Raw genomic sequence first — 56,132 nt, 5'->3', positions numbered from 1 at the left:
TGGCCTGCCGGATCCTCGGCTGGCACCAGGTCGGCGACCACGACATGCTCCTCGCCGAGGTGACGGGCGGCAGCCACACCGTCAACTCCCCCATGCTCAGCTTCGCCGGCCGCATGCACAGCGCCGCCGTCACCCCCGCGGCGTCCTCGGGCGCGTCGCCCGCCGCCGTTCCCACCGTTTCCGTCTCTCCCAGCGAGGTGTCATGACCACCGTTCCGCAGATCCCCGTCGAGGCCGACTGGGACCGAGCGCCCAACCTGTTGGACGGCGCGCAGGAGATGACCCTGACCGCCGACGAGTGCGACCTCGGCTACTGGCTGTCGGCCGTCGCCCAGGGCACCCTGCGCGGGCGGGCCGAGGCCGGCCACGACGCCGTCACCCCCGACCACATGCGCGAGGACGGTCCGCTGCGCCGGGCGCTGGTGCTGGAGCTGGGCAACCGGTCGCTGGCCGAGTCCCGGGCGGTGGAGGTGCTGTCCCACTACGTGATCGGGGCGCCGGGCGTCGTCGAGCAGGAGTTCTTCGCCACGCAGGTCGTCGACGAGGCCCGGCACGCGATGGTCTTCCGCAAGCACCTGGTGGACCTCGGGGTGCCCGCGGCGGGGCTGCTGGACTTCATCAGGGAGCAGGGCGTCGACTACACGCGGCGGGTGTTGAACCCGATCGCCGAGTTCGCGACGAGCGTGGTCCGCGACGAGGGCGACTTCATCGGCGCGGTCGCCGTGTTCACCATCGTCATCGAAGGGGTGCTGGCGCCCGCCGCCGAGCTCAGCGAACGCAAGTGGACGCTCCTGGACCCGGCCGCCGCCGAGATCGCGCGCGGCGCCTCGATCGACGAGATCCGGCACCTGACCGTGGGCAGCTCCATCGTGCGCGAGCACCTGGCGCGCGATCCCTCGTACCGGCCGCAGCTGATCGAGCTGATCCGGCGCGGTCGGCAGCTGTGGGACGAGCTGCCGTCGGAGGAGTTCGTACTGGAACGCGAGGAGCTGTTCCAGGAGGGCATGTTCGCCCACGCCGAGCTGCTGGACGGGTACGAGGTCTTCCCCGGCTGCAAGCTGCTGGAGACCACCCCGAAGCAGCGCTACGACCTCGCCGAGCGGTGGACCGACGACATGGCGGAGGTGCGGCTGCCGTACATGGGCGTCCCGGAGGCCGTCGACATCATCCGCAACCACCCGCGGTGAGCCGCTGACGGCGGGCGCCGCCGCGCACGTCACCGCGCCATCGCGCACGTCACCGCGCCATCGCGCACGTCACCGCGCCATCGCGCACGTCACCGCGTCACCGCGCACGTCACCGCGCCATCGCGTCACCGACGAGGACCGAGGAGCCGTCATGCACGACCCGCACGCCCTGTTGCAGGACGCGGCCGGGGCCGACCTGGCCCGCCGCGGACACCACCTGGACCGCGCCGCCCTGCGCGAGCTGACCGACCTGCGCTCCCGGCTCATCGCCGAACGCGACAAGCTGCGGGCGGAGCAGAACCGCTCCGCCCGCAGCGGGGTGCGGCCCGACGCGGCCGGGCGCGCCCGGATCCAGGAGACCAAGGAGCGCCTGCGGTCGGTGTCGGAGGAACTGGGGGTGGCCCAGGAGTCGCTGGACGCGCTACTGCTGGCCGTCCCCAACCGGCCCTACCCGGACGTCCCCGACGGCACCGAACAGGATCCGCCCGTGGTGCGGCGGGTCTTCGGTGAACCTCCGGGCTTCGACTTCACCCCGCGCGACCACGTGGACGTCGGAACCCGGCTCGGCATCCTCGACCCGGTGCGGGCCGCGAAGCTGTCGGGCTCGCGCTTCGCGGTGACCCGGGGCGCGGGGGCCCGGCTGGAGCGGGCGCTGGCGTCGTTCCTGCTGGACCTGCACACCGGGGAGCACGGGTACGTGGAGCACGGCGTGCCGCACCTGGTGAACCGGGAGACGATGACGGGCACCGGGCAGCTGCCGAAGTTCGCCGACGACCTGTTCGCGACGGACGCCGCCGACCGGGAGCTGTTGCTGATCCCGACGGCCGAGGTGCCGCTGGTCAACCTGTACCGCGGGGAGACCCTCCAGGACGCCGAACTCCCCCTGGCACTGACCGCGTTCACGCCCTGCTACCGGGCGGAGGCGGGCTCGTACGGGCGGGACACCCGGGGGCTGGTGCGGCTGCACCAGTTCGAGAAGGTCGAACTGGTACGGATCTGCCATCCCGACCGGTCGCGGGAGGAGCTGGAGCTGCTGGTGGGGCACGCGGAGAGCGCGCTGCGCCGGTTGGGGCTCGCGCACCGGGTGGTGGAACTGCGGGCCGGGGACCTCGGGTTCGCCGCCCGCCGGACGTACGACATCGAGGTGTGGCTGCCGGGCCAGGGCACCTACCGGGAGATCTCCTCGTGCTCCGACTGCGGGGACTTCCAGGGGCGCCGGGCCGGCATCCGGGTCCGCGACCGGGACGGCGGCAAGGCGTTCGCGGCGACGCTGAACGGTTCGGCGCTGCCGATCGGCCGGACCCTCGTCGCGATCCTGGAGCAGTACCAGTGCGCGGACGGCTCGGTGAACGTGCCGCCCGCGCTGGTTCCGTACACGGGTTTCACCGCGATCGCCGCGGACGGCACGGCGGTGCCGGCCGGCCCGGCGGGTACGGGGGCGCTCAGCGGGGCCGCGTGAGCAGGGCCCCCCGAGCACGGTCGCGGTCCCCGTCGAGGCCCCGGTCGCGGTCCCCGTCGCGGTCCCGGTCCGGCCACGGCAGGACCGTGACCGGGGCGAGGTCCCGGGACACGAAGGCGGTCATGGCCCAGGGCGCGTCACGACGGGTCGGGCGGAGTTCGGTCCGGCCGTGCCAGGGGGCGCGGCCGTGGCCGTTGATCCCGCGCAGGGTGACGGCGCCGTCCGGGCCGAAGTCCAGGTCGACCTCGCGGGCGCCGTCGGTGAGGCCCCGGCCGGTGGCCTTGACCGCGGCCTCCAGCAGGGTCCAGGCGTGGAAGAAGGTCTCCGGGGTCGCGCTCGCCGGCACGCCCGGGTAGACGAAGGTGAGCACGTCCAGGTTGGTGGTGGCCGGGCGGACCAGTTCCACGTCCACCCCCACCGGCCCGGTCTCGGTGGCCCCGAGCAGCAGCAACCCGTCGGAGCGGGACCAGCTGATGTGGGTGCCGGGTTGGTCGGGCAGGTACGGCTTGCCCGCCGGGTCGTAGTGGATGCGCAGCTCGGGCGCGGGGACGCCGAGGCGGTCGGCGAGCAGCCGGCGGACGGTGAGCCGGGCGCGGTAGAAGCGGTGGGCGGCCCGGGCGTGGACGAACTCGGCGCCGCGCCGCAGCTCGTCCTCGGTGAGGCCCTCGGGATAGTGCGCGCTGATGTCGGTGGGGTCCACCCGGTCGAGGTCGACCAGCCATGCGTCCATCGTGCTCCTTCCATGGCTTCCATCGGTACGGTCCTTCGTCGCGGAAGGGGCGGCCTACAGGGAGAACACCTGTGTGGCGGAGAGCGCCGGGTCGCCGGGGCGGACGTGGAGCCGGCCGGCGGCCGGGTGCATGACGACGGCGGCGACGGTGCGTTCCGCCCGGATGTCCCCGCCGTCGGGGACCCGCAGCGGCTCCTTCGCGAGCAGCGCGAAGTGGTCCTCGGCGCCGGCGTCGGCGTTCAGTGCGGCGAGCGCGGCGTCGGCCGCGCGCAGTCGGCGCACCGAGGAGTTCCGGGCGAACACGTTCAGCTCGTCGGCCGGGGCGAAGTCCGGGTGGAGGAAGTGGTTGGTGTGGGCGAGGCCGCCCGGTCCGGCTTCCCGTACGCGCAGTTCCCCGTCGAGGTGTTCGACGTACAGGGCCCGCTCGGGGTCGCACAGCATGAGGGAGCGGGAGCTGGCCAGCGGCAGGTCGGCGAGGATCTTGAGGGCCTCGTCGACGCCGCCGGCCCGGTCCAGGAGGTGGCGGATGGCGAGGTACGGGGGGACGCCGGGGCGCCAGGTGCCGCCAAGGACCAGGTTGAGGCCGACGGCCAGGCCGTCGCTGTTGAGGCCGAGGTAGCCGAGGAGCCCGGCGAAGCTGAGGACCAGCGAGCGGCGGGGTGAGTCGGCGCGGGCGGTCTCCATGACGGCGATGTGGCTGTCGAGGTTCCCGTTGAGGTCGACGGTCTGGGCGAGGACGGGTGCGCCGCCGGCGGTGGTGCGGGCGTAGGTGGTGCAGTCGCCGGCCGTGCGGACCTTGGAGTAGCCCATGATTTCGCGACGGAGCTGGAGCAGCCAGGCCTCGTCCTCGCCGATCCCGGCGCCCTCGGCGAGGCCCGCGACCTCCTCGGCGAGGTCGGGCAGGGCCGCCGCCACCTCCGCCCGGTGGGCGGAGACGGTCGGCAGCAGGTCGGACAGGGTCCGGGGTCGTGCGCCGAGGTGGTTCAGCCGGGCCAGGCCGTCGTCGAGGAAGGCCCGCAGGGGGGCGGCGAGTGCCCGGCCGTGGGCGCGGCCGATGTCGCGGGGGGCGCCGCCGGCCCGTATGAGGGTGATGCCGCCGGCGGTCACGCCGGTACGGCCTTCTTCGGGCCGCGGGCGAGGGCCTCGCGGACGGTCGGCCACTCGGCGCGCAGGACGCTGTAGAAGACGGCGTCGCGGCGGCGGCCGCCCGGCATGAAGTTGTAGCTGCGCAGGGTGCCTTCTTCGGTGGCGCCGATGTTCGCGAGGCCGCGGCGGGCCTGGACGTTGAGGACGTCGGTCTTGAACTCGGCGCGTTCGACACCGAGCACCTCGAAGGCGTGGGTCAGCAGCAGCGCCTTCGCCCAGTGGTTGACGCCGCGGCCGCGGAAGTCCCGGCCGAGCCAGGACCAGCCGATCTCCAACCGGCGGTCGGCCTCCGCCATGTTGCCGAAGCTCATGCTGCCCGCGATGCGGCCGCTCTCCTTGTCGGTGATCACGTACACGGCGCGGCGGCCGGCGGCGTGGTCGGCGAGGTTGACGTCGAAGAAGGACTCGAAGTCGGCCTCGGTCTCGACGGCGGTGACGAAGTAGCGCCAGATGGCCGGGTCCATGGCGACGGCCCGGACGCCCTCGCGGTCGGCCTCGGTGATCGGGGTGAGGCGCACCCGGTCGTTCTCCAGGACGGCGGCGGCGTGGTCGGCCCAGGCGGCGTGGTCGGTCGAGGCGGCGTGGTCGGTCGAGCTCATGGTTCAGGCTCCGGTGGTCGCGTAGTGGCGGGTGAGGGCGTCGGTGACGTCGCGCAGCGTACGCATGACGGCGAGGTCGTGCTCGGTGAAGTGGGCGAGGTCCACTTCGGTCTCCTCGCACACCTCGGTGAGGAAGAGGACCTTGTTGAGGGAGGTCAGGCCGTAGGCGGCGACCATGTCGGCGTCGAGGTCGAGGTCCTCGGGCTCGACCTCGGGGATCAGGACGAGGGACAGCTGGGCGCGGGCGGCCTCTTCTACGAGCTGGGTGTCAGGCATGGATTCCGGCCTCCTGGTCGTGCAGCGGGATGTGGTGGGCGGCCGCGATGGCGGGCCGTTTGGGTTTGTACTGCGAGGTCAACAGGCCGTTGTCGATGCTGAACGGCGGATCGGCGACGAGGACCCTGCTGATCCGCTCGTCGGGTCCGCCGGCGGCGTTGACGACGGCGAGGCGGGCGGCTATGGCGGCGCGGTCGGCGGGCAGCGCGGCCGGCGACACCACGGCGACGAGGTCGGTCTGGGTGGGGCTGAACAGGACGCATTCGGCGACGGCCGGGTCGGCCCGCATCAGTTCCTCGATCGGCCGGACGATGACCTTCTTGCCGTTGTCGAGGACGATGACGTCGTCGGCGCGGCCCCGCACGAACAGGTAGCCGTCCTCGTCGAGCCGGCCGAGGTCGCCGGTGCGGACGGTGCCGTCGGCGTCGAACACCTTCTCCGTGTCGCCGGGGAGGGCGTACGCGTAGTGGTTGTTGACGGGGTGGGTGCTGCGGACGCTGATGACGCCGTCCTCGCCGATCAGCACCTCCTTGCCGCGCACCACCCGGCCGACGCTGCCCTCCCGGTGGGCGCCGGGGTGGTTCTTGGTGACGATGCAGGTCTCGTTGAGGCCGTAGCCCTCGAAGAGGGGCAGGCCGACGTCGGTGAAGAAGCGGAGCACGGCCGGGGAGGCGGGGGCGGAGCCGGTCCACAGGTAGCGGATCCGGTCGCCGAACAGGGCCCGGGCGGCCTTGCGCGGGTCCTGGCCGGCGGAGCGGCGCAGCCGGCCCTCGATCTGCCGGCGGGCGCTCTCGTAGAAGGCCGGTACGCCCATGACGACGGTGGGACGGACGCGGCGCAGGGTGGCGAAGGCGGCTTCGTAGGTGGTGAGGGTGACGTCGTGGCCGTGCAGCAGCGCGGAGTACACCCAGTAGCGCTGTTGGAGCAGGGAGAGCGGGAGGAAGACGAAGAGGTCGTCGCCGGGGCCGTGCGCGAAGATCTCCTGGACGGCGGTGAGGGAGCTGTCGATGCTGCCGGCGGTGGCGCCGAGCCCCTTGGGGACGCCGGTGCTGCCGGAGGTGAACTTGATGGTGGTGACGTCCAGGAACCCCCAGTGGACGGGCGGCAGGGGCCGGTGGGGGGCGCCGTCCGCTTCGGTCAGGCCGAGGATCGGGTCGGTGCCGAGGACGCCGGCCGGCCACGCGAGGTGCTGCTCGGCGGACGGGTCGGCGGGGTCGGCCGACGGTTGGGCGGGCCCGGTCGGGGCGGCCCGGTCGGTGAACAGCAGGCGCAGGCCGTAGCGGTCCATCAGCTCGGCGGACGGGGTGAACTTGCCCGGCTCCAGGCCGGCCGTCTGCGCGCCGAGGCGCAGCGCGGCCAGGTCGAGCAGGACCCACTCCAGGCTGTTCGCGGCGAGGATCCCGATGCGGTCGCCGGGGCCGATGCCGTGGGCGTCGCGCAGGTGGTGGGCGAGGCGGCCGGAGCGTTCGTACAGTTCCCGCAGTTCGATCGTGCGGGTGCCGTCGAGGCGGGCGACGGAGATGCTGCCGGCGGCGGGCGGTCCGTCGATGATCCGCCGGAGGGTGTCGGGCCCGGCGGCCGGTGCGCCTGCGGCCTCGGGGCGGGCGGGCGCCGGTGCGGGCGTCGTGCCGGTCATCGGGGCACCTCCGGGCGCAGTACGGCGGCCATGGCGCGGACGGTGTCGACCTCGGCGAACCGGTCGAGGGTGAGGGTGACGCCGAACCGTTTGCGGGCCGCGGTCAGGATCCGGGCCGCCGCGATGGAGTCGCCGCCGAGGGAGGCGAGGGTGTCGAGGGCGCCGACGTCGGGGCGCCGCAGGACGGTGGACCAGATGTCGCAGAGCACCTTCTCGGCCTGGTTGGCGGGGGCGCTGCCGCCCGCCTGCGGGGCGGGCGCCGCCGGTTCCTCGGCGCCGAGCGCGGCCAGCTTCGTACGGTCGACCTTGCCGTTCTTCGTCAGCGGCAGCGAGCCGTGCCAGACCAGCGTCGCGGGCAGCATGTAGTCCGGCAGGTCGGCGCGCAGCGCCCGGCGGACCTCGTCGAGGTGCGGGCGGTGGGAGCCGGCGGGAACGAGGTGGGCGACGAGCCGGTTGCCGTGCGCGGCGACGACGGCCCGGGTGACGTCGGCGAGTGCGGCGAGCCGGGTCTCGACCTCGCCGGCCTCGATGCGATATCCGTTGATCTTGATCTGGAAGTCGCTGCGACCGAGGATCTGGATGTTCCCGTCGGGCAGGTACCGGCCGAGGTCGCCGGTGCGGTAGAGGCGTTCGCCGCGCGCCTCGTCGGTGAAGAACCGTTCGGCGGTGCGCTGTTCGTCGCCCCAGTAGCCGCGGGCGAGGCCGGTGCCGGCGGCGACGATCTCCCCGGTGACCCAGTCGGGGGCGTCGAGGCCGTTCCGGTCCAGGACGTAGGCGCGGTTGTTGGCGTTGGGCCGCCCGTACGGGATGGACTCGCTGCCGTCCTCCTCCTCGCCGACGGGGTGCAGGATGTTCCAGATGGTCGTCTCGGTGGGGCCGCCGAGGGAGACCACCTCCAGGCCGGGCGTCATCACGCGCAGCGCGGCGGGCAGTGCGGGCGGGATCCGGTCGCCGCTCATCATGACGAGGCGCAGGGCGGGCGGCGGTGAGCCGTCGGCGCGGGCCTGCTCGTGCAGGAGTCCGGCGATGGCGGGGACGGAGTTCCACACGCTGACCCCGTGCTGTCGGCACAGGTCGAGCCAGTGGGCGGTGTCGACGGCCTTGTCCTGGTCGGGCATGACGAGGGCCGCGCCCGCCGACAGGGCGCCGAAGACGTCCCAGACGGAGAGGTCGAAGTTGAAGGCGCTGATGGCGAAGAAGCGGTCGTCGGGGGTGATCCGGAAGCGGGTGTGGCAGTCGGCGACGACGTTGGTGACGTTGCGGTGGGTGACCATGACGCCCTTGGGGGCTCCGGTGGTGCCGGAGGTGTAGAGGACGTACGCGAGGTCGTCGGGGTGGGAGCCGGGCAGCCGGTCGGGGACCTCGGCGCGGCCGGTGGCGGGTCCGGTGGCGGGTCCGGTGAGGTCGAGGGTGGGCAGGGAGGCGCGGAGTCCGGTGTCGGGCGGGGCGGTGTCGGTGAGCACGCACCGCACCCGGCCGTCGGCGAGCATGTAGTCCTGCCGGGCGGCGGGCAGGCCCGCGTCGACGGGCAGGTAGGCGGCCCCGGCGAGGACGGTGGCGAGGATGCCGATGATCTGCTCGGGTCCGCGCCGCATGACGAGGCCGACGAGTTCGCCGCGGCCCACCCCGTGGGCGCGCAGCCAGCCGGCGGCGGTGGCGGCCCGGTGCAGGAGTTCGCCGTAGCGGACGGTCCGGTCGGCGGTGAGGATCGCGGGCGCTCCGGGGGTGCGGGCGGCCCGCGCGACGATGGCGTCGCCGAGCATCTCGTCGGGCAGGGCGACGGCCGTGTCGTTGGCGGCGAGCCGGCGGGCGCGTTGCGCGGGCGGCAGCAGGTCGAAGCCGTGGCGCTGCCATGCGGGCGCGTCGACGAGGGTTTTGAGGAGGGTGGTGTAGCCGTGCGCCAGGTCGTCGAGGAGGCCCTCGCAGAACAGTTCGTCGAGTCCGTCGAGTTGGACGACGAGCCCGCCGTGCTGCTCCATGGCGAAGGCGTTCAGCCATACCTGGGGGGTCTGGCTGACGGAGAAGACCTCCTTGCCGAACAGTTCCAGGGTCGAGCCGTCGACCTCGCTGCTGACGTGTCCGATGGCGCTGTTGAAGGTGTACGGCATGCGGGCGCCGGCCAGTCCGCCGCGTCGGCGGGCCAGTTCCTTGAGGACCTCGATGCCGGAGAAGTGCCGGTGGTCCATGTCGGTGTGCAGTTGTTGTTGGAGGGCGCGGGCGCGTTCGGCGAAGGTCAGGCTCCGGTCGGTGGCGGCCTCGACGAGGAGGGTGTCGGAGAACGGTCCGATGGCCTCGAAGATCCGGGGGTGGATCGGCGGCCGGTTGGCGACGGTGGTGGTGAGCGTGAAGCGTTCGCCGGCGCCCCAGGTGGCGAGGGTTTCGGCGTACGCGGCGAGCAGCAGGGCGGAGGGCGTCAGTCCGGCCTCGGCGGCCCGTTCCTTGAGCGCGGTCCAGGCCGGACGGTCCAGCCGGACGGCGCGTTGGGTGAACCGCGAGCCGGAAAGGGCGGCGGGGCTGGTGCGCAGCGGCAGGTCGGGGTGGGGGGCGAGGTCGTCGGCGCGGGCCGTCCAGTAGTCGCGGGAGCGGCGGGCGGGGGCCCGGTCGCGGGCGGCTTCGAGGGCGGCGACGTAGTCCTCGAAGGGGAGTTCCTCGCAGGGGACCTCCTCGGGGGCGTCGGCGGCGGGGCTGCGGTAGGCGTGCCACCAGGCGCGGAAGAACAGGAACATGCTGATCCCGTCCATCACGAGGCCGTCGTGGCCGACGTGCAGGACCATCCGGTCGTCGGCGAGGAGGGTGACGTCGACGGTGAGCAGCGGGGCCTGGTCGGCGGGCAGTACCTGGTGGGAGCGCATCTCGCGGAGTTCGGCGCGGATGAGTTCCTGTTGTCGGGGGGTGTGGGCGCGCAGGTCGAGGACGCCGATGCGGGGTCCGTGGTCGGCGTGTTCGGTGACCTGGCGGTCCGCGGACAGGAAGCGGGAGCGCAGGGCGCCGTGGGCGGCGACGACGCCGGCGAGGGCGGTTTGGAGTCGGTCGACGTCCCAGTGGCCCTCGATCTCGTGGAAGACGTGGCTGGCGACGTCCCCCACCTCGAAGACCCCGCTGCGGCCCGCGTAGTAGCCGCGCTGGAGGGGGGTGAGGGGGAAGCCGGGGCCGTGCTCGGCCTCCCGGGCGAGGTGGGCGACGAGGGCGGGCTTGGCCGCCTTGACGCGGGCGATGAACTCGGGGTCCATCCGGTCGCGGTTGCCCTGGATGCGCAGGTCGCCGTCGGTGAGGGTGACGGACAGTCCGCGGCGGCCCATTTCGCGCAGCAGTTGGAGGTGGTTCATCGGGGCTCTCCCGAGGTCAGGGCGGTGACGGCGGCGGGTTCGGCGCGTTCGGCGATGACGGCGGCGAGTTCGGCGAGGGTGCCGCCGTGCAGGAGTTCGTCCATGGACAGGTCGACGTCGAGGGCGTCGAGGATCTGGTACTGGACGGTGACGGCCTGGAGGGAGCCGGCGGCGAGCTGGGTCAGGGTGCGGTCGGCGATCGGCTCGTCGTCGCCGAGCCGCAGGACGGTACGGGCGATGTGGGTGAGCCAGGGCGTCAGGGCGGGTTCGGCGGCCGGTTCGGCGGCGCCCGCGGCGGCCGGTCCGGCGTCGGGCGACGGCTGGAAGAACACGGCGTCGGCGAGGTCGACGGCGCTGCCGGGGGTGAGGAGTTCGACGGTACGGGGCCACGTGCTCGGGGCGTCCTGGCCGAGGGCGGCGGCGAGCCGGGCGGCGAAGCGGGGCATGACGGGGGCGGCGGCGTGCGCGAGGAGGCGGGCGGCCGCCAGTTCCAGGGCGACGGCGGTGCGGTTCTCCGCCTCCCAGCCCGGGGTGTCGGTGAGGAGGCCTTCGGCACGGCCGAAGCGGAGGGTGTCGCGGACGATGCCGTCGAGTTCGGCGGCGGCCTGGTTGAGGGAGAACGCGTCGTTCTCCAGGGCCGCGGTGACGGCGCCGAGGCGGGTTCCGAGCCGGGCGAGGAACGCGGAGTGCTCGGGCGTCCAGTTGCCGGCGTCGGGAGCGCGCCCGTCGTGGTGCTTGGCGACGCGGGCGCCGAGGTCGGTGAGCCAGTGCTGCCAGGCTCCGATGAGGGTGTCGTTCAGGGTGGCCTCGTAGGCGACGCGCGTGTAGTCGGTGCGCAGGCCCTCGGGGCGGGTGGCGGCGAGGAAGTAGCGGACGGCGTCGACGGTGTCGGGGCCGAGGACGTCCTTGCCCCAGATGGCGTGCCGCCGGCTGGTGGAGAACTTGGCGCCTTCGAGGAGGTAGAACTCGTTGACGTGGTAGTCGATGTCGGGGTTCCAGCCGGGAAAGGCGAGCCGGTAGAGGACCGGGTAGAGCACCGAGTGGTAGAAGCTGTTGTCGTAGCCGAAGAAGTGGACGATCTTCCAGTCGGGCGCCGGTTCGGCGGCCCGCCAGGACCGGCCGAGGCGGGCGCCCAGGGACTGGATGCCGTGCAGGAACCCGTAGCTCATCTCGGGCCAGACCCAGATGACCTGGCCCTCGGTGGCCGTCTCGCGGGGTTCCACGCCCCAGTGGGAGGGGTGGGTGAGGGGGATGTCGACGCGGGGGCGGCGGAAGAGGCGGTCGGCGAGCTCGCGGAGCCGGGCGGGGACGCGGCCCGTGCGGTGGTGGGAGCGGACCTCGCCGGCGAAGGTGTGCAGCGGCAGCGTCCAGCGGGCGGTCGGCGTGCTGCGGGGCGCGGCGGTGGAGAGGGCGGAGCGCGGGTCGGTGAGGTCGGTGACGGTGTTGGGTTCGCCGCACTCCTCGCAGATGTTCCCGTTGGTGGGGTTGGCGCAGCCGGGGCAGCCGCCCTTGACGTCGGCCTCGTAGAGGTACTGGCCGGTCGTGGCGTCGTGCAGGGCGTCGTGTGCGGTGACGGCGACCTCGCCGGAGGCGACGACGCGGCCGAAGAAGTCCTGGAGGCCCTCTCGGTAGTCGGGGTCCTGGTCGGTGACGGTGTACTGGTCGAGGGGGATGTCCATCAGCCGCAGGGTTTCGGCGATCTCGGCGCTGTAGTGCGCGGCGGTCTCGGCGGGGGTGCGGCCATCGGCGCGGGCGGCGCCGAGGACGTAGCTCTGGTAGTCGTCGCTGCCGGTGAGGTGGTAGGCCTCGGCGCCGTTCATGCGCTGGTAGCGGGTGAAGGCGTCGGCGCCGAGGTAGGGGCCGCCGAGGTGGCCGAGGTGCAGGTCGCCGTTGGGGGTGGGCGGGGTGGAGAAGACGAAGACGGGCCGGTCGCCGAAGCCCTTGCGGGCGGGGTCGGCGGCGGAGACCGCGGCGCGTTCGGCGTCGCGCCAGTACTGGGTGAAGAAGACGAGGTCCCCGGCGTCGGGGCCGCCGGTGTTCTCCAGGACGTGCGACTCGAACGGTTCGAAGAGGACGACGGTGCCGGGGGCGGCCGGGTGGCGTTCGCCGTCGATGACGAACTCCCCCTGCCCGGCGGTGATCACGAACAGTTCGGTCTCGTCGTGGCGGTGGTGGTCGGTGGCCCGACCGGGTGCGATCCGGCCCCAGCCGGCGGGTGTGCCGAGGCCCTCCACACCGCTCATGTCGATGCCGAACGCCTGTTCCAGGACGTCGGCGTCATAACTGGCGATGATCATGTCGTGGCCTTTCGCGGGGACGGGCGGGACGGAAGGGACGCGCGAGGTGGCAGGGACGGGATCAGATCGGCGGCGCGGGCGGCGAGCGCCGGCGCGAGGCGGTAGCCGGAGCCGCCGGCCGCGCCCGCGAACAGCAGCCGGCCGTAGGGGTCCAGCGCGGTGACGACCGGGGTGCCGGCGGCCCCGTACGCGTCGCAGAACACCCGGCCGGACCGGCAGTGCGCGGCCAGGCCCGGGGCGTAGCGGGTGAGCAGGGCGCGGGCGTCGCGCAGGTGGCCGGCGGTGAGGGCGGGGTCGACGGTGTCGGGGTCGACGTCCCACTCCTGGCAGGTGTAGCTGAACAGCCAGTGGCCCCGGTGGTGCAGGGGCAGCAGGAAGGCGTCCTCGGCGTGCAGGACGACGGCCCGGTCGCCGGGGGCGCAGGGCACGTCGAGGTGCAGGGCGACGATCTTCTTGACGCGGGCGCCGAGCGGCGCGACGAGCTCGCGCCAGGCGGGCGCGGCGAGCCAGGGCCCGGGGGCGAGGACGACGTGTCCGGCGTCGAGGGAGGCGCCGCCGGTCAGGGTCAGGCGGGTGCCGCCGGGGCCGGAGGCCAGCGCGGTGACCTCGACGCCCTCCCGGAAGGTGACGGCGGGACGCAGGTCGGCGGCGAGGCGCTGGGTCAGCGCGTGGACGTCGGCGTACTGGCAGCCGTCGCCCTCCCAGGCGCCGTGACCCCGGGGCAGGGCGGGGACGACGGCCGGCAGTTCGGCGGTCCAGCGGAGCTTGGCCTCGGGGAGGTAGACCTCGCGCAGGTCCTCCTCGGCCCGTTCGGGTGCGAGCACCGTCATGCCGAGCGGGTGGATGGGCAGGTCGGGGCGGGCGGTGCGGAGGTCCTCGTAGAAGCGCTGGCTCTCGGCGGCGAGGGTGCGGACGGTTTCGTTGGCGCCGCGCGGGAAGTGCAGTCCGGCGGAGCGGCGGGTGGCGCCGGAGCCGGTCATGTCGCGGTCGAGGACGGTGACGGTGGCGCGGGGGTTCCGGGAGAGGACCTCGCGGGCGATGAGGACGCCGAGTATTCCGGCGCCGACGACGGCCACGTCGGTACGGGCGCGGGCGGGCCCGCCGGGGGACGCGACGGGCGCGGCGGACGCGGCGCCCGTCGCGGGTATGCCGGGTCCGGTGCTGCTGTCGGCGGTGCTGTCGGCGGTGCGCCGCGCACCGCGGTCGGCGGGCATCAGGCGCTCCACCGTTCGTCCTGGGGCACCTTGGAGGACCACTCGATGAACGAGGACAGCTGCTCGTCGCCCCGTACGCCGCACAACCGGTCGGCGATGCGCCGGCTGCGCCAGGCGTTGAGGCTGAGGTTGGGGTCGGCCAGTCCGCGCTGGCCGCGGACGCCGTTCTGGACGAAGATCCGGCGGTCGGCGGGGCCGTCCCAGCGGACGGCGTAGTCCTCGTCGACGCGCAGTTCGTCGCCCTCGCGCTCCAGGCGGTCGGCGACGGGGGCGAGGAAGTCCATGGTGGCGGGCCGGTAGCCGGTGGCCCAGACGACGATGTCCGCCTCGAACTTCTCCACGGAGTCGGACTCGCCGGTGTGGCGGGCGCCGACCTCCCAGCCGCCGAACGGGCCGGGGCTGACGCCGAAGACCTCGCGGCTCGGGTGCAGGGCGACCAGGTCCTCGTTGCCCTCGACGAACCGGTGGACGTAGATGCTCTGGTAGATCTCCCGCAGGGTGGATTCGGAGATGCCGTCGCTGGTCAGGAGGTTGCGGGAGTTCATGGCCTCGCGGCGTTCGCGGGGCAGCCCGTAGAAGTAGTCGGCGTGGCTGGGCATGTAGTAGTCGTTGGTGAAGGGCGAGTCGTCGATGGGCAGGTAGTTCGGTCGCCGGGAGATCCACGAGACGCGACGGGGCAGCTCCCAGCCGCTGCGGGAGATCAGGTCGAGGAAGGCCTCGGCGCCGGACTGGCCGCCGCCGATGACGACGACGCGCTTGCCGCCGACGTCGCGGGCCGAACCGAGGTAGTCGGCGACGTGGAACTGGGTGGGGCCGAGGAGGTCCGCCCCCTGCGGCGGCACCCAGGGTCGGCTGCCGACGCCGACGACGACGTTGTCCGCGGTGACGGTGCGGCGGTCGGTGTCGACGGTGAACACCTGCCGGTCGTCGTCGAAGGCGACCGCGCGCACGCCCTCGCCGAAGACGACGTTCTCGTTGCGGCGGCCGGCCCACGCCAGGTAGTTGCGGAACTCCAGCCGGGGCACGTCGTCGAACTGGGCGTTGAGGAAGTGGTAGACGCGGCCCTTGGCGTGCAGGTACGCCAGGAACGAGAAGGGGCTGGCCGGGTCGGCGAGGCTGACCAGGTCCTTGAACTGGGAGACCTGGAGGGTGGTGCCCGGGATCTGCTGGCCGTCGTGCCAGCCGAAGGACTCCTTGCGGTCGAGGAAGAGGTTGGGTACGTCCGGCCTGCCGTGCAGCAGCGACGCCAGACTCAGGTTGGCCGGGCCCACGCCGACGCCGAGGCAGCGGACGTGCCTGGTGCCGGGTCGGAAGCTCTCGTGCCCCATGATCGGAACCTTTCGTTCGAATCGGTGACCAGCGGGAAGGTGCAGGGGGGAGGGGGGCGACACCGGGCCTACGCGGCCGGGCGGGTGCGGACGGCGAACAGGGCGAACAGGGTGGCGAGCAGGGAGGCGGCGCCGATCAGCGGCCAGACCAGCGAGCCGAACTGGAGGAAGAGCCAGGTGCCGGCCATCGGGCCGAGGGCGGAGCCCAGCCCGAAGACGAACTGGAAGCTGCCGATGTAGCGCGAACGCAGCTCCTCGGGGCCGGCGTTGGCCGGGTAGGCGAAGACGGCGGGGCCGCCGAGGATCTCGCCCAGGGACCAGATCAGCGTCCCGATGACGATGGCCGCCGGCCCGATCGGCAGTCCGTAGCAGGCGACGCCGGCGCCGACGAGGGCGAAGCCCAGGCCGATGGTGATCTTCATGGGCCAGCGCTGCGAGACCTTGGTGACCAGCAGCTCGAAGGCGATGACGATGACGCCGTTGAGCGCGACGGCGAAGGTGTACCAGAACAGCGCCAGCCGGGCCTCCGCCATGTAGAGCGGCAGGGTGGACAGGTACTGCATGTAGACGGCGGAGTGGAAGAACGCCGCGACCAGGTAGAAGAGGTAGCGGCGGTCGCGCAGGACCGCGCCGTACCCGCCGGTCCCCGCGGGGACCCGCGCTCGCACGGCGCCCGGTGCGGGCTTCGTCCGGGCGGGCAGGGTGGCGCGGGCGACCAGCGCGAAGGCCAGGGCGAGGGCGGCCTCGCCCCAGAACAGCAGCGTGTACGTCCGGCCGCCCGCGTGGTAGAGCGCGTAGCCCAGCAGGGGCGCGGCGGTCGCTCCGACGTTGAGGCCGAAGCGGTACATCGCGAAGATCATGATCTGTCGGTCGCCGTCGGTCTGTTCGGCGAGGAGGGTGGCCGACGCCGGCCGGAACAGTTGGGCGCCCAGGCTGACGAGGGCGATCGCGGCCAGCAGCGGCAGGAAGCCGGGCAGGTACAGCAGGGCGGCGGTGAGCAGCGCGGTGCTGCTCATGGACAGGACGGTGGCGCCGCGGATGCCGAGCCGGTCGGCGAGGGTGCCGCCGACGAGCGAGCCGGCGACGGCGCCCGCCCCGTACACGCCCAGCGCGATGACGGTGCGGCCCTTGGAGTGGCCCTCGGCGGTGAGGAAGAGGACGAGGAAGACGTGCAGGAAGCCGCCGAGCCGGTTGACGAGCACCCCGGCCAGTACGGTCTTCACCGCGCTCGGGGCCTCCTTGAAGGTGGTCCACACCCCGGGGGCCGGGGCCGGCGGAGCGGCTTCCCGTTCCGCTTCGGCGGGCCGGACATCAGTGCTCATCGGGGTCCTCCGGGTCGACGACGACGGTGACGGCGGTCCGGACGGCCCGCTCCAACGCGTCGAGCCCGTCCGGGGTGGGCGCGTCGATCAGGAAGGTCACCGCCCGGTCGTCGGAGCAGGCGAGCGGCTGGAGCCGGGCGCCGGCCTCCTTCAGGACGAGCAGGGCGCGCAGCGCGGGCGCGTCGCCGGGCTCGCCGGGCGCGCAGTCGGGCCAGGTGCCGGCCTCGCCGACCCATTGGGGGCGGACGCCGGGCCAGTCGAGGGTGACGTCGGCGAGGCAGCCCGCCTCGTGCTCCAGGTAGACCTGGCGGGTGAAGCGGCGCGGCGGCGGGTAGTCGGCGGCCTCGCCGAGGGCGATCCGGACGATCTCCGGTTCCAGGGGCCGGCCGGTGGCCAGGTGGTAGAGGGCGACGAGGCCGTCCCCGGGGGTGCGGGCGGCGACCTCCATCAGGCGGGGTTCGCCGTCCTCGCCGATGCGCCACTCGGCGTGGGCGATCCCGTCGCGGAAGCCGAGCACCTCCAGCATCCGGTGGTTGGCGGCCAGCAGGACCTCGTCCTCGCCGGTGCGGGCGTTGGGGACGGAGTGGGCCAGCTCGACGAAGGTGCGGTCGCCGGACTCGGTGGTCTCCTTGCGGGTCACCGAGGTGAAGAGCGGCCGGCCGTGCTGGACCAGGGACTCCACGGAGTACTCCTGGCCGGTCACCTTCTCCTCGATCATGAGCGTCTCGTGCGCGGGGTACTGCGGCAGCAGCGCGCGCAGTTCGGCGGCGTCCGCGACGGCGACGACGCCCGAGCTGGAGTGCCGGGTGGCGGGCTTGGCGACGACCGGGTAGCGCAGGGCGGACAGGTCTGCGTCCTCACGGCCGCCGGGCGGCAGGACCAGGGTGGTGGGGCTGAATTCCTCCAGGTACCAGCGCTGGAGGTACTTGCTGCGGCACACCCGGGTGGCGCGCAACCCCGGTCCGGGCAGGCCCAGGGCGTCGCACAGCAGGCCGGTCTGCTCGACGAGGGTCTCGCCGACGGCGTACGCGCCGCGCACGGTGTAGCGGCCGCGCCAGGCGCGGGCGGCTGCGACGAACCCGGGGGTGAAGGAGCCGTCGAGGTCGAGGGAGCCGTCGACGTAGGCGATCTCGTCGATCAGGGAGGCCGGGTGCTCGGGGTCCTTGCGGGCGCGACGGACGGCGTCGCGGTTCGTGTCGGGGGTGATGAGCAGGATCCGCAGCCCGCGGGCGGCGAGTTCCTCCAGGTAGCGGGGGTTGCGGCAGACGACGCGGAAGGCGCCGGTGAGGACGAACGCGTCGGGCAGCGCGGGGGTTTCGGGCAGGTGGGTGGGCTGCGTCATGCCGGGACTCCTGAGGGGGTGGTGGTTTCTTCGCGGGCGCCGCTCAGGCCGTGGGCGCCGAGGAAGGCGAGCCAGCGGCCGGTGTCGTCGGGCGCGGCGGCGCGGTGCAGTCCGGCGGGCAGGGCGCCGGCCAGGATCCGGGTGACGCCGTAGGCCACGGGGAGGGAGACGCAGCGGGCCATGGCGGATTCCTCGGCGTCGCCGGTCAGGTCGAGCAGGTGGGAGCCGCGCCAGGACGGGCCCGCCGCGGTGCGCAGTTCGAGTGCGACGGACAGCACGACGCGGTCGCGGTCGTCGGGGGTGGTGGGGTACCGGGCGGCGAGCGAGCCGGCCAGGGCGCGGACGGCTTCCTGGTCCCCGGTGGAGACGGTCTCGAAGACCTCCTTCCAGGCGGTGTGCCAGCCCGCGTTGCGCAGGGTGCCGCGGACGAAGGTGTCGAGCCGCCAGTGGTCCGGCATGCCGTACTGGGCGACGAAGGGGAGGCTGTCGCGGTTCGGGTAGACCTCGAACTCCTCGCCCGCGAGGGTCAGCGGGCGGGTGGCCTCCCAGGGCCGCGGGACGGTGCTCTCGGCGCCGGCCTCGATGTGCCGGGCCGGGGATCCGAGGGCGGCGAGGACCCCGTACGGGGCCCAACTGAAGCGGTAGCGGAAGGGGTTGGGGACCGCCGGGACGCCTCCGCAGTAGGAGGTGAACACGGCGGTCGCGGGTATCTCCCCGAGGGCCGCGCGGCCCCGTGCGACCAGGTCGTGGGCCAGCAGGTGGTCGATGCCGGGGTCGAGTCCGGCCTCGGTGAGGACGACGGTACGGGTGCGGTCCGCGGCCTCCCCGGCGAGGGCGGCGAGTTCCGGGGAGACGTAGCTGGTGCAGGCGAAGTGGGCGGCCCTGTCGGTGGCGAGGCGCAGCAGCTCGGCGTGTTCGCCGGCTGGGAGCATGGAGACGAGGACGTCGCCGGGGCCCACCCCGGCCGCCAGGGCGGCCGGGGTGAACGCGCGGACCTCGGCGCGGCCCGCCAGGCCGAGGGCGGCGAGGCGGGCGGCGCCGCGCTCGGCGGTGCGGTCCCACAGGACCACCCGCCGGGCGCGTTCGCAGACGAGGGAGAGGCCGGAGCGGCCGGTGGACAGGCCGGTGCCTATCCAGTGGACGGTGCCGGACGCCGCGGCCGCGGTGGGCGCGGCGGTCGCGGGTTGGTCAGCGGACAAGGGGATCCTCCTGGGCTCGGACGGCCGTCCGGTAGGTGTGCAGGGCGCGCTCCCAGACGTCGTCGGCCGGGGCGGCCAGGCGCAGGAGCTGGGGGGCGAGTTCGGCGGAGAACGCGGTGGCGGCCTCGACGGGGAGGAGCGAGGGCAGGTTGTCGATGGCGATCAGGTCGAGGGGCCGCTCGGGGCCGGCGCGCAGGGCGCGGACGGGTTCCGTCCAGGTGGTGGTCGCGTCGTAGACCGGCAGGACGTTGCAGTCGGAGGTGACGTCGCAGGTGACGTCGGAGACGAGGGAGAGCCGGCGGCGCGGGTCGTCGAGGTCGGCCTTGGTCAGGAACGGCGGTACGGGCGTGGTGGTCAGGACGGTGTTGACCATCAGGTCGTGGCCGAGGAGGGCGGCGCGGTCGAGGTCGCGGGTCTCGGCCAGGTCCCAGCGGGTCGGGTCCAGGCCGGCGGCCGTCAGGGCGTCGAGGGCGCCGCGGCCGCTGCGGCCGAGCGCGCCGATCACGAGGGCGGTGGTGGGGTCGTCGGGGGTGGCTCCGGAGGCGAGCAGGGCGTCGAGGGCGGGCCGGTCCGTGGGGCGCAGCGGGGTGGTGAGGGCGCCGCGGTGGTGCAGGACGGCGAGGGCGGCGCCGACGTACCCGGCCCAGTAGCCGAAGGCGGCCACCCGGCGGCCGGCCGCGTCGGTGAGGTACTCCATGTCGAGGAGGGCGCCGCCGCCCGCGGTGAAGCGGGCGAGCAGTTCGCGGGCTCCGGACTGGCCCTTGTAGGCGTGCCCGAAGTAGATGTGCCGGTGGCGCAGGGCGGGCGCGTCGGGTCCGGCGGGGAGTTCCTTGAGGCCGAGGACGTACGCGTCGTCGGGGGCCTGCTCGTGCCAGGAGGCGGTCGGGGCGGTGGCGCAGCCGACGGCGGCGTAGTCGGCGAGCGGGAACACCCGCTGGTCCGACTCCTCGACGGTGATCCGGATGCCCTCGGCCACCAGGCGGCCGGCGTCCTCGGGGGTGAGGGGGGCGCGGCGTTCGGTGGCGCGGGCCTCGTGCCGCATCCAAAGGTGAAGGGTGTCCGACATGTTGCTTTTTGTCCTGTCTGGAGGCATGGGGGTGACCGACTCCCGGCCTTGATCGCGGTCACGGGGGCGGCGTCGTCCTGGGAGGATTCCTGCGCGCTAGAGGAGCGGGATCCGAGCGTTCGCCAGAGGGCGGTAGGCGGGGGTCGCGGTGGTGGTCAAGCCTGCCGTGCGGAGTTCGGTGACGACCGCGCCGGCGAGGGCCACGGCGAGCTCCTCCCCCGGGCAGCGGTGGGCCGCCGCACCGAAGGTGAAGACCGCCGGATTCACCCGGCCGGGCGACAGGACGTCGGGGTCCGGGTTGACCGCGGGGTCCCGGTTGGCGGCGGCCAGCACCACCAGCACCTGCTGACCGGGCTCCACCTCGCGGCCCGCGTGGACGAAGGAACCGGCGGCGAACCGGCGGGTGTTCTGGATCGGGGCGTCGTACCGGACCACCTCGCGCACGAGCGCTTCGACGGCCCCCGGAGTGTCCGGCGCGGCGGCGCCCCGGGCGAGGGCGACCAGGGTGTTGCCGATCAGGCCGGCGGTGGCGTCGTAGGTCTGGGACAGGAAGCCGACGGCGTTGGAGAGCAGGGGCGCCAGGTGCGGCCAGGAGTGCCGGTCGGCGGCGCCCACCAGCTCGGCGAGCAGCCCCGAGGCGGGACCGCCGCCCGCCGGCGCCGACCGGCCGGCGCGGGCCGCGTCCAACGGCGGCGCGAGCAGTTCGCGCAGCCGGGCGGCAGCCGTGGCGGCGGCCCGCTGCTGGGCGGGGGTCGCGGAGGCGGGGATGCACTGGACGAAGTCGCCGATCGCCCGGGCCGCCTCCCGCCCGGCCCCCTCCGTCAGCCCGGCGAGCTCGGCGACCACCCGGGCCGGGACCCCGAACATCAGCTCCTCGTACGGGACTTCGCCGCCGGCCGCCAGCACCTCGCGGGTGTGCCGGGCCGCCAGTCGGGCCGCGTGCGCGGTGTCGGCGCGGCCCAGCGCCTCGGCCACCACCGCCTTCAGGCGGGCCGCGACCGGGCCGTCCGTCATGCGCACCAGGTCCCCGAAGACCTCACCGGCGGGCGTCCCGACGATCCCGGCGGGGACCGGCTCGGCCACCGGCCGCACCCGCAGCGCGTCGCTCCCCAACACCGCGCGGACCGCTGCCGCGTCGGCGGCGACCCAGGCCCCGAGCGCCTCGTCGTGGGCGAAGGGACGCTCGGCCACCAGCTGCGCGTAGCAGGGGTAGGGGTCCGGCAGGCGCACCGCGTCAACCGGGCTGACCGGACCGGCGGGACGGGCGGGGCTGACGGCACTGGAGGTATGGGAGGTACTGGCCCGGGGGCTCGTGGTGCTCACTGCCTACTCCTTGCTGAACGGGCGGTACGGGTGGGACGGGTGGTACGGAGGGGGCGCCGGGCGGGCGCCGGGTCAGGCCGTGGCGCGGGCCGCGCGGCGCATGTCGAGGGAGCCCGCGATGGCCATCCTCAGCACCTCGGAGGTGCCCTCGTAGATGCGCAACGACCGGACCTGCCGGTAGAGCCGCTCGGTGACGCCGCCCTGCACGATGCCCGCCGCGCCCAGCAGCTGTACGGCCGAGTCGACGACGCCCTGGGCGGCCTCGGTCGCGTGCACCTTGGCGATGTTGGAGTGTCGGGCGAACCGGCGGCTGCCCCGGTCGGTCTCCCACGCGGCCCGCGCCACCAGCAGCGCGGCCGCGTTCAGCTGCACCTCCATGTCGGCGAGCGAGGCCTTGACCAACTGGAGGTCGAAGAGGGTGGCCCCGTACGCCTCCCGGCCCAGCACGTGGGCCAGGGCGGTGTCGAAGGCCCGCCGGGCGAAGCCGAGTGCGGCCGCGCCGACGGTGGTGCGGAACCGCTCCAGCAGGTCCACCGCGATCACGAAGCCCTTGCCCGGCCGGCCCAGGAGCGCGTCGGCGGGCAGCCGGCACTGCTCGAAGGAGAGGTGCGCGAAGGACCGCGGGGCGATCGCGTCGATCCGCTCGACCCGCAGCCCGGGGGTGTCGGCGGGCACCAGGAAGGCGGACAGCCCCAGCGGTCCGGGGCCCTGCCCGGTGCGGGCGATGACGACGAACACGTCGGCGATGGTCCCGTTGGCGATCCACGCCTTGCGCCCGTCGAGCACGTACGAGCCGTCCTCGGCGCGCGCCGCCGCCAACCCGACGGAGGAGACGTCCGAGCCGGCCTCCTTCTCGGAGACCGCGAACGCCCCGATCAGGGTGCCGTCGGCCATCCCCGGCAGGTAACGGCGGCGCTGCGCCTCGCTGCCGAAGCGCAGCAGCGGGGTCGCGGCGAGCGCCTGGATGGAGAAGGCGAAGTCGGCGAGGTCCTCGGCGTAGGCGAGGGCCTCGCGGCGCAGGCACACCGCGCGGAAGTCGTTGACGGGGGCGCCGCGCGGGTCCAGTTCGGCGAGCCAGCCGGCCGCGCCGAGGGCGCGCACGAGGCGGCGGCCGGCGGCGTCGGGGTCCAGGGCGCGGATCTCCTCCCACAGCACCCGGTTGCTGTCGCACCAGGCTCCGGCCGACTCGGCGAGCCGGCGGTGGGAGTCCTCGTAGAAGGGCAGGGCGAGGACCTCGGGGTCGAAACTCGTCGTCAGTTCCATGGTGGGGCTCCTCAGATGACCAGGTCGGCAGGGGTCCGGGCGGTGTTCTCGGCAGCGGCAGCGGCCTCGGCCTCGGCCTCGGCCTCCGCGCGGACGCGCTTGACCAGGCCGTGTTCGACGAAGTGCGCGAAGGAGGCGTAGCCGCGCCAGACCCGGCGCCACGCGCCCTGGACGGCCTCCTCCCCGGAGGCGGTGCGCACGTCGTCGAGGAAGGCCACGATGATCTCGGCGGACTGGCGGGCGTGACCCGCCGAGAAGTTGTCGATCGACAGGTGGGCCTCTTCGTAGGAGACGTCGAGGCCGTGCCGGCGCAGTTTCTGGATCTCGTGCAGCCGCATCGCGCCGAGGCCGAACATCTCGATGCCCAGGTTGTAGCCGAGGATCTCGTGGTAGAGGCTGTCGGGGAACAGCGACAGGCAGATCTGGTGGATCGAGAAGCCGTACAGGTGGTCCGGCAGGTCCCCCTGCTGGAGGAAGGCCTCCTGCCGGATGTGCGGCAGGTCCATGTCCATGCTGGCCAGCACCTTGTGGATGATCGTGATGTGGTTCTTCGCCATGTCGCCGCGGCCCATCTCGTCCGCGTAGATGGAGAAGAGCATGTCGTCGCCGCGCCGGTGCCGGCGGCCGAGGTTGCCGACGCGGTGGGCCCAGGTGCCGTCGATGAGGCTGCCCAGGGCGTACGTGGACTGCTCGAAGACGACCTCGTCGCGCGAGGGGATTTCGGTGAGCGGCTCGTACGGGTCCACGAGCTTGTCCCGGTAGATCCGCTCGACCCGCTCCATCAGGGCTTCGGGCGTGTAGTCGAAGTACGAGGCGTCGGTGAGCACGCCCCCGGCGCCGTGCGCGAACAGCAGCTCGGCGTCGGCCAGTCCGGCCTCGGCGCGGGCCCGGGCGGCCGGCAGCACGTTCGGGTGGCGCTCGAAGTTGACGAGGCGGTGGAAGAAGCGGCGGTGGTCGTGGGTGGGCTCGGGCTCGCGCACCACCAGGTCGGCGGGTTCGACCGAGGCGAGGCGTCCGCTCCAGGCGCGGGCGGGCTCGTCCCCGGCGGTGAGCGGTACGAGGTCGGCGCCGGCGGGCTCGCCGGCGGCGACGGAGCGGGCCCAGGCGGCGAAGACGGCCGCTTCGCGCTCGTCGAAGATGCCGAACATGGGGCCGCCGAACTTGATGGACTTCAGGAACCGGCAGGGTCCGCCGTCGCGGCCGGGCCGCAGCTGGCGGGCGGTGCGGAACTCCCGTACGAAGGCGGCCGGGTCGAGCTGCCCGTCGTCGAGCCAGTCGGTGAGCTTGCGGGCGCCGAGCCGGACGGCGCGGTGCTGGCGGCCCGCGTGCGGGGCGTGCCGCTCCACGATCAGGGCCACCTTGGCGTCGAGGGAGAGCCCCTCGTGCCAGGCGGCGAGCTCGGCGAGGGCGGCGGTGTGCTCGCGTTCCAGGCGGACCAGCAGGCGTACGGCCGCCAGGGCGCGGCGGCGGTCCTCGGCGCCGGTCGGCGACTGCGCGGTGAGGGCCAGGTACTCGGCGAGGACGGGGCGTACGTCGCCCTCCGCGAGCATCGGCTCGCCGCCGATCAGCAGCTCGTCGAGGCCCAGGGCGTGGGCGGCGTAGTGCACGCCGACCACCTCGGGGAGGAAGGAGGCGGGCAGCCGGGACAGGGCCACGTGGAAGGCGGCGTGCAGGGCGGTGAGGGGACGGGCCCCGGCCGCGTCGAGGAAGGCGGCGGCCTCGACGGCGGGCAGGAACACCCCGTGCTCGGCGAGCGCCCGCCGGCGGCGGCCCAGCAGGCCGGCGTCGGCGGTGCCCTCGCCCTGGAGCAGCCAGTGCTGGCCGAAGAGGCGGCCGACGATCTCGGCGGGCTGGGTCGCGGCCTGCGAGACGGTGTCGAGCCAACAGCCGCCGATCAGGGTGAGGGGGGCGCGCTGGCGCAGCACCGCGGCGCGGACCTCGGGGTCGGGGTGCTCGCGCAACGGGGTGAGTACGGCGGCGAGTTCGGCGCGGGCGGCGGCGACGTACGCGGCGACCGCGTCGGCGTCGGCGGGCTCGGGGAGGGGGTCGTCGGCGGCGGCGTCGCCCTCGGGGGCGAGGAACGCGGCGAGGACGCGCCGGGCTGCGAGCAGGGCGGCTTCGCCCTCCTGGTCGGCGAGCAGCCGGCGGAACAGGTCGGCGGGCGGGGCGGCGGCGATGAGGGCCGCTTCGGCGGCGCCGGCCGGGGAGGCCTCGAAGGGGCCGGCGGGCAGGGAGGTGGTGAGGTCGGGCAGCGGGAAGGCGGGCCCGAAGGAACCGCGGGCCAGGTCGAGGAAACCGTCGTCGGCGGCGCCGCTCCCGAGGCCGGCGCGGGCGGTCCCGCCGCCGGTCGGGTCGGCGCCCGTGGTCGTGTCGGTGGACATGTCAGCGGCCTTCCCGTCGGGCAGTGGTGGCGGTGGTCGGGGCGGGGTCGGCCGGGGCGCCGGCGGGTGTCGGGAGTCGGCGCAGCAGGACGCCGATGCGGACGCCGGGGACGCTGGACGCCAGCAGGTAGTGCCCGTGGGGCTTGAGCGCGCCGGCCGCCGCCCGGTCGACGAGGTTGATCAGCGGGTCGGCGGCGAAGCAGTGGCCGACGCGCGGGATGTTGTCGAGGAAGAGCTGGTCGCGGCCGAAGCCGGCTTGGCGTTCCTTGAGGACGACGAGCGGCTTGTAGAGGTTGGGGTGCAGCACCCCGTGGATGTCGCCGATCTTCATGCCGGCGTCGTCGAGGATCCGGTCGTTGACCTCGCGGGCGAGGTCGGAGCTGATCTCGTTGGACCAGTCGAGGCCGGCCGGGTCCTGCGCGCCGGCCCCGGCGACGATCTCGTACGCGTCCGGGCCGATCGGCGCGGCGGCGACCAGGCAGGAGGCGGCGCCGTCGCTGAACAGGGCGAAGTTGTCCATCCGGACGGACTCGTCGGTGACCCGGTCGGCGGTGACGACGACGACCCGGCGGTACATGCCCGCGGCGACGTACGCCTGGGCCGTGCGGATGCCCGCCAGGAGGTTTGCGCAGCGGCCGAGGGTGAGCCCGATGAAGGCGGCGGCGCCGAGGCCCGTGGCGGCCAGCACGTTCTCCACGAACGTGCCGTGGGTGCGCGGGCCGCCGGGGAAGCGGGTGGAGCACAGGATGAGGCAGTCGACGTCCGACGGGGCGACGCGGGCCGCGTCGAGGGTGGCCCGCACGGTCTCCGCGGCCAGGGTCTCCAGGCACTTGGCGGTGCGGTGGACGCTCCCCCAGCCCCAGAGTTCGGCGCGGGGCGGCATGCCGAACCGGCGGGCGCGCTCGGCGAGTCCCTCGATGGAGGTGTGGTCGTCGTGGAGTTCGCCGAGTACGTAGCGGGGCGCGGACAGGTGGACGACGGGCGCGGCGGCGGGTGTCGCGGGCGCCGCGCCGGCGGTGACGGGGGCGGGGTCGGGTAAGGCGTGCGGAAGGCTCACGGTGCCGGTTCGCTCTCTCGGTCGGCGGACGGGGCGGGGTCGGCCAGGAGTTCGTTGGCCTCGGCGTACGGGAGGGCGTCCGCGCCGAAGCCGAAGGTGCCGAGCTCGCTGATCTCGCGGGCGGCCCGGGTGAGGGCGCCGAGGGCGGCGCGCGACAGCGCCGATCCGGTGCTGACGCGGCGTACGCCGAGGGCGCCGAGGTCGGCGACGGACAGCGGCAGGGCGCCGCCCATCAGGACGTTGACGGGCCGGTCGACGGCCGCGCAGACGGCGCGGATGGCGTCCGCGTCGGGCAGGGCCGGGGCGTAGAGGACGTGGGCGCCGGCGACCTCGTAGGCCCGCAGGCGGCGGATGGTGTCGTCGAGGTCGGGGCGGCCCTGGAAGAAGTTCTCGGCGCGGGCGGTGACGGTGAAGGGGAAGTCGAGCCCCTTCGCCGCCTCCACGGCCGCGGCGACGCGCTCGACGGCCTCCTCCAAGGGGCGTACGGGGTCCTCGTCACGCCCGGTGGAGTCCTCGACGGAACCGCCGACGAGGCCGGCGGCGGCGGCGAGGCGGATGGTCTCGGCGACGTCCTCGGGACGTTCGCCGAAGCCGCTCTCCAGGTCGGCGGTGACGGGCAGGTCGGTGGCCGCGATGATCGCGGCGGCGTTGGCGAGGAGCTCGGCGCGGCCGACGCGGTTCGCCCCGTCGGGGCGGCCGAGGCTGTGGGCGAGGCCGGCTCCGGTGGTGGCGAGCGCGGCGAAGCCGAAGGAGGCCAGGACGCGGGCGGATCCCGCGTCCCAGGGGTTGGGGACCACGAAGGGGCGCGGGCCCTCGTGCAGGTCCCGGAAGGCGATGGCGCGCCGCAGTCGGGCGGCGGCGGGGGTTTCGGAGAGGGGCGCGTCGGGCGCTTCGGGCGCGTCGAAGGAAGCCGCGTGGTTCATGGAGGTCCTCGCTGGTGAGCTGCCGGCGTGCGTCGGCCGGGGGGCGGATCGGGGTCAGATCAGCTCAACGTACTCATCCCCGACGGGCGTCGCGGCCGCGGCCGCACGGGCCAGCGGGCGCAGGACGCGGGTGACGGCGTCCGGCCGACCCTCGAAGTAGAAGTGGCCGCCGTCGGCCCAGTGCCGTCGCGGCGGCGTGGCGCATTCGCGGGCCCAGGCGTCCAGCGCGGCCGCGTCGACGTGCGGGTCCTCGGTGCCGTTGAGCAGGGTGACCGGGACGTCGAGGGGGGCGGCGGGCCGGTAGCGGTAGCCGGCGACGAGCCGGAAGTCGGCCTTCAGGTGCGGGAGGAGCAGTTCCTGGAGGGTCTCGTCCTCGACGACCTCGGGCGGCAGTCCGCCGAAGAAGCCGACGGCCTCGGTGAAGGCCCGGCCCTCCAGTCGAGCGGTGTCGACCACGCGGCGGGTCGGCAGCAGGCAGGGGGCGCTGCATCCGGAGACGACGAGGCCGGCGAAGCCGCGTACGCCGTCCAGGCGGCGGGCGACCTCGAAGGCGAGGGCGGCGCCGAAGCTGTGGCCGAAGAGCAGGAAGGGCTGGCCGGCGGCGGTGGTGGCGAGGGCGATGGCGGCGGCCGCGCCGTCGGCGAGGTCGGCGACGGAGGTGAGGGCCGGTTCACGGAAGCGGTGGCCCCGGCCGGGCGGGCAGACGGCGAGGATCCGCGCGTCCGTTCCCAGGTCGGCCTGCCAGCCGAGGAAGGTCCGGGGGTTCCCGCCGGCGTGCGGGAAGCAGTAGACGCGGGTGGCGGCCGTGGCACCGTCGTCGGCGGCGGCGGTGGTCTCGGAGGTCAGGAACCAGGGGGAGGGGGCAACCACGAGGATCAGCCATTCTGTTGCCGGTCGGTCAGTGGCGGGAGGGGACGCAGTGCAGGACGGGACGGCGGCGGACGGTCAGTTCCAGCCAACGTCGTTGGTGGGCCCGGGGGTGGGGTGGGTGGGGGCCGGCGTCGGGGTGGTCGTGCCGGGCTGCGGGTTGTTCCAGCCCACGTCACCGGCGACCACGTGCGGGTTCGTGTTGTTCCAGCCGACGTCGCCGAGCCGCAGGTGGCTGCCGGAGTCGGTGGTGAGGGCGCCCTGGGCGATCCCGGTGACGACCGTGCCGACGCCGAGGGCGACGCCCGCCGCGGCGAGTGCGACGCGACCGCGGATTCCCGAAACGCGGCCGGTCCGACGAGTCACCATGTGGTTCTTCCCCATTTTGCCCAGTCCCCTCAAGTCGTTTCGTGTTCGGTCATTCCAGGAACGCCAAACCGAGGCGGTTTCCGGCGGTGGTGATCGTCGGGCGCCTTCTGCGTGTTCGTTCCTGCGGTGAGACCAAATCTCCCCTGCCGGGTCACGACCAGGTAGACCTACGATGGCTCCGGTTTACGCATTGCGGGAACCGACGGGGTCCAGAACGCCACAGACAGCTGCATACCGGACAGACAGGGGTGGCACGTGGACGTAGTCAAATACGTCGAAACCGCACAGAGCGGTGCACCTGAAGCGCTGTGTGCGGCCGCGGCGGGGGAACCGCAGGCGTTCTTGCGGGAACTCGCAACGCACCTCGGGCTGTTGGCCCAGGAAGCCGCGCAGCAGGCCGCGCGCCCGGCCGTCGCCGCGGCGGTGGAGGCCGGCGCGGACGAGGTGGTGGTGGGCCCCGGGGTCCGTTACTTGCATGGCCTGGGCAGCATCTCCACGGCGATCAACGACGCCCTCGGCGCGGTCCGGCGGGACATCCTCACCGCGCAGCCCGACGGGGCGCGGCCGAGCGCGGTCCTGAAGGAGGCGCTGGAATCGGTGCGCCGGCACATCTCGGCGGGGATCGCGATGCGAACGCTCTATCAGCACACCACGCGATTCGACGAGGCGACGAAGGAATATGTCCGTGCGGTTACCGAATACGGAGCCCAGGTTCGCACATTGGAGGAATTCTTCGACCGGCTGATCATTGTGGACGACATCGCCTTCATTTCGGCGAACGAGGACCGTACCACGGCGATCTCCATTACCGAACCGACGATCGTACGATTTCTCCGCGACACGTTCGACAAGGCCTGGGACCGGGCGAAGCCCTTTCCCTTCGTGCCGCTGCACGCCGCGAAAGCGGCGGACGAAGTGGTTCCGGCGATCCGGGAGTCGATCAGTCGGCTGCTCGTGGAGGGCTACGCGGACAAGGCGATCGCCCGCCGCATCGGGATCAGCGAGCGTTCCCTCCAGGCCCACATCGCGGCCATCAAGCAGGAGATGGGCGCCCTCAACCGCTTGCAGCTCGGCTACCTGCTGGGGCGCAACGAGGCCACGTACGTCCTGTGACCCGCCCCCGGGCGGGGGCGGGTCACCGTGGGGCGGTCGAGGGGCGTACGGGGCGCCTCGGACCGTGCGTCCGGGCGGGACGGAAACCGGACGGCCGCCCGCCCCGAACGGCCCGCCCCGCCATGGCGGTTACTTTCCCGCAGCGACCTCCGTCGGCGCGGGCTCGGGCCGCCTGCGGGAGACCGCGACGCCGCCGAGGCAGATCGCCCCGCCCAGCAGGGTCAGCCAGCCCGGGACCTCGTCCAGCGCGAACCAGGCGATGACCACCACCACGGCGGGCACCGCGTACGTGGTGGCGCCCATCTTCCCGGCGGTGGTGCGCGACAGCGCGTACGTCCAGGTGGTGAAGGCGAGGGCGGTCGGGAACAGGCCCAGGTAGACCATGTTCAGGGTGGCGCCGAGCGGCGCCTCGGGGAGCTGGGAGATCAGCTGCCAGGCGAAGGGCAGGGTGCACACCGTGCCGACGAAGCAGCCGTACGTCGTCACCTGGAGCGGAGTGGCGTGGCGCAGCGCGGGCTTCTGCGAGACCACCCCGGCCCCGTAGGCGAGCGCGGCGACCAGGCACAGCAACACGCCGAGGATCGAGGAGGAGCCGCCGTGGGAGGTGGACACGCCGACGACGGCCGCGCCGACGAAGGACACGCCCATGCCCGCGAGCAGCATCGGCGGAAAACCCTCCTTCAGCAGCCAGCCGCTGAGCAGGGCGATGACGATGGGGCCGATGTTGACGACCATCGCCGCGGTACCGGCGTCGACCTCCTGTTCGCCCCAGTTCAGCGTCACCATGTACAGCCCGAACCAGAGCACCCCGGAGACGAGGATCCCCGGCCAGGCCTGACGCGGCGGCAGCGGCACCCGCTTGACCAGGAGTACGACGCCCAGCGCGACCGAGGCCGTCAGCAGCCGCCCCAGCGCGAGCGCCCCGGGGCCGTAGTGCTCGGCCGCTGAGCGGATGGAGACGAAAGCGGAGGCCCACAGCACGACCGTGACGGAAGCCGCGAGGAGGGCGCGATGATCGGTTCTGGGATCGCCAGCCGTTTGGTCCATGCGAGCAACGTACCGACGCCCCCCGGCCCTGCCTAGATGATCTCCGGCGGGATCCGGCCGGCCGGGCCGCGGTGGGCCCGGCCGCCGCCCGTCAGGCTCCGGCGAAGGCCGAAAGGTCCTCGGTGAGCGCCCGGACCACCGCGTCGTGCTGCTCCGCCAGGTAGAAGTGCCCGCCGGGGAACGACCGGAAGGTGAAGGCGGCGCCGGTCAGCCGGCGCCAGTCCATGGCCCCGGCCGGGCTCGCCCGCGGGTCGGACTGCCCGCAGAGCACGCTGACGGGGGTGTTCAGGGGCGGCCCCGGCTCGTAGCGGTACGTCTCGATCGCCTTGTAGTCGCTGCGCAGCGACGGCAGGATCAGCTCCCGGAAGTCCGGGTCCGCGAGCAACCGCGGGTCGGTGCCGGAGAGTTCGCCCAGTCGGGCGAGGAGGGCGGCGTCGCCCTCGAGGTGGGTGGTGCCCTCCTCGGGCAGCAGCGGGGAGCGCCGGCCGGACAGGACGAGGCCGCGCGGGGCCGCGTCCGCCCGCTCCAGCCGGCGGGTCAGTTCGAAGGCGAGGACGGCGCCCATGCTGTGCCCGAAGAGCACCAGGGGCCGTTCCCGCCAGGGCAGCAACGCCCGCTCGACCTCGTCGACGAGTCCCGTCACCGTCTCGGGGCTCGGTTCGCCGAAGCGGTCCTGGCGGCCGGGGTACTGGACGGTGAGCACTTCGGCGTGCGGGGCCAGGTCCCGGGAGAGCGGGAAGTAGAAGGAGGCGTTGCCGCCGGCGTGCGGGAGCACGACGAGGACGGGGGCGTCCTGCGGGCGCACCGCGGTGTGGAAGCGGCGGATCCACGGACTGCCGGTGGCGCGGACGTCCCTGGTGGTCTTGGCGATGGTCATGCGTGGTCCCCGGTGTCGTCCGTCAGCAGGAGCTTCTTCTGCGGTTTGCCCATGGCGTTGCGCGGTACGGCGGCGATGAACCGGACCTCGCGCGGTCGTTTGTGCACCGACAGGTGCGCGGCGACGAAGTCGGTGAGTTCGCCGCCCGTGACGCCTTCGGCGACGACGAAGGCGACGATCCGCTGTCCGAGGTCGGCGTCGGGGACGCCCACCACGGCCGCCTCGCTCACCTTGGGGTGGTCGAGCAGCGCGTTCTCGATCTCGCCGGCGCCGATCCGGTACCCGCCGGACTTGATCATGTCGATGGAGGCCCGGCCGACGATCCGGTGGACCCCGTCGGTCCCGTCGACGGCGGCGATGTCGCCCGTACGGAACCACCCGTCCTCGGTGTACGCGGCGGCGGTGGCCTCCGGGCGGCCCAGGTAGCCGGAGAACAAGGTGGGTCCGGTCAGCTGGAGTTCGCCGATCTCCGCGCCCGGTTCGGCCGCGATGCGGGTCCGGATGCCGGGCAGCGGGGTGCCGACGGCGCCCGGGTGGACCTCGCCACCGGCGCGGCCGCTGAGGGTGATCAGGGTTTCCGTCATCCCGTACCGCTCGACCGGCCGGTGGCCCGTCAGGCGTTCCAGGTCCCGGAAGACCGGGGCGGGCAGGGCGGCGCTGCCGGAGACGAGGAGGCGGGCCCCGGACAGGGCCGCGGCGGCCTCCGGGTCGGCGGCGATGCGGGACCAGACGGTGGGCACCCCGAAGTAGAGGCTGCCGGCCGCCTCCGCGTAGGCCCTCGGGGTGGGGCGGCCGGTGTGCACGAGCCGGCTGCCGGTGCGCAGCGCGCCGAGCACGCCGAGGACCAGGCCGTGCACGTGGAACAGCGGGAGCCCGTGGACGAGGGTGTCCTCGGCGGTCCACTGCCAGGCGTCGGCGAGCGCGTCGAGGTCGGCGGTGATCGCGGCGCCGCTCAGGACGACGCCCTTGGGCGGCCCGGTGGTGCCGGAGGTGTACAGGATGAGCGCGGGGTCGGCGGTGGGTGCGCTCGGCAGGGGGCGGGCGGGGGCCCGGCGGGCGAAGTCGACGTCGATCTCGTCGGCGCCGGAGTCCCGCAGGATGTGCGCGCGCTCGGCGGGTCCCGCGTCGGGCGGCAGAGGTACGAGCGGCACCCCGGCGAGCAGGGCGCCGACGGTGGCCGCGACGGTCTCCAGCGAGGCGGTCGCCGTCACCGCGAACGCCGCCCGGCCCGCCACGTCGGCGGCGACGGCGCTCGCGGCGCCCAGCAACTCCTCGTACGAGGCGGTCCGTCCGGCGACGCTCAGGGCGTCCTTCCGGTCGCCGTACGTCCCGTCAAGCGCGCTCAGCACGGGTGGCTCCCTGTCAGTGGTGGAAGGCCAGGCTACGGCCCCCGGCCCGGTGTCCGGGCCGGGGTGCCCCGGCTTCCGGCGTCAGATCACGCCCTGGGCGAGCATCGCGTCGGCGACCCGCTCGAAGCCGGCGATGTTGGCGCCGGTGACGTAGTCGCCCGGTGCGCCGTACCGCTCGGCCGTCTCGTGGGCCACCGTGTGGATGTCGCGCATGATGCCCGCGAGTTCCTCCTCGACCCGGTCCGCGCTCCACGCGGTGCGGCCGGCGTTCTGGGCCATCTCCAGGGCGCTGACCGCGACTCCGCCCGCGTTGGCGGCCTTGCCGGGGCCGAAGGCGACGCCGGCCTCCTGGAAGAGGTGGACGGCCTCGGGGGTGGTGGGCATGTTGGCGCCCTCCGAGACGGCCTTGACGCCGGCGGCGATGAGCGCGCGGGCGTCGTCGGCGCCGAGTTCGTTCTGGGTGGCCGAAGGGAAGGCCACGTCCGCCGGGACCTCCCAGACCCGGCCCCCGGGCACGAAGCGGGCGGAGGAGCCGCGGCGCTGCGCGTACTCGCTGACGCGCCCGCGCTCGACCTCCTTGATCTGCCGCAGCAGCGCGAGGTCGATGCCCTTGTCGTCGATGACGTAGCCCTGGGAGTCCGAGCAGGTCAGCGGGTTGGCGCCGAGCTGCTGGAGCTTCTCGATGGTGTACAGGGCGACGTTGCCGGAGCCGGAGACGACGGCGGTGAGGCCGTCGAGGGCCTCGCCGCGGACGGCGAGCATCTCGGCGGCGAACAGGACGCTGCCGTAGCCCGTGGCCTGCGGACGGATCGCGGAGCCGCCCCATCCGGTGCCCTTGCCGGTCAGGACGCCGGCCTCCCAGCGGTTGGTGATGCGGCGGTACTGGCCGAAGAGGTAGCCGATCTCGCGGCCGCCGACGCCGATGTCACCGGCCGGGACGTCCGTGTGCTCGCCGATGTGGCGGTACAGCTCGGTCATGAACGACTGACAGAAGCGCATGACCTCCGCGTCCGACCTGCCGTGCGGGTCGAAGTCGCTGCCGCCCTTGCCGCCGCCGATGCCCAGCCCGGTCAGGGCGTTCTTGAAGATCTGTTCGAAGCCGAGGAACTTCACCACGCCGATGTCGACCGACGGGTGGAAGCGGAGGCCGCCCTTGTACGGGCCGAGCGCGCTGTTGAACTCGACGCGGTAGCCGCGGTTGACGTGGACCCGGCCGCGGTCGTCCGTCCACGGCACGCGGAAGATGATCTGCCGCTCGGGCTCGACCAGCCGCTCCACGAGGCCCGCTTCCGCGTACTCGGGACGGGCGGCGAACACCGGGGCCAGCGTGTCCAGGACCTCGCGCACGGCTTGGTGGAACTCGGGCTGGGCGGGGTTGCGGCGCTCGATGTCGGCCCGCAATGCGTCCAGCCGGTGCTTCGGTTCGGTCACGGTCTGTTTCCTCTCCAGGCTTCGCGGGCGGGCGTGCGGGCCCGCGGAAGCGGAGGGTACCTCGTGGCCCTGTGGGCGCCGAAGGGTGTCCATCGGTTGAAACCGGGTGCTAACCGGCTCATCGGTCTTCCCCGTACGCCCGTGGATCTCCGCCCGTAGGATCGGCGCGTCCGTCAGCTGGATGACCGGATTTCGACTGCGTACGGGGGAGATCGACATGGAAACGGCACGGTTCGCGTCACTGATCGCGGCGACGATCACCATGGGCCTGGTCAGCGGCCTTTTCTACGGGTTCTCGGTGGCGGTGATGCCCGGTCTGCGGGCCACCGGCGACCGGACCGTGGTCGAGGTGATGCAACGGATCAACGTGGCGATCCTCAACGGCTGGTTCATGCTGGGCTACCTGGGGGCGCTGGTGTTCACCGGGCTCGCCGTGGGCCTGCACGTCCCGGCCGACGGGCGGGCGGCGCTGGGGCCGCTGATCGGGGCGTTCGTCTGCTACGTGCTGGCGATGGTGGTGACCGGCGTGGTGAACATCCCGCTCAACAACGCGCTGGCGCAGGCCGGTCCGGCCGACGCCCTCGCCGACCCGGCCGCCGTCCGGCGGGCCTTCGAGGGCCCGTGGGTGCGGGCGAACGTCTGGCGCGCCCTGCTGTGCACGGCCGCGACGGGCCTGCTGGCCTGGGCGCTGGTCCTGCACGGCGGCGCCTGATCCCCGGGACGGCCCCCGCCCGTGCGGGGGCCGTCCCGGCCCGGTCAGCGCGCCGTGGCGCGGCCGTGCAGCAGCACGGCCCGGACGAGGGCGACGAGCGCCAGCGTGGAGAGCAGGGTGCGGAGGACGTTCGTGGTCACCCAGGTGCCCTGGAACTTGTCCACCACCGGCGCGGCGGAGCCCGCCGCGCCGGCCGCGTCCGCGAGCTCGTCGTTCAGCGGGATGTTCACCGCGAAGGTGATCACCAGGACGGCGAGGTAGGCGACGGCGGCCGCCCCCGCCCAGAGCGCGATCGTACGGTGGCCCGTGCGCAGGGAGACCAGCGCGGCGGCGGCGGTGGTGAGCAGGGCCAGGACGAAGACGCTCCCGAAGAGGCCGTTGCCGTCGATGGCCGCGTTGAAGCGGTCCATGGCGGCGACGTACGCGGCGTCGTCGAGCCGGGCGAGGCCCGGCATCACCGAGACGTCGAAGGCGAAGAACAGGCCGGCCATCAGCCCGACGAGCACCGTCGACAGCCCGAGCAGCACCCCGGCGGCCCGTGTACCGATCCCGGCGGCCGCGGCCGCTTGTCCCGTCGCCCGGCCCTGTGGATCCTGCCCCGGTACCGCTCTGTCCGGATTCATGACGCGTCCTCACCTGCAGTCGGCGGGCCCCGTACCCGCGCGCGGAGCCGATCGTGACATCCGTGGGACCCGCCTGTCAGGGCAGCGGAGCGTCGCACCGGACGCGACCGGCCCCGCGGGCCGGAGCCTGCGGGGCCGGTGGCGGCCGTTCCGGTGCCGGAGGGCAGCGGCCGGGCGGTGGGGTCAGGCGGTGTGTTCCGGGATCAGGACGATCCGGCCGATCTGCGCGCGGGACTCGATCAGCCGGTGCGCCTCGGCGACCTCGTGCAGCGGCAGGGTCGCGTGCACGGCGTGCCGGACCGTGCCGTCGGCGAGCCGGTTGGCCAGGTCCTCGTGGTTGCGCAGGTATTCCTTGGGGCGGGCGGCGCGCCAACGCGAGAGCGCGAAGCCGGTCAGGAACTTCATCTCGATGAGCTCCATGGGCGAGACCTTGGGGATCTCCAGGCCGCCGCCGGCCGAACCGTAGAACACGAGGCGCCCGAAGGGGGCGAGGAGGCCCACTCCCTGGCGCAGCACGTCGCCGCCGACGCTGTCGAGGATGACGTCGACGCCCTTGCCGCCCGTCGCCGCGCGGACCTCCTCGGCCCAGTCGTCGCGGCTGTAGTCGATGACGACGTCCGCGCCCAGACCCCGTACGAAGTCCAGCTTGTCGGCGGAGCCGGCGGTGCCGATGACCAGGCCCGCGCCCGCCGCCCTGGCCAACTGGACGGCGAGGTGGCCGATGCCGCCGGACGCCGCGTGCACGAGGACGCTCTCACCGGGCCGCAGGGCCGCGGTGCCCAGCGTGCCGGCGGCGATCGGGCCCGGGGAGGGCAGCGCGGTCGCCTGCGCGGCGTCGAGGCCCTCGGGGACGGGCAGCACCGTGGCGGCGTCGACCACCGCGTAGTCGGCGTAGGCGCCGTTGAGGGTGAACGCGCCGACGCGGTCGCCCTCGTGGATGTCCGTCACACCGGCGCCGACGCCCGCGACGCGGCCGATGACGTCCCCGCCGAGGACGATCGGGAACTGCGGGCGCCACATGGGAGCGGGGAAGATGTTCCGCCGCATCTGGGTCTGCGCGAAGCCGACGCTGACGGCCTCGGCGGCGATGAGGACCTCGCCCGGGCCCGGCGTCGGAACGGGTGCTTCCTCCACGCGGAGGACATCCGGGTCCCCGTACTCGTGGATTCGGATGATGCGCATCTGACTTCCTCCGGTCGTGCCGCGGAGCGGAAAGAGAAACGGACGGTAAAGGGGGGCCGGCCCGGCCGGGGGCCGGGAACTAGCCGGTGACGGGCGCCGAGCGGCCCGTGCTCTGCTTCAGTTCGAAGAAGTCCGGGTCGGCGGCCAGCGTCGCGAAGGCGCTCCACAGCTCGGCCGCCCGTTCGCCGCGCGGGATCGCGGACAGCACCGGCCCGAACTGGCCCGGGCCGCCGTCCACCGAGATCGTCGGTACGCCGATCAGTTCCTGACCGAGGTCGTGGTCGGGGACCCGGCCGTGGGAGGCCCGCAGCTGCTCGTCCCACTCCTCGGCGTCCAGCGCCGCCAACAGGGATGCGGGCAGGCCGAGTTCCTCCAGGGCCTGGGCGCAGCCCGGCTCGACGCCGTCCAGCGCCCGGTGCATGGCCTCGCGGAAGTCGGAGTCGGCCGCGGTGCGCACCGGCTCGAAGATGCCGCCCGCGCCGTGGAAGCGGTTGCCGAGCGCCGTGTAGAGCGGGCCGACGACCTCGTCGCCGTGGGCCGCGCGGGCGGCGGCGATCAGCCTGACCGGCCCCCAGTAGCGGCCGAGGAGGGCGCGACGGGCCTCGGGGACCTCGGGGCCGCTGTTGAGGAGCGCCAGGCTCATCTCGTGCCACCGCAGGGTCAACGGCAGCCGTTCGGCGGCCTCCAGCACCCAGCGGGAGGTGATCCAGGCGAAGGGGCAGAGGGGATCGAACCAGAAGTCGACCGTCCGGCCGCCGGTTCCGTCCGTGTGCTCGGCCCGCGGGGCGGACGCGCTGTCGGTGTGTGGCATGTCTGTGGAGCTCCCCGGGGTGAGGGTGCGGGCGGGCGGGCGCGGCCGCCGAGAGGGATCGGCGGCCGCGCCCGGGGCCTGTCGGACCGTGGATCAGTAGCCGACCTGGGTGGTCGAGAACGTGACGGGCTGCGCCGGGTCGGCGTAGCACTGGAAGGGGTCCCACTCGTTGGTGGTCGGCTGGAGACGGTTCCAGCCGAACGCGGTGTCGGTGAAGCTGGAGCCGCCGGCGCCCGTGGTGAGGGTGCCGCTGCCCGGGGCGCGCAGGGTGACTTCGAGGTTCGGGAAGTCGAACTCGACGCCGCCGGCCCACTCGCCGTCCGACTTCACGCGCAGGTCGTTGCCGGTCCGCTCGACCCACTGCTTGGCGGTGCCGAGGTTGCTGCCGCCGGTCAACTTGTAGCTGAGGACGGTGGCGTTGGCGGGCACCTTGTAGTTGAACGAGATGGTGTTCAGGAGCTTGTTGTAGTCGGCGACGGCCTTGATCGGCGCCGAGTCGAACGTCACCTTGAAGGTGTGGAACGGGGCGACCTTGGTCGGCGCCGTGGTGGTGAAGTTACGGCTGTACTCGACCGGTATCCACTCACCGGAGAGCCGGGTCTGGCAGACGTACGGGAGCGTCGTCGAGACGGTCGCGGCGGCGGCCGGACCCGACGTGGCGAGTACTCCCGTCAGGGCCAGACCGAGCGAACCCACCATGCCACCGGTCAGCTTCCACTTGCGCTGCACTGTTGTTCCCTTTCGGAGCCCGTCGGCGGGGAGGTGTCCCCGCCTGGTTGATCACTTTTCAGGAGCCTGCTGGAGATCCGTTGGAGGAAGGATCCAGCCAACCAGGCGGGTTCACGCTCCCCGGGTCAGGCCTTCGCGCGCTGGGCCCAGGCCGCTTCGAGAGCGGCCGTCAGCGCGGCCGGGTCCTGCACCCCGGACACCGGCGGGCGTCCGTCGATCACCACGGAGGGCACCCCGCCGACGCCGAGGGTGACGGCGCGGCGTTCGTCCGCGGCGACCCGGTCCGCGTAGCGGTCGCCCTCCAGCAGTTCCTTGACCTCGTCGGCGTCGAGGCCGGCCTTCGCGGCGATGCCGGACAGCACGGCCGGGTCGGCGACGTTCAACGCGTCGGTGTGGTAGGCGTGGAACAGGCCTTCCAGTACCGCGTCGACCCGGTCGCGATCGGCGGCCAGGTGGATCAGCCGGTGGGCGTCGAAGGTGCTGACGGGACGGGACGCGTGGAGGTTCAGCTCCACGCCCTCCTGCTCGCCGTTCGAGCGGATCAGCGCGATCCGCGCGGGTACGGCGGCCGGGTCGGTCCACTGCTCCATGGCCTCGGCCGCGGTGGGGCCGGGGACCCCGTCCGCGTCGGGGGCCAGCTCGAAGCTGCGCCACACCACTTCCACCGCGTCGCGGTGCGCGAACCCGTCGAGGGCCTTCGCGATGCGGCTCTTGCCGATGTAGCACCACGGGCACAGGACGTCGGAGTAGATCTCGATCTTCATGCGTAACGCTCCTCACTACGCGCCGCCTGTCGACCCGGACCGGCGGCTGCCGCTCCGGGCGGCGGCGCCGACTGCGTCCCGTCTCAGGCGACGGTGACGACGACCTTGCCCCGCACGTGTCCGGTCTCGACCTCGCGGTGGGCGTCGGCGGCCCGCTCCAGCGGGAAGGTCCGCGAGACCTCGACGCGGAGCTTGCCCGCGGCGTAGAGCGCGGTGAGCTCGGCGAGTCGGGCCTGCGCGCGGCGGCTGAAGATGCCGCGCACACCGAGCTCCTCCAGCCGCTCGAAGGCGACCAGGGTGCCGATCCGGTTCTTGTCCTTGACCAGTTCCACCGAGTCGTCGACGGCTACGCCGCCGATGCCGTCGAGGGCGGCGGTGACCCCCTGCGGCGCGAGCGCGCGCACCCGCTCCACCAGGCCCTCGCCGTAGACGACCGGGGTGGCGCCGAGTTCGCGCAGGTAGTCGTGGTTGCGCTCGCTGGCGGTGCCGATGACCGTGGCGCCGCGCTCCTTGGCGAGCTGCACGGTGATGGTCCCGACCCCGCCGGCCGCGGCGTGGACCAGAAGGGTGTCGCCCTCGCCGACGGCGAGGTCCTCCAGGGCGGTGTGGGCGGTCTGCGCGGACGCGGAGAACGCCCCGGCGACCTCCCACGGCATGTTGGCCGGCTTGAGGACGACCTGGTCGACGGAGACCACCAGGTATTCGGCGTAGCAGGACAGGATCGCCCAGCCGAGGACCTCGTCGCCGACGGCGAAGGCGTCGACGCCCTCGCCGAGCTCGTCGACGACACCGGCGAAATCGTTGCCGACCTTCTGCGGGAACTCCAGGGTCGCCCCCGGCGGCGTCCAGCCTCCGCGGACGGCGCAGTCGTAGGCCTGCACGCCGGCGGCCTTGACCCGGACGCGGATCTGCCCCTCGGCCGGGCGGGGGGTGTCGACCTCCGCGACCTCCAGTACCTCGGGACCGCCGAACGCGTTGAACACCGCTGCCTTCATAGGACACTTCCTTACTTCGTGCGTGGGATTTCCGGCCCGGGGCTCGTGGCCGTCCGGGCCGCCGGCGGCGATGGGTCGGGCCGCCGGCGGAGGGATCAGTAGTTGCCGAGACCGCCGCAGACGTTCATGGCCTGCGCGGTGACGGAGCCCGCCGCGTCACTGACCAGGTAATCGACCATGGCGGCGACCTCCTCGACCTCCACGTAGCGGCCGATCGGGACGCGGGTGTGGACCTTCTCGGCGGCCTCTTCGAGGGTGATGTTGAAGGAGGAGGCGTAGTGCTGGCGGACCCGCTCGGCCATCGGCGTCTCCACGAAGCCGGGGCAGACGGCGTTCACGGTGATGCCCGTCTTGGCCAGGTCGAGACCGAGGGCCTTCGTGAAGCCGACCACGCCGTGCTTGGACGCGGAGTAGGGGGCGGCGGTCACGGCGCCCTGCTTGCCGGCCGTGGAGGCGATGTTGACGATGCGGCCCCAGCCCTTGCCGAGCATGCCGCCGGCGCTGAGCACTTCGCGCGTCAGCAGGAAGACGCTGTTGAGGTTGGTGTTGATGACGTCGTACCAGAGCTCGTCCGACATCTCGGCGATCGGGCCGCCACCGTTGCGCCCGGCGTTGTTGACGAGGATGTCGACGGTGCCGAACCGCTCGACGGCCGCGCCGACGAAGCGCTTGACGTCCTCCCGGTCGGTCACGTCGCAGGTGGTGCCGTCCACCGAGCCGCCGGACTCCTGGAGGGCCTTGACGGTCGCGGCCAGCCGGTCCGCGTCCCGGCCGCACACGAAGACGTGCGCCCCCTGGTCGGCGAGGTGGGCGGCGATGCCCCGTCCGATGCCGCTCGTCGCCCCTGTGACCAGCGCGACCTTGCCGTTCAGCGAGCCCATCGTGCCTCCGTATCGCAATGTTCCGGCCCTTTTCCGGACCAGACGGACTACGGAGAGCGTGGTTCCCCGCCCTCGACCGCCGGTCGAGACCCGGTGGAGGGGCCGGGCGGGCGCCCGGTCGTCGGTCTCCGGGGATACCCCCCGGTCACCGCCCCTGCCCGGGCGCCGAGACGGACCTTCGAGTGGTCTTCGAGAAAGGCAACAGAGCGTCAAAGGATCAATTGACGCAGTTTCTGTCGTGGTAGGGGGCCGGTCTCTCCGCAGCCGGGCCGGAAAGGACTTGACTCGATGTCCAGCTCGAACACCTACGGGACGAGCCGCGCGCGATGACCCGACGAGTGGTGATTACAGGAATCGGCGTGCGGGCACCCGGCGGCTCCGGGGTGAAGGAGTTCTGGGACCTGCTGTCGGCGGGCCGGACGGCGACCCGCGGCATTACCTTCTTCGACGCCTCGTCCTTCCGGTCCCAGGTGGCCGGCGAGGTCGACTTCCACGCGGCCGCCGAGGGCCTGTCGCCCCGCGAGATCCGCCGGATGGACCGGGCGACGCAGTTCGCGATCGCCTGTACCCGCGAGGCCGTCGCGGACAGCGGACTGGAGTTCGGCGGTGTGCCCGCGCACCGCATCGGCGTGAGCCTGGGCAGCGCCGTCGCCGCCGCGACGAGCCTGGAGAACGAGTACCTGGTCATGTCCGACCGGGGTCGCGACTGGGTCGTCGACCCCGACTACCTCTCCCCCCACATGTTCGACTACCTGAGCCCCGGAATCATGCCCGCCGAGGTCGCCTGGGCGGCCGGCGCCGAGGGCCCGGTGACGATGGTGTCGGACGGCTGCACCTCGGGGCTCGACTCCGTCGGGTACGCCGCGCAGCTGATCCGCGAGGGCAGCGCCGACGTCATGATCGCCGGCGCCTCGGACACCCCGATCTCCCCGATCGTGCTCGCCTGCTTCGACGCGATCAAGGCGACGACGTCCCGCAACGACGACCCCGAGCACGCCTCGCGGCCCTTCGACGCCACCCGCAACGGCTTCGTCCTCGCCGAGGGCAGCGCCATGTTCGTCCTGGAGGAGTACGAGGCGGCGCGCGCCCGCGGCGCCGAGGTCTACGCCGAGGTCAGCGGCTACGCCACGCGCTGCAACGCGTACCACATGACCGGCCTCAAGACGGACGGCCGGGAGATGGCGGAGGCGATCCGGGTGGCGCTCGACGAGTCGCGCGTCGACGGCACCGCCATCGACTACATCAACGCGCACGGCTCGGGCACCAAGCAGAACGACCGGCACGAGACGGCCGCCTTCAAGCGGAGCCTGGGGCAGCACGCCTACGAGGTGCCCGTCAGCTCCATCAAGTCGATGATCGGGCATTCCCTCGGCGCGATCGGCTCGATCGAGATCGCCGCGAGCCTCCTGGCGATCAAGCACAACGTGGTGCCGCCGACCGCCAACCTGCACACCCCCGACCCCGAGTGCGATCTGGACTACGTCCCGTTGACCGCCCGCGAGCACCGGGTCGACTCCGTCCTCACCGTCGGCAGCGGATTCGGCGGCTTCCAGAGCGCCATGGTCCTCCGCGCCCCCGAAGGAGCGAAGGCATGACCAGGACCGTCATCACCGGGCTCGCCGTCACGGCGCCCAACGGAATGGGCGTGGAAGCCTATTGGAAGGCGGTGCTCGACGGCAGCACCGGCATCGCCCCGGTCACCGGCTTCGACGCCACCGGCTACCCGGCCTCGCTGGCCGGGCAGATCGCCGGCTTCGACCCCGCCGACCACCTGCCGGGCCGACTGCTCCCGCAGACGGACCGCTCGACGCAGCTGGCGCTCGTCGCCGCCGAGTGGGCGCTGACCGACGCCGGTGTCCCGAACGACACCGTCCACGACTACGACATCGGCGTCGTCACGTCGAACGCGCTGGGCGGGTTCACCTTCACCCACCACGAGTTCGCCAACCTGTGGACCAAGGGTTCGAAGTTCGTCAGCGTCTACGAGTCCTTCGCCTGGTTCTACGCGGTGAACACCGGCCAGATCTCCATCCGCCACGGGCTGCGCGGCCCCAGCGCCGCGCTGGTCGGCGAGCAGGCGGGCGGTCTCGACGCACTGGGCCACGCCCGCCGCACCATCCGGCGCGGTACGCCCGTCGTCGTGGCGGGCGGCGTGGACTCCGCCTTCGACCCGTGGGGCTACGTCTCCCAGCTGGCCGGCGGCCGCGTCACCCGCGAGAGCGACCCGGCCCACGCCTACCAGCCCTTCGGCGCCCGGGCCTCCGGGTACGTGCCGGGCGAGGGCGGGGCGATGCTCATCGTCGAGGACGCGGACGGCGCCGCCCGGCGCGGCGTCCGCCCGTACGGCGAGATCGCCGCGCACGCGTCGACCTTCGACCCCGCTCCCGGCTCGGACCGGCCGCCGACGCTCGGCCGGGCCGTGGAGGCCGCGCTCGCCGAGGCCGGGTTGACGCCCGGGGACATCGACGTGGTGTTCGCCGACGGCGCCGGCGTCCCGGAGCTGGACGCCGCAGAGGCGGACGCGATCCGTTCGGTGTTCGGGCCGGGCGGTGTTCCCGTCACCGCGCCCAAGGCGCTCACCGGACGCCTGTACTCGGGTGGCGGGCCGCTGGACGTGGCCACGGCGCTGCTGGCCATCCGCGACGAGGTGATCCCCTCCACGCCCACGGTCTCCGAGGTGCCCGCCGCGTACGGCATCGACCTGGTGCACACCGGGCCCCGCGAAGGCCGCATCCGCAACGCGCTCGTCCTGGCCCGCGGCCGGCACGGCTTCAACTCGGCCGTCGTCGTCCGCGCTCCGCGCGACTAGGCCGTCCCCTTCGGATCGGGTTCGGCCCGATCCGGAAGGGGCGCCCCGCCCCCGTCCGTTCCCCTCACCAGTCCCAGGAGGGACACCCACATGACCACCGCAGTCAGCACCGACCTCTACTCGCAGGTGCTCCACTTCTACGCCCACCAGATGCAGGCCCTCGACGCCCGCCGGTTCGAGGAGTACGCGGCCTCCTTCACCGAGGACGGCGTGTTCCTGCACTCGCCGGGCGCGGAGCCGGCCCGGACCCGACCCGGGATCGTGCGCGAGCTCGTCGAGTTCCACAAGAAGTACGACGGCCAGCAGGTCCGCCGCCGTCACTGGTTCAACCAGGTCGCCCTGGAGCACCAGGAGGACGGCACGCTCAAGTCCACGGCGTACGCCCTGGTCACCACCGTCCGCCCGGGCGGTCAGCCGGAGATCAACCCGAGCTGCCTGGTCCACGACGTCCTGGTCGTCGAGGACGGCGAGGTGCGGATCGCGTCCCGCCTCATCACGCACGACCAGGTCTTCTGAGGATGGCGGCCGACGCCCGCGCCGCGGGCGGGGCGCAGCCCCGTCTTCAGGAAGTCGCGGACGGCGTCTTCGCCTACGTGCAGCCGGACGGCGGATGGTGCCTGAACAACGCCGGGCTGATCGTGTCCGGTGGGCGCTCCGCGCTGGTCGACACGGCCGCCACGGAAGCCCGGGCGAAGGCCCTGAAGGCGGCGGTCGAAACGGTCACGTCCCGACCGCCGCGGTACGTGGTCAACACCCACTCCCACGGTGACCACACCTTCGGCAACTACCTGTTCGCCGATGACGCCGTCGTCGTCGGGCACGAGGGCACCCGGACCGAGATGGAAACGGTGGGCCTGCACCTGACGGGCCTGTGGCCCGACGTCCACTGGGGCGGGGTCTCCGTGGTGCTCCCCGAGGTCACCTTCCGGGACCGCCTCGACCTGTACGTGGGAGACGTGCGGGCCGAACTGGTCCGGCTGGGGCCCGCCCACACGTCGAGCGACACGGTGGTGTGGCTGCCCGAGGAACGGGTGCTGTTCACCGGGGACCTGGTGATGTCCGGGTCGACGCCGTTCTGCCTGATGGGGTCGGTGGCCGGCTCGCTGGCGGTGACCGAGCGGCTGCGTGCCCTCGATCCCCGTACGGTGGTCGCCGGTCACGGGCCGGTGGCGGGCCCGGAGCTGCTCGACGCGACCGAGGGGTACCTACGGTTCGTGCAGCGGCTGGCCCGGGAGGGCGTCGCGGCCGGTGTCGGACCGCTGGACGCGGCCCGGGACGCGGACCTCGGGGAGTACGCGGAGCTGCTGGACTCCGAGCGTCTGGTGCCGAACCTGCACCGCGCGTACGCGGAGGAGCGGGGCGCGGCGCCGGGTGTTCCGCTCGACATCGAGCTGATGTTCTCGGAGATGATCGACTACCACGGCGGCCTGCCCGTGTGCCACGCCTGACGGCGGACACGGCGAAGGGGCCCCGCCTGCCGGCGGGGCCCCTTCGGCGTGCGCCGCGACCGCGGCGCCGGCGGTCTCAGACCGCGTCCGGGGTCGCGGTGCGCAGCCGGGCGTACGTGCCGGCCAGCGGCGCGAACTGCAGCCCGCTGTGCCCGGCGCCGCAGTTGACGTCGCGCCAGCGCCGCTGGAGTTCCTCCCCCTCCGCTTGGGCCCGGGTGCCGGCGGTGCGCAGCAGCCGGTCGACGACGGAGGCCAGCAGGTCGGCGGCGAGGGCGCTGTCGCGTCCGTTGCGCGCGGAGTCCAGGGCGGAGTACGGGCCCTCGTCGGTGGTCCGGGCGACCCGTTCCAGGAGGAGCTGCGCCGCGTCGGTCTCGCCCTCGGCGCGGGCCAGGAGCTGTTCGAACGGGCCGGCGTCCTGGGCTCCGCTGATGGCGCCGGCGGGTCCGGCGAGCTTGCCCTGGACGAGGTGGGACCAGCGGCGCAACGCGCCGCGGGTGGCGCCCAGCAGGGGCGCGGCGAGGGTGAGTCCGTTGCCGGCCTTCAGCGGTACCTGGTGGCAGGCCGCGTCGGATTCGGGTGCCGGGCCGGCGAGGAGCACGTCGAGCGGTACGGACAGTTCGTCGGGGACGAGCACGTCGTCCAGGACCACCGAGTTGCTACCGGTGCCGCGCAGGCTCACGGTGAACCAGGTGTCCTCGATCCGGTAGTCGGTGCGGGGTACCGCGAAGATCCGTACCTGCTGCCCCTCGGGGGTGCGGGCGCGGGCGGCGACGAGGGTCCAGTCGGAGAAGTCGACAGCGCTGACGTAGGGCCAGGTGCCGTTCAGGCGCCAGCCGCCCGGGCCTCGTTCGGCGGTGCCGCTGGGGACGAGGCCGGCGGAGACGACGGTGTCGGGGCCCTTGTGCCAGACGGCTTCCTGACCGGCCGCGGGCAGGTAGGCGGTCATCCGGCCGGCACTGGCGACGACGGAGGCGCACCAGGCGGCGGAGGTGCAGCCCTCGCCGAGGGCGGCGACCGCGTCGAGCAGTCCGGTGAAGGTGCCGGCGGCGCCGCCGTGGGCGACCGGCGCGAAGTATCCGGGGAATCCGGCCGCGATGACGGCTTCGGCGACGGGCGGGGCCAGCGTGCGCGCGGTCTCACTGGCGTGGGCGTGTTCGGCGGCGAGCGGCGCCGCGGCCCGGGCGGCGGCGATCAGCGGGTCGGCTGCACGGTCGTAGCGCATCGTGTGTCTTCCTCTGGTGGGGTGCGGACGGGGCAGGGGTCAGCGCCCGATGCCGAGCCGTTCGGCGGCGGCCGTGAAGGCCTGGGCGGTGTCGGGCAGCCGATCGATGGCGTCCCGGTAGTCCGCGCGGGCCCCGGCGAGCCGGTCCCGTACGGAGGGGTCGTACAGCACCGCTTCCAGGCCGTTCACCACGGCGTCCTCGTCGAGGATCTCGGTGTGCAGGACGGTTTCCGCGAACGGGTTGTCGTGGAGCAGCCCGGACAGGAGCCGACTCCAGCGCAGCGGCCAGGCGTGGAAGGAGGGCACGGGCCCGGGGAAGTCCGCGAGCCAGGAGCGGACGGCCGACGAGGCGCCGGAGGGGAGCGCGGTGTCGGCGGCGGCCGCGGGCAGGTCGTGCCCGTTGGTGGCGATGAGCCCGGGTACGTCCGCGAGGACGGCCCGTTCGAGGGCGTAGGAGGTGAGGAAGCAGGACATCACCGCGTCGGTGGCGCCGAGCAGTTGGTGGTAGCGGTCCGCCGTGTACTCCGGTTCGAGGTGGACGCGCTCGGCCGGCAGGCCGAGGTTCTCGAAGTAGGGGCCGACCATCACGAACCGGGTGTCGGCGGGCAGCCTGCGCAGGTAGTGGCCGATCAGCTCGGGCAACCGGACGGCGAGTTCCCGGGTGGCCGGGCCGGCCCGGGTCCGCATGGTGTGCTGCCAGGGCAGGGTGGGGAAGAGGAGCAGCCGGTGGCCGGCCTCGGCGCCGACGGAGCGCCGTACGTCCGCGCGGGTCCGTTCGGTGAGCGGGCGCAGGGTGCTGTTGGCCCGGTAGAGCATCTCGTCGGGGCCGACGGGATGCTGGGGCCGGTTGACGGGGACGGGGCGCAGCCGCAGTGGCATGTCGAGGAGGTTGGCGTCGATCGTCACCGTCCTGCCGAGGGCCTCGACCTCCCGTTCGGTGTCGGCCAGTCCCAGCATGTCGATGGGCAGGACGGGCACGCCGAACTCCTGGACGTACCAGGGGTCGGTCTCGTAGTTCACGAGGTGGGTGAGCCAGTGCCCGACGTAGTCGCTGAGGACGATCGCGTCGGGCCGGAACTCGCGGACCGTGCGGGCCACCACGTCGCGCACGCCGTGGCCCAGCGCGGAGGACACGAGGGTGTAGGGGTGGCCGGCGGCCTTGAGTTGGGCCTCGTTGTCGGCGTCGATGACGAAGTGGCAGCGGACGCCGGTGGCCTTCAGCTGGTGGACCAGGTCCAGGCCCACGGTCGTCTCGTGCAGGGTCTTGGCCAGGGTGGCCATGAAGAGCAGTCGCATGGGTGTCCGCCGTCCCGGGTCAGTGCGCGGCGGCGGGGACGAGCCGCTCGATGGCGTCGACGGCCTGCGTGGCGACGGGTTGGGCGGCGACCTCGTCGGCCAACTCGCGGGCGCGTTCCCGGTAGGACGGGGTGGCCAGGATCTCCGCGCAGGCGTCCGCGAGGTTCTCCGCGGAGTCGTTCTCGGGGGCGATCATCCTGCCCGCGCCGTAGGCGTCGAGGCGGGCGCTGTAGTCGACGCAGTACGGCAGGTACGGGACGAGCACCTGCGGTACGCCGTAGGCCACGTAGCCCATCGTGGTGTTGCCGCCCGCGTGGTGGATGGCCAGGTCGGCGGTGGGGGCCGCCTGGTGGAGCGGGATCCAGCCGGCGCGGACCCCGGGGAAGAGGGGGCGCAAACGCTCGGCGACCTCTTCCGGGGTGGCGACGAGGACTTCCACGTCGAGTTGGGAGACCTTCGCGACGAGGCCGCTCAGGATGTCGAAGTCGGATTCGGGGGTGACGCGGCTGCCCGCGGAGACCAGGACCCGGGGGCGCGCGCCCTTCTGCAGCATCCACGGTTCGACGGTCTTCTGCGTGGCGTAGGGCACGTAGCGCATCAGTTGGGCGGGCAGGGCGTCGGCCGGCCGCAGGCTGGGCGGGCAGATGTCGACGAAGAGGTCGGTGCGGGGCATCTCGTAGAGGCCCAGGCGCTCCATCTCGGGGCCGAGTTCGGCGGCGGCCGCGAGGTCGATGGTGCGCGGCTCGCCCATGTCGATGGCCTGCTTGACGTAGGGGACGCCCGCGTACGCCGCGATGAGCGGGGCGGCGAAGGCCAGTGCCCCGCCGACGACCACGTCCGGCCGCCAGCGGTCCACCAGGTCGATGAGCCCGTCCAGGCAGCTCGCGGCGTACCGGCCGAAGGTGCGGCCGTTGAAGATGTACCGCTCGTGCAGGTCCTCGGGGATGGGGACGCGCACGCCCCGCCGGTCGACGAGGGCCTCCTGCATCGCCTTCGAGGAGACCGCGGCGGCGGGGAGGCCCGCGGCGGTGATGGTCGCCGTGCAGTTCTCGGGTGCGGCCATGATGACGTCGTGGCCGGCGTTGCGGGCCGCCTGTGCCAGCGGGACGATCCCGAATATCACTCCGGAGGTGCCACCGGCTACGAACAGAATCTTCATGCGGACAATCCTGGAAAGTCGGGCTCGGGACGGGCTCGGAGGGGACTCGCAAGGGGCTCGGGAGGCGCTCGGGAGGCCCTCGGAGGCGGGTCAGACGAGCGGCTTGCGGGCGGTGATGATGCGGTAGCCCAGGTGGTCGCGTTCGAGTTCCGACACCTCGCCGATCATCTGCTTGAACTCCTCGGCGAAGCTCTGACCGCCCTTGGCGACGACCTTCTCGTAGTTCTCCTCCACGATCCGGCCGATGCGCGCGGCGGACTTGCGCAGGTGCTCCCCCGCGTCGTAGTCGCGTTCCACGACGAAACCGGCGGCGGTGAGCAGTTCGACGTACTGCTCGGGGGTCGGCAGGGAGTCGACGGTGAAGCCCTCGACGAGGACCTTGCGCCAACGCGCGTCCAGTTCGACGCTCTCCACGTAGTCGGAGAGGACGAAGACGCCGCCGGGCTTGAGGATGCGGTGGATCTCGTCGAGGGCCTTCTGCCGGTCGGAGAAGTACATGACGGATTCCACGGCCCAGGCCGCGTCGTACGAGCCGTCGGCGTAGGGCAGTTCCATGGCGTCGGCGCGCTCGAAGGTGACGCGGTCCGATACGCCCGCCTCGCGGGCCAGTTCGGTGCCGGCTTCGATCTGCTCGGCGCTGACGGTGATGCCGGTGACCTTGCCGCCGCCGGCCTGGGCGAGGCGGATCGCGGGACGCCCCTTGCCGCAGCCGATGTCGAGGAGGTGCCCGCCGGGCTCCGGTGCGACCTGTCCGATCAGGACGTCGGTGAGGCGGTCCTTCGGGTCGGTGCCGGGGTCCTCGTCGTCCCAGTACCCGATGTGCAGGTTCTGGCCCATGAAGATCTCCCAGAGCCACCCCCGGTCGTCGTAGAACTCGCCCACCTCGTCCGGCGTCAGGGCCTGGTGTTCCGCCATCGGTCGCGCTCCTCGCTTCTCGGGTCTTCGGTGTCGGGCCGGTGCCGGCCGCTGGCCGGTCCCGGTCCGGGGTCCTCGGGTACAGGGGGCCGATCCTGGCAACCGTGGTTCGACTCCCACTCGAACAGTGATCGTGGAGCCGTTCCCGAGCACCGGTCGAGCACCGGTCCGGCCCGAGGGGGGAGGGTGTGCGGCGGTCTGTCGGCGGGGCCGGCTCGTGCGCCGAGCGGGGGTCCAGCGGCGGTCTAGCGGAATCTCGCACTCTGGGGGATAAAGATCCCCATCGTGGCGGGAAGGGTTCCGGTCCGATTTTTCCGGACATTCGACCGGCGTCCCCGCGACCGCGAGCTCCCCCGACGCACCGACCGGGATCGTGGACCACATACCACCACCGGAGTTCCGTATGGCCGCACAGCCTTCGGCTGCCGCAGCAGCCCCCGCCCCCAGCAGGGCAACACTGTTCGTTCTTCTCATCGCCTCGACCCTGACCATCATGGCCGGAGCCGTGGTCGCACCGGTCGTCAGCGTCATCCGTGGCGATCTCGGGGTCAGCGGCACACAAGCCGGGCTGATCCTCACGGCGCACGGCCTGTCCCTCGCCATCGTCAGCCCGTTCGTCGGCTGGGCGATCGACAAGTGGGGCGTGCGCATGCCCCTGGTGATCGGTCTGCTCATCTACGGCGTGGCCGGCGGGGCGGGGCTGTTCGCCGACTCGTACGCGACCCTGATCATCAGTCGGTTCGCCTTCGGCATCGGCGCCGCCGCCCTGTTCAGCGGGACGACCGTGGCCCTGCTCGCCCTCTACCAGGGGCCGGAGCGGGACAAGGTCGCCGGTTGGCGGGGCACCGCCATCAGCATGGGCGGCATCATCTGGCCGCTGATCGGCGGCGCCCTGGGCAGCCTGTCGTGGCACGGACCGTTCGCGGTCTACCTGCTCGGCATCCCGCTCGCCGTGGCGATGCTGTTCGTCCTGCCCAACGCCCCGGTGGCGCCCCGCCCCAAGGGCGTCAACGCCGTGGCGCTGATCAAGCAGCAGCCCCGGCTGCTGGCGCTGTACGGGTTGTCGATGTTCAGCTCGTTCCTGCTGTACGTGATGGCCGTCTTCCTGCCGCAGCGCCTGACGCAGCTCGACGTGGCCGACCCGTTCGTCATCTCCCTGATCACCACCAGCACCTCGGTGACGGGCAGTGTGATCGGCCTGTTCTACGCCCGGATCAAGGGCCGCCTCGGGTACGTGAACCTGCTGCGGGTGTCCCTGGTCCTGTGGACGCTGTCGATGCTGACCATCGGGCTGGCGGGGCACCCCGCCCTGCTCACGGTGGCGGCGGGCCTGTTCGGACTCGGCAGCGGGATGTCCGTACCGGCACTGGCGATGATGCTCGGCGAGGCCGCGCCGCCCGCGCTGCGCGGCCAGGTCATGGCCCTGTCGGGCACCGCCAACTTCCTGGGGCAGTTCGTCGCCCCGTTGATCATCGGTCCGGTCATCGGCGCCACCTCGATCACCACGGGCTTCCTCGTCGCCACGGGTCTCGGTGTCACCGTGCTGCTGCTGTCCCTGGCCCTGAGGGAGTTCGCTCCCGCCGAGCAAGCCCCCGAGGCCGCGCCGACGTCCGCGCCCTCGGACCGGGTGACCGCGGAGGACAGCAAGGACTGACGGGCCGGCCGGCCGTCCGTAAGATCCCGGAACGTCCCGGAAAATGCGGGCAAGCGTTAACGGCGTTAACGGTGATGGACCGTTAACGCCGTTAACGCATGCGCCGATTGAGCGCCCGTCAGCGGACCGTCAGCGGGCCGACGACGCTCCGGACGACACCAGGTCGACTCCGCCGCCGGGCCGGGCGAACCGCCGGTTGTGGTGGATCAGCGGCTCCGCGCCGCTCACCGCCGCGGACTCGACGCGGCCGACGAGGATGCTGTGGTCCCCGCCGTCCAGGACGTCGTGCAGGGTGCAGACGAGCCGGGCCGTCGCGTCGCTCAAGCCGGGCAGGCCGTGTTCGAGGGGCTCCATGGGGGTGCCGGCGAACTTGTCGAGCCCCGAGTGTCCCGAGCGGGCGAAGGCTCCGGCGACATCGGCCTGGTCCGCCGCCAGGACGTTGACGAGGAACCGGTCGGCGCGGACGAACGCCTCGTGGCTCGCCGCCCTCTTCGCCAGGCAGACCAGCACCAGCGGCGGATCGAGGGAGAGGGACGTGAAGGAGCCGGCGGTGAAGCCCAGGCGCCGGCCGGCCGCGTCCACCGTGGTCACGACGGTGACCGGGGTGGGCACGTGTGCCATGGTGCGGGCGAATTCGGCGGGGTCGATGGTGGGCAACGGTCCTCCTGGCTCAGGTGCGTACGGGCGCGGCCGCTGGATGAGTGCGTCCGGTCCTTCGGCCGGGTCCGGTCGTCCGTAAGGGCGTCCGGGCAACCGACCCGTTCTCAGGCTGCGCGGACCACCATGGCCGCGTTGAAGCCGCCGCGACCGCGGGCCAGCACCAGGGCGGTGCGCAGCCGCTCGGGGCGGCGTACCGCGGTCACGAGGTCGATGGGGCAGTCCGCGGCGGGCGCCCCGGTGTTGACGGTCGGCGGGATCACGCCGTCGCGCAGGGAGAGCAGCGCGGCCGCCAGATCGAGGGAGGCGCCGCCCGCGGCGAGCCGGCCCGTCATGGTCTTGGGCGCGGTCACGGGGACCCCGTGGGCACCGAACAGGTCCGCGAGGGCCTCGGCCTCGTCGCGGTCGGCGCCGCGCCGGCCGGCGGCGTCGGCGAAGACCACGTCGATGTCGGCGGGTTCCAGGCCCGCGTCGCGCAGTGCCAGCGCGGCGGCGTCGCGCAGGCGCGGGGCGCCGCCCGAGCCGGGCTTCGGGTCGAAGGTGGCGGCGTACCCGGCGACCGTCCCGTAGACGGCGGCGCCGCGATCGCGGGCGGCGGCGGCGTCCTCCAGGACGAGCAGCGCCCCGCCCTCGCCGACGACGTGACCGTCGGCGTCGGCGGAGAAGGGCAGGTAGGCCCGCTCGGGGTCCGCGGAGGTGCTCAGCTCGCCGCCGGCCAGGTGCGCGGCCCAGCCCCAGGGGCAGAGCGAGGAGTCCAGGCCGCCGGTGATCAGCAGTCGGATCCCCTTGCGGAGCTGGCGGCGCGCCTGGGCCACCGCGTCGAGCCCGCCGGCCTGTTCGCTGACGATGACGCTGTTGGGGCCGCGCATGCCGTTCTTGATGGAGATCTGGCCGCTGTTGACGGCGTAGAACCAGGCGAAGGACTGGTAGGCGCTGACGTGCTGACCGCCCTTGCTCCACAGTGCCTGGAGCTCGCGCTGACCGAACTCGTAGCCGCCGGCGGAGTTGGCGGTGATGACGCCCGCCTCGTAGTCGGCGAGCCGCGCCGGGTCCACGCCGGCATCGGCGAGGGCCTCGTCGGCGGCGGTGAGGGCGAGCCGGGTCACGTGCGCGGTCTGCGGCAGCAGCCGGCTCGGCAGGTGCTCGGCCGGGTCGAACCCGGGAACCTCACCGGCCAGCCCGGCCGGGTACTGGTCCGCGTCGAAGCGGGTGACCGGCCGGATGCCGCTCTCGCCGCGCAGGACCGCCGCCCACCACGCCGCGGTGCCCAGCCCGTTGGGGGCGACGACGCCGATGCCGGTGACGACGGGCACCTCGGCCGGTCCCGCGGCGTCGAAGCGCGGGCGGGTGACGCTGACGGTCGTGTCCGTGGTCATGCGGCATCTCCCAGGCGGGGACCGGTCAGGATCATGGCGCTCTGGAAGCCGCCGAACCCGCTGCCGACGGTGAGCACGGTGTCGGTGCGGTGCTCACGTGCGGTGAGCGGGGTGTAGTCCAGGTCGCACTGGGGGTCGGGGCGGTGCAGGTTCGCGGTCGGCGGCACCACGTTGTGCTCGATGGCCAGCGCGCTCGCCACCACCTCCAGGGAGCCGATCGCGCCGAGCGAGTGCCCGATCATCGACTTGATGGAGCTGACGGGCACCTCGTGGGCACGCTGCCCGAGGCTCCGCTTGAAGGCGGCCGTCTCGTGCCGGTCGTTCTGCTTGGTGCCCGAGCCGTGCGCGTTGACGTAGTCGACGGCGCCGGGGTCGAGGCGGGCCTCGTCGAGGGCGACGCTGATCGCCTGCGCCATCTCGTGGCCCTCGGGACGCAGCCCGGTCATGTGGTAGGCGTTGCCGCGGCTGGCGAACCCGGAGATCTCGGCGTAGACGTGGGCGCCGCGGCGGCGGGCGCTGCGCAGCTCCTCCAGGACCAGTACGGCCGAACCCTCGCCGAGGACGAAGCCGTTGCGGGTGGCGTCGAAGGGCCGGGAGGCGGTCGCCGGGTCGTCGTTGCGCGGCGAGGTCGCCTTGATGGCGTCGAAGCAGGCGACGGTGATGGGCGAGATCGGCGCCTCGGTGGCGCCGGTGACCATCACGTCGGCGCTGCCCTCGCGGATCAGCTCGACGGCGTGGCCGATGGAGTCCAGACCCGAGGTGCAGCCGGTGGAGATCAGCGAGACCGGCCCCTGCGCGCCGACCCGCCATGCCACCTCCGCGGCCAGCGAGCTGGGCACGAAGTAGTCGAAGAGGTGGGACACGGCGAGGGTGTGGTCCACCTGCCAGGTGCTGCCGCCCGCGCTCACCACGTCGTACTCGTTGTCGAGGCCCGTCGTGCAGCCGACGGCGCTGCCCAGGCTCACTCCCGTACGGGTGGGGTCCAGCGCCGCGGTGTCGAGTCCGCTGTCGCGCAGCGCCTCGTCGGCGCTGACGAGGGCGAACTGCGCGGCCCGGTCGAGACGGGCCGCCTCCTCGGGGGTGAAGCCGTGGTCCAGCGGGTCGAAGTCGGCCTCGGCGGCGATCCGCGAACGGAACTGCGAGGCGTCGAAGAGGCTGATGGCGCGGGTCGCGGTCCGACCGGAGGTCAGGTGCGACCAGTAGTTCTTCGTACCCACTCCCCCGGGTGCGACCACGCCGATGCCGGTGATGACGACACGTCTGTTCATCGGATGTCCTTCGCGGGAGAGTCCTGCCGCGCCTCGGCGCTCCGCGCCGCCACGGCCTTGCGGAACGAGGCGACGACGGTGAGCACGTCCGCGTCGGACAGACCCGGGTGCAAGGGCAGGCACAGGGTCCGGTCGGACGCCCAGTCGGATCCGGGGAGCCCGGGAACCGGGCCCTCGACGGGGGCGTAGGCCGGAACCTTGTGGAGGGGTGCGTAGCGGAAGGTCGTGTAGATGTCGTCCGCGAGCAGGTCGCCGGCGACGGCGTCACGGATCGCGGGGTCCATCTGCACCCAGTAGAAGTAGTACGTCGACGCGTGCCCGGCGGGCAGCGGCGGGGGCGTCAGCACGCCGTCGAGGGAGACGAGTTCCCGGTCGTACAGGTCGACGATCTCCTTGCGGCGCGTGACCATGTCGGGCAGCCGGCGCAGTTGCACGGAGCCGATCGCGGCGGTGAGGTCGTTGCCGATGACGCGGCGCCCGGGCTCGGGGATGTCCATTTCCCACCACCGGGAGGACACCTTGGCGTGGCCGAAACCGCTGGACTGGGCGAGGCCGTGGTAGGCGAGGCGGCGGATCCGGGCGGCCTGCTCGGCGTCCTTGACGTAGATCATCCCGCCGTCCCCGGTGACGAGGACCTTCATCGCGTCGAAGCTCCACATCGCGAGGTCCCCGAAGGTGCCGACGGCCCGGCCGTCGACGCGGGAGTCCACGGAGCAGGCGGCGTCCTCGATGAGGGTGATGCCGAGTTCGTGGCAGCGCGCGGCGATCCGGACGATGTCGCCGGGGTAGCCGCCGTAGTGGAGGACGACGACCGCCCTGGTCCGCTCGGTGAGGACGGTCTCGATGTCCTCCAGCGTGGGGTTGAGCGTGCGGGGGTCGACGTCGCAGAAGACCGGACGGCCACCGGTGCCGAGGATGGCGTTGGCGGCGGCGAGGAAGCTCAGGGACGGCAGGACGACTTCGTCGCCGTCGCGCAGGTCGAGCGCCTCCGTGGCCAGGAACAGGCCCGAGGTGGCCGAGTTGATGAAGACCACGTGCTCCGCGGCGACACCCAGGTGTTCGGCGAACGCCGCTTCGAACGCCTTGGTACGGGGTCCGTGACCGAGCCAACGGTCGCGGAACACCCCGGCCACCGCTTCGAGTTCCTCAGCACCGACCTGGGGCTGAAAAAGATTGATCATGGCTGCCTCTCGCGTCCGGGTGTCACCGAGAGCTTGCGAACACCTGCTCGACCCTCGATCCAGTTCCGGTGGTCCCCCGGTCGGCACGGGGCCGCGGACAGCCCCGCCGGGCACACCGCGGCCCCCACGCGCGGCTTCGCGTGGGGGCGGACGACACGGCGGACAACACGGCGGGCGGACGGCGGACGGGCGGCCGTTCGGGCGGCCGTTCGGGCGCAGAAGCGGGACCTCAGTAGCGGTAGTGGTCGGGCTTGTACGGGCCGTCGACGGGGACGCCGATGTAGGCGGCCTGTTCGGGGCGCAGGGTGGTGAGGTGGACGCCGA

General features: G+C 73.4%; 50 protein-coding genes (1 of these 50 running past the window's edge). 10 read left to right on the top strand and 40 right to left on the bottom strand.

Translation table 11 applies throughout. The features are described from left to right. The 3 genes from AB0D46_RS26860 to serS form a co-directional block, all read left to right on the top strand. On the top strand, nt 1–206 hold the final stretch of the coding sequence (locus AB0D46_RS26860; RefSeq protein ID WP_362881098.1) for a flavin reductase family protein. 409 nt of this gene lie to the left of the window's left edge; 206 of the gene's 615 nt are visible here — the last part of the coding sequence; the start codon falls outside the window, past its left edge; the stop codon is at nt 204–206. Continuing rightward, nucleotides 203–1,186 (top strand): VlmB-like protein, encoded by a 984-nt coding sequence (locus tag AB0D46_RS26855; protein ID WP_362881096.1) that lies wholly within the window; start codon nt 203–205, stop codon nt 1,184–1,186. The genes AB0D46_RS26860 and AB0D46_RS26855 overlap by 4 nt, the downstream gene beginning before the upstream one ends. Nucleotides 1,187–1,337: 151 nt before the next feature. Next, the gene (serS, locus tag AB0D46_RS26850; RefSeq protein WP_362881095.1) at nt 1,338–2,645 is read left to right on the top strand and encodes a serine--tRNA ligase; all 1,308 of its coding nucleotides are present in this window, start codon (nt 1,338–1,340) and stop codon (nt 2,643–2,645) included. Here the strand turns inward: serS and AB0D46_RS26845 are convergent. The 20 genes from AB0D46_RS26845 to AB0D46_RS26750 all read right to left on the bottom strand — a co-directional run bounded on the left by AB0D46_RS26845 (nt 2,629) and on the right by AB0D46_RS26750 (nt 28,309). After that, nucleotides 2,629–3,375, bottom strand: a complete 747-nt coding sequence (locus tag AB0D46_RS26845; protein ID WP_362881093.1) for a 4'-phosphopantetheinyl transferase superfamily protein — start codon at nt 3,373–3,375, stop codon at nt 2,629–2,631. The genes serS and AB0D46_RS26845 overlap by 17 nt on opposite strands. Before the next feature lie 54 nt (nt 3,376–3,429). Next, nucleotides 3,430–4,482: a C45 family peptidase gene (locus AB0D46_RS26840; protein WP_362881091.1), complete on the bottom strand. Its 1,053-nt coding sequence runs from the start codon at nt 4,480–4,482 to the stop codon at nt 3,430–3,432. Then, complete coding sequence (locus AB0D46_RS26835; RefSeq protein WP_362881089.1) at nt 4,479–5,120, bottom strand: GNAT family N-acetyltransferase; 642 nt, start codon at nt 5,118–5,120, stop codon at nt 4,479–4,481. Before AB0D46_RS26835 ends, AB0D46_RS26840 begins: the two co-directional genes overlap by 4 nt. Before the next feature lie 3 nt (nt 5,121–5,123). Beyond that, the gene (locus AB0D46_RS26830; RefSeq protein ID WP_362881087.1) at nt 5,124–5,396 is read right to left on the bottom strand and encodes an acyl carrier protein; all 273 of its coding nucleotides are present in this window, start codon (nt 5,394–5,396) and stop codon (nt 5,124–5,126) included. Further along, complete coding sequence (locus tag AB0D46_RS26825) at nt 5,389–7,032, bottom strand: AMP-binding protein (protein ID WP_362881085.1); 1,644 nt, start codon at nt 7,030–7,032, stop codon at nt 5,389–5,391. The genes AB0D46_RS26830 and AB0D46_RS26825 overlap by 8 nt, the downstream gene beginning before the upstream one ends. Beyond that, complete coding sequence (locus tag AB0D46_RS26820) at nt 7,029–10,358, bottom strand: amino acid adenylation domain-containing protein (protein ID WP_362881083.1); 3,330 nt, start codon at nt 10,356–10,358, stop codon at nt 7,029–7,031. The genes AB0D46_RS26825 and AB0D46_RS26820 overlap by 4 nt, the downstream gene beginning before the upstream one ends. Continuing rightward, nucleotides 10,355–12,655 carry a class I tRNA ligase family protein gene (locus AB0D46_RS26815; protein WP_362881081.1) on the bottom strand — a complete coding sequence of 767 codons (2,301 nt, stop codon included), beginning with the start codon at nt 12,653–12,655 and terminating at the stop codon, nt 10,355–10,357. The genes AB0D46_RS26820 and AB0D46_RS26815 overlap by 4 nt, the downstream gene beginning before the upstream one ends. Next, nucleotides 12,652–13,869 carry an FAD-dependent oxidoreductase gene (locus tag AB0D46_RS26810; RefSeq protein ID WP_362881079.1) on the bottom strand — a complete coding sequence of 406 codons (1,218 nt, stop codon included), beginning with the start codon at nt 13,867–13,869 and terminating at the stop codon, nt 12,652–12,654. The genes AB0D46_RS26815 and AB0D46_RS26810 overlap by 4 nt, the downstream gene beginning before the upstream one ends. Next, nucleotides 13,869–15,197, bottom strand: coding sequence for a SidA/IucD/PvdA family monooxygenase (locus tag AB0D46_RS26805; RefSeq protein WP_362881077.1), 1,329 nt, complete (start codon nt 15,195–15,197; stop codon nt 13,869–13,871). Before AB0D46_RS26805 ends, AB0D46_RS26810 begins: the two co-directional genes overlap by 1 nt. Nucleotides 15,198–15,265: 68 nt before the next feature. Then, entirely contained in the window at nt 15,266–16,519 is a 1,254-nt protein-coding gene (locus tag AB0D46_RS26800; protein ID WP_362881075.1) for an MFS transporter, read from the bottom strand. Further along, complete coding sequence (locus AB0D46_RS26795) at nt 16,509–17,861, bottom strand: ATP-grasp domain-containing protein (protein WP_362881073.1); 1,353 nt, start codon at nt 17,859–17,861, stop codon at nt 16,509–16,511. The genes AB0D46_RS26800 and AB0D46_RS26795 overlap by 11 nt, the downstream gene beginning before the upstream one ends. Next, nucleotides 17,858–19,060, bottom strand: a complete 1,203-nt coding sequence (locus AB0D46_RS26790; protein WP_362881071.1) for a saccharopine dehydrogenase C-terminal domain-containing protein — start codon at nt 19,058–19,060, stop codon at nt 17,858–17,860. Before AB0D46_RS26790 ends, AB0D46_RS26795 begins: the two co-directional genes overlap by 4 nt. After that, the gene (locus tag AB0D46_RS26785; protein WP_362881069.1) at nt 19,050–20,126 is read right to left on the bottom strand and encodes a saccharopine dehydrogenase; all 1,077 of its coding nucleotides are present in this window, start codon (nt 20,124–20,126) and stop codon (nt 19,050–19,052) included. The genes AB0D46_RS26790 and AB0D46_RS26785 overlap by 11 nt, the downstream gene beginning before the upstream one ends. Nucleotides 20,127–20,222: 96 nt before the next feature. Next, on the bottom strand, nt 20,223–21,449 hold the full coding sequence (locus tag AB0D46_RS26780) for a cytochrome P450 (RefSeq protein WP_362881067.1): 1,227 nt from the start codon (nt 21,447–21,449) through the stop codon (nt 20,223–20,225). A gap of 72 nt (nt 21,450–21,521) precedes the next feature. Then, nucleotides 21,522–22,712, bottom strand: a complete 1,191-nt coding sequence (locus AB0D46_RS26775; protein WP_362881066.1) for an acyl-CoA dehydrogenase family protein — start codon at nt 22,710–22,712, stop codon at nt 21,522–21,524. 11 nt (nt 22,713–22,723) lie between these two features. Next, on the bottom strand, nt 22,724–25,093 hold the full coding sequence (locus AB0D46_RS26770; RefSeq protein ID WP_362881064.1) for an iron-containing redox enzyme family protein: 2,370 nt from the start codon (nt 25,091–25,093) through the stop codon (nt 22,724–22,726). A gap of 1 nt (nt 25,094) precedes the next feature. Continuing rightward, nucleotides 25,095–26,150 (bottom strand): 3-oxoacyl-ACP synthase, encoded by a 1,056-nt coding sequence (locus AB0D46_RS26765; RefSeq protein ID WP_362881062.1) that lies wholly within the window; start codon nt 26,148–26,150, stop codon nt 25,095–25,097. Next, nucleotides 26,147–27,073, bottom strand: coding sequence for an isocitrate lyase/phosphoenolpyruvate mutase family protein (locus AB0D46_RS26760; protein WP_362881061.1), 927 nt, complete (start codon nt 27,071–27,073; stop codon nt 26,147–26,149). Before AB0D46_RS26760 ends, AB0D46_RS26765 begins: the two co-directional genes overlap by 4 nt. Nucleotides 27,074–27,127: 54 nt before the next feature. Further along, nucleotides 27,128–27,943 (bottom strand): alpha/beta fold hydrolase, encoded by an 816-nt coding sequence (locus tag AB0D46_RS26755; protein ID WP_362881059.1) that lies wholly within the window; start codon nt 27,941–27,943, stop codon nt 27,128–27,130. Nucleotides 27,944–28,018: 75 nt separating this feature from the next. Continuing rightward, on the bottom strand, nt 28,019–28,309 hold the full coding sequence (locus AB0D46_RS26750; protein WP_362881057.1) for a hypothetical protein: 291 nt from the start codon (nt 28,307–28,309) through the stop codon (nt 28,019–28,021). A 255-nt stretch (nt 28,310–28,564) separates the two neighbouring features. Here AB0D46_RS26750 and AB0D46_RS26745 point away from each other — a divergent pair, with 255 nt between their 5' ends. Next, nucleotides 28,565–29,422 carry a LuxR C-terminal-related transcriptional regulator gene (locus tag AB0D46_RS26745; protein ID WP_362881055.1) on the top strand — a complete coding sequence of 286 codons (858 nt, stop codon included), beginning with the start codon at nt 28,565–28,567 and terminating at the stop codon, nt 29,420–29,422. A 129-nt stretch (nt 29,423–29,551) separates the two neighbouring features. Here AB0D46_RS26745 and AB0D46_RS26740 read toward each other — a convergent pair whose 3' ends face one another. From AB0D46_RS26740 to gdhA, 4 genes are all read right to left on the bottom strand, one after another. Beyond that, complete coding sequence (locus tag AB0D46_RS26740; RefSeq protein ID WP_362881053.1) at nt 29,552–30,469, bottom strand: DMT family transporter; 918 nt, start codon at nt 30,467–30,469, stop codon at nt 29,552–29,554. A gap of 91 nt (nt 30,470–30,560) precedes the next feature. Further along, nucleotides 30,561–31,346 carry an alpha/beta fold hydrolase gene (locus tag AB0D46_RS26735; protein ID WP_362881051.1) on the bottom strand — a complete coding sequence of 262 codons (786 nt, stop codon included), beginning with the start codon at nt 31,344–31,346 and terminating at the stop codon, nt 30,561–30,563. Further along, nucleotides 31,343–32,695 carry an acyl-CoA synthetase gene (locus tag AB0D46_RS26730; protein WP_362881049.1) on the bottom strand — a complete coding sequence of 451 codons (1,353 nt, stop codon included), beginning with the start codon at nt 32,693–32,695 and terminating at the stop codon, nt 31,343–31,345. Before AB0D46_RS26730 ends, AB0D46_RS26735 begins: the two co-directional genes overlap by 4 nt. An 81-nt stretch (nt 32,696–32,776) precedes the next feature. Continuing rightward, complete coding sequence (gdhA, locus tag AB0D46_RS26725; RefSeq protein WP_362881047.1) at nt 32,777–34,126, bottom strand: NADP-specific glutamate dehydrogenase; 1,350 nt, start codon at nt 34,124–34,126, stop codon at nt 32,777–32,779. A 217-nt stretch (nt 34,127–34,343) separates the two neighbouring features. Here gdhA and AB0D46_RS26720 point away from each other — a divergent pair, with 217 nt between their 5' ends. After that, on the top strand, nt 34,344–34,838 hold the full coding sequence (locus tag AB0D46_RS26720; RefSeq protein WP_362881045.1) for a DUF1772 domain-containing protein: 495 nt from the start codon (nt 34,344–34,346) through the stop codon (nt 34,836–34,838). A gap of 44 nt (nt 34,839–34,882) precedes the next feature. On the opposite strand, the gene AB0D46_RS26715 is transcribed toward AB0D46_RS26720, so the two are convergent. From AB0D46_RS26715 to AB0D46_RS26685, 7 genes are all read right to left on the bottom strand, one after another. Further along, nucleotides 34,883–35,461 carry an anthrone oxygenase family protein gene (locus tag AB0D46_RS26715; RefSeq protein ID WP_362881043.1) on the bottom strand — a complete coding sequence of 193 codons (579 nt, stop codon included), beginning with the start codon at nt 35,459–35,461 and terminating at the stop codon, nt 34,883–34,885. Between the two features lie 183 nt (nt 35,462–35,644). Beyond that, a complete protein-coding gene (locus AB0D46_RS26710; RefSeq protein WP_362881041.1) occupies nt 35,645–36,643 on the bottom strand; it encodes a zinc-binding dehydrogenase in 999 nt (332 codons plus the stop codon). A gap of 79 nt (nt 36,644–36,722) precedes the next feature. Further along, complete coding sequence (locus AB0D46_RS26705; RefSeq protein ID WP_362881039.1) at nt 36,723–37,454, bottom strand: disulfide bond formation protein DsbA; 732 nt, start codon at nt 37,452–37,454, stop codon at nt 36,723–36,725. Nucleotides 37,455–37,547: 93 nt separating this feature from the next. Beyond that, nucleotides 37,548–38,183, bottom strand: coding sequence for a hypothetical protein (locus tag AB0D46_RS26700; protein ID WP_362881037.1), 636 nt, complete (start codon nt 38,181–38,183; stop codon nt 37,548–37,550). Nucleotides 38,184–38,308: 125 nt separating this feature from the next. Then, complete coding sequence (locus AB0D46_RS26695; RefSeq protein WP_362881035.1) at nt 38,309–38,947, bottom strand: DsbA family oxidoreductase; 639 nt, start codon at nt 38,945–38,947, stop codon at nt 38,309–38,311. An 83-nt stretch (nt 38,948–39,030) separates the two neighbouring features. After that, a complete protein-coding gene (locus AB0D46_RS26690; protein WP_362881033.1) occupies nt 39,031–39,942 on the bottom strand; it encodes an NADP-dependent oxidoreductase in 912 nt (303 codons plus the stop codon). A 95-nt stretch (nt 39,943–40,037) separates the two neighbouring features. Next, nucleotides 40,038–40,823, bottom strand: a complete 786-nt coding sequence (locus tag AB0D46_RS26685; protein ID WP_362881031.1) for an SDR family NAD(P)-dependent oxidoreductase — start codon at nt 40,821–40,823, stop codon at nt 40,038–40,040. Between the two features lie 326 nt (nt 40,824–41,149). On the opposite strand from AB0D46_RS26685, the gene AB0D46_RS26680 reads away from it, so the two are divergent. The 4 genes from AB0D46_RS26680 to AB0D46_RS26665 all read left to right on the top strand — a co-directional run bounded on the left by AB0D46_RS26680 (nt 41,150) and on the right by AB0D46_RS26665 (nt 45,080). After that, the gene (locus AB0D46_RS26680) at nt 41,150–42,418 is read left to right on the top strand and encodes a beta-ketoacyl-[acyl-carrier-protein] synthase family protein (RefSeq protein WP_362881029.1); all 1,269 of its coding nucleotides are present in this window, start codon (nt 41,150–41,152) and stop codon (nt 42,416–42,418) included. After that, nucleotides 42,415–43,632 (top strand): ketosynthase chain-length factor, encoded by a 1,218-nt coding sequence (locus tag AB0D46_RS26675; RefSeq protein WP_362881027.1) that lies wholly within the window; start codon nt 42,415–42,417, stop codon nt 43,630–43,632. Before AB0D46_RS26680 ends, AB0D46_RS26675 begins: the two co-directional genes overlap by 4 nt. 90 nt (nt 43,633–43,722) lie before the next feature. Further along, entirely contained in the window at nt 43,723–44,148 is a 426-nt protein-coding gene (locus AB0D46_RS26670) for a nuclear transport factor 2 family protein (RefSeq protein WP_362881026.1), read from the top strand. Between the two features lie 2 nt (nt 44,149–44,150). Further along, entirely contained in the window at nt 44,151–45,080 is a 930-nt protein-coding gene (locus AB0D46_RS26665) for an MBL fold metallo-hydrolase (protein ID WP_362881024.1), read from the top strand. Between the two features lie 76 nt (nt 45,081–45,156). On the opposite strand, the gene AB0D46_RS26660 is transcribed toward AB0D46_RS26665, so the two are convergent. The 4 genes from AB0D46_RS26660 to AB0D46_RS26645 form a co-directional block, all read right to left on the bottom strand. Beyond that, entirely contained in the window at nt 45,157–46,302 is a 1,146-nt protein-coding gene (locus tag AB0D46_RS26660; RefSeq protein ID WP_362881022.1) for a hydrolase, read from the bottom strand. Between the two features lie 39 nt (nt 46,303–46,341). After that, complete coding sequence (locus tag AB0D46_RS26655; RefSeq protein ID WP_362881020.1) at nt 46,342–47,598, bottom strand: DUF6365 family protein; 1,257 nt, start codon at nt 47,596–47,598, stop codon at nt 46,342–46,344. A 19-nt stretch (nt 47,599–47,617) separates the two neighbouring features. Further along, entirely contained in the window at nt 47,618–48,757 is a 1,140-nt protein-coding gene (locus AB0D46_RS26650; protein WP_362881019.1) for a glycosyltransferase, read from the bottom strand. Nucleotides 48,758–48,847: 90 nt separating this feature from the next. After that, entirely contained in the window at nt 48,848–49,672 is an 825-nt protein-coding gene (locus AB0D46_RS26645) for a methyltransferase domain-containing protein (protein WP_362881017.1), read from the bottom strand. Between the two features lie 403 nt (nt 49,673–50,075). On the opposite strand from AB0D46_RS26645, the gene AB0D46_RS26640 reads away from it, so the two are divergent. Continuing rightward, nucleotides 50,076–51,326, top strand: a complete 1,251-nt coding sequence (locus tag AB0D46_RS26640; protein WP_362881015.1) for an MFS transporter — start codon at nt 50,076–50,078, stop codon at nt 51,324–51,326. Between the two features lie 129 nt (nt 51,327–51,455). Here AB0D46_RS26640 and AB0D46_RS26635 read toward each other — a convergent pair whose 3' ends face one another. From AB0D46_RS26635 to AB0D46_RS26615, 5 genes are all read right to left on the bottom strand, one after another. Next, entirely contained in the window at nt 51,456–51,983 is a 528-nt protein-coding gene (locus AB0D46_RS26635) for a flavin reductase family protein (protein ID WP_362881013.1), read from the bottom strand. Between the two features lie 107 nt (nt 51,984–52,090). Further along, a complete protein-coding gene (locus AB0D46_RS26630; protein WP_362881011.1) occupies nt 52,091–53,359 on the bottom strand; it encodes a ketosynthase chain-length factor in 1,269 nt (422 codons plus the stop codon). After that, on the bottom strand, nt 53,356–54,627 hold the full coding sequence (locus AB0D46_RS26625) for a beta-ketoacyl-[acyl-carrier-protein] synthase family protein (protein WP_362881009.1): 1,272 nt from the start codon (nt 54,625–54,627) through the stop codon (nt 53,356–53,358). The genes AB0D46_RS26630 and AB0D46_RS26625 overlap by 4 nt, the downstream gene beginning before the upstream one ends. Continuing rightward, the gene (locus tag AB0D46_RS26620; protein ID WP_362881007.1) at nt 54,624–55,808 is read right to left on the bottom strand and encodes a DegT/DnrJ/EryC1/StrS family aminotransferase; all 1,185 of its coding nucleotides are present in this window, start codon (nt 55,806–55,808) and stop codon (nt 54,624–54,626) included. Before AB0D46_RS26620 ends, AB0D46_RS26625 begins: the two co-directional genes overlap by 4 nt. A gap of 229 nt (nt 55,809–56,037) precedes the next feature. Beyond that, a partial coding sequence (locus tag AB0D46_RS26615; RefSeq protein WP_362881122.1) for an adenosylhomocysteinase occupies nt 56,038–56,132 on the bottom strand: 95 nt, incomplete at its 5' end.

The organism is Streptomyces sp. NPDC048383 (assembly GCF_040651775.1).
Lineage (GTDB): Bacteria > Actinomycetota > Actinomycetes > Streptomycetales > Streptomycetaceae > Streptomyces.
Note: the sequence above shows the minus strand (reverse complement) of the source record. Positions and strands in the feature narration are given on the sequence as shown.

Excerpts from the sequence above, each read along its gene's own strand:
- AB0D46_RS26625 (WP_362881009.1), bottom strand. The coding sequence starts at position 54,627 with ATGAACAGACGTGTCGTCATCACCGGCATCGGCGTGGTCGCACCCGGG.
- AB0D46_RS26630 (WP_362881011.1), bottom strand. The coding sequence starts at position 53,359 with ATGACCACGGACACGACCGTCAGCGTCACCCGCCCGCGCTTCGACGCC.
- AB0D46_RS26815 (WP_362881081.1), bottom strand. The coding sequence starts at position 12,655 with ATGATCATCGCCAGTTATGACGCCGACGTCCTGGAACAGGCGTTCGGC.
- AB0D46_RS26810 (WP_362881079.1), bottom strand. The coding sequence starts at position 13,869 with ATGCCCGCCGACCGCGGTGCGCGGCGCACCGCCGACAGCACCGCCGAC.
- AB0D46_RS26805 (WP_362881077.1), bottom strand. The coding sequence starts at position 15,197 with ATGGGGCACGAGAGCTTCCGACCCGGCACCAGGCACGTCCGCTGCCTC.
- AB0D46_RS26665 (WP_362881024.1), top strand. The coding sequence starts at position 44,151 with ATGGCGGCCGACGCCCGCGCCGCGGGCGGGGCGCAGCCCCGTCTTCAG.
- AB0D46_RS26675 (WP_362881027.1), top strand. The coding sequence starts at position 42,415 with ATGACCAGGACCGTCATCACCGGGCTCGCCGTCACGGCGCCCAACGGA.
- AB0D46_RS26695 (WP_362881035.1), bottom strand. The coding sequence starts at position 38,947 with ATGAAGATCGAGATCTACTCCGACGTCCTGTGCCCGTGGTGCTACATC.
- AB0D46_RS26670 (WP_362881026.1), top strand. The coding sequence starts at position 43,723 with ATGACCACCGCAGTCAGCACCGACCTCTACTCGCAGGTGCTCCACTTC.
- AB0D46_RS26785 (WP_362881069.1), bottom strand. The coding sequence starts at position 20,126 with ATGTCGGACACCCTTCACCTTTGGATGCGGCACGAGGCCCGCGCCACC.
- AB0D46_RS26655 (WP_362881020.1), bottom strand. The coding sequence starts at position 47,598 with ATGCGACTGCTCTTCATGGCCACCCTGGCCAAGACCCTGCACGAGACG.
- AB0D46_RS26680 (WP_362881029.1), top strand. The coding sequence starts at position 41,150 with ATGACCCGACGAGTGGTGATTACAGGAATCGGCGTGCGGGCACCCGGC.
- AB0D46_RS26820 (WP_362881083.1), bottom strand. The coding sequence starts at position 10,358 with ATGAACCACCTCCAACTGCTGCGCGAAATGGGCCGCCGCGGACTGTCC.
- AB0D46_RS26855 (WP_362881096.1), top strand. The coding sequence starts at position 203 with ATGACCACCGTTCCGCAGATCCCCGTCGAGGCCGACTGGGACCGAGCG.
- AB0D46_RS26835 (WP_362881089.1), bottom strand. The coding sequence starts at position 5,120 with ATGAGCTCGACCGACCACGCCGCCTCGACCGACCACGCCGCCTGGGCC.
- AB0D46_RS26825 (WP_362881085.1), bottom strand. The coding sequence starts at position 7,032 with ATGACCGGCACGACGCCCGCACCGGCGCCCGCCCGCCCCGAGGCCGCA.
- AB0D46_RS26795 (WP_362881073.1), bottom strand. The coding sequence starts at position 17,861 with ATGACGCAGCCCACCCACCTGCCCGAAACCCCCGCGCTGCCCGACGCG.
- AB0D46_RS26720 (WP_362881045.1), top strand. The coding sequence starts at position 34,344 with ATGGAAACGGCACGGTTCGCGTCACTGATCGCGGCGACGATCACCATG.
- AB0D46_RS26775 (WP_362881066.1), bottom strand. The coding sequence starts at position 22,712 with ATGGAACTGACGACGAGTTTCGACCCCGAGGTCCTCGCCCTGCCCTTC.
- AB0D46_RS26845 (WP_362881093.1), bottom strand. The coding sequence starts at position 3,375 with ATGGACGCATGGCTGGTCGACCTCGACCGGGTGGACCCCACCGACATC.
- AB0D46_RS26650 (WP_362881019.1), bottom strand. The coding sequence starts at position 48,757 with ATGAAGATTCTGTTCGTAGCCGGTGGCACCTCCGGAGTGATATTCGGG.
- AB0D46_RS26685 (WP_362881031.1), bottom strand. The coding sequence starts at position 40,823 with ATGGGCTCGCTGAACGGCAAGGTCGCGCTGGTCACAGGGGCGACGAGC.
- AB0D46_RS26800 (WP_362881075.1), bottom strand. The coding sequence starts at position 16,519 with ATGAGCACTGATGTCCGGCCCGCCGAAGCGGAACGGGAAGCCGCTCCG.
- AB0D46_RS26830 (WP_362881087.1), bottom strand. The coding sequence starts at position 5,396 with ATGCCTGACACCCAGCTCGTAGAAGAGGCCGCCCGCGCCCAGCTGTCC.
- AB0D46_RS26640 (WP_362881015.1), top strand. The coding sequence starts at position 50,076 with ATGGCCGCACAGCCTTCGGCTGCCGCAGCAGCCCCCGCCCCCAGCAGG.
- AB0D46_RS26705 (WP_362881039.1), bottom strand. The coding sequence starts at position 37,454 with ATGCCACACACCGACAGCGCGTCCGCCCCGCGGGCCGAGCACACGGAC.
- serS (WP_362881095.1), top strand. The coding sequence starts at position 1,338 with ATGCACGACCCGCACGCCCTGTTGCAGGACGCGGCCGGGGCCGACCTG.
- AB0D46_RS26645 (WP_362881017.1), bottom strand. The coding sequence starts at position 49,672 with ATGGCGGAACACCAGGCCCTGACGCCGGACGAGGTGGGCGAGTTCTAC.
- AB0D46_RS26690 (WP_362881033.1), bottom strand. The coding sequence starts at position 39,942 with ATGAAGGCAGCGGTGTTCAACGCGTTCGGCGGTCCCGAGGTACTGGAG.
- AB0D46_RS26710 (WP_362881041.1), bottom strand. The coding sequence starts at position 36,643 with ATGCGCATCATCCGAATCCACGAGTACGGGGACCCGGATGTCCTCCGC.
- AB0D46_RS26620 (WP_362881007.1), bottom strand. The coding sequence starts at position 55,808 with ATGATCAATCTTTTTCAGCCCCAGGTCGGTGCTGAGGAACTCGAAGCG.
- AB0D46_RS26770 (WP_362881064.1), bottom strand. The coding sequence starts at position 25,093 with ATGTCCACCGACACGACCACGGGCGCCGACCCGACCGGCGGCGGGACC.
- AB0D46_RS26760 (WP_362881061.1), bottom strand. The coding sequence starts at position 27,073 with ATGAACCACGCGGCTTCCTTCGACGCGCCCGAAGCGCCCGACGCGCCC.
- AB0D46_RS26660 (WP_362881022.1), bottom strand. The coding sequence starts at position 46,302 with ATGCGCTACGACCGTGCAGCCGACCCGCTGATCGCCGCCGCCCGGGCC.
- AB0D46_RS26740 (WP_362881053.1), bottom strand. The coding sequence starts at position 30,469 with ATGGACCAAACGGCTGGCGATCCCAGAACCGATCATCGCGCCCTCCTC.
- AB0D46_RS26750 (WP_362881057.1), bottom strand. The coding sequence starts at position 28,309 with ATGGTGACTCGTCGGACCGGCCGCGTTTCGGGAATCCGCGGTCGCGTC.
- AB0D46_RS26735 (WP_362881051.1), bottom strand. The coding sequence starts at position 31,346 with ATGACCATCGCCAAGACCACCAGGGACGTCCGCGCCACCGGCAGTCCG.
- AB0D46_RS26715 (WP_362881043.1), bottom strand. The coding sequence starts at position 35,461 with ATGAATCCGGACAGAGCGGTACCGGGGCAGGATCCACAGGGCCGGGCG.